The organism is Pseudoalteromonas sp. XMcav11-Q, assembly GCF_040104525.1.
Lineage (GTDB): Bacteria > Pseudomonadota > Gammaproteobacteria > Enterobacterales > Alteromonadaceae > Pseudoalteromonas.
In genome coordinates this window covers 57,672-115,342 of record NZ_JBECOX010000009.1, presented here as the reverse complement: position 1 = coordinate 115,342, position 57,671 = coordinate 57,672, and the positions used below count along the sequence as shown (strand labels likewise).

Here is a 57,671-nt window from a genome sequence, read left to right as displayed (position 1 = left end):
TGCACATGCCTTTGTAAACTTTAAAATTAAACATTTAGGATACAGCTGGTTGCATGGCCGATTTAATAGCTTTGAAGGCGACTTCAGCTATGATGCAAAAAACCCAAGTGCGTCAAAAATCAATGTAGTGATCGATACTGCTTCTGTTGATTCGAACCATGCAGAGCGTGATAAGCATTTGCGCGGTAATGATTTTTTAAACGTAAAAGCAAACCCAAAGGCGACTTTTAAGAGTAACTCGATTACTTTTAGCGATGATACAAATGCGAAGGTGAAAGGAAGCTTCACACTCAATGGGGTAACAAAGCATATCGAGTTTGATGTTAAAAAAGTGGGTGAAGGTAAAGATCCATGGGGTGGATACCGAGTTGGCTTTGAAGGTGAAACTCAGTTAAAACTTGCTGATTATGACATCGACTATGATCTAGGCCCGGCATCAACATACGTTACCATTGGTTTGCACTTAGAAGGTATTCGTAAGTAATCTCTACTAGCACCACGTGTTACTACATACGTGGTGCTGCGCTTTACACTCTAGGAGAAGTCCACTTTTCAAATGCAATATTAGTTTTAGAAAGTTAGTTTTTAAAGATACTAGCTAGCTGTGGCTGAAACTGCTCTGGTAACCAACGAGACATAGCCAGTCTAAACTGTTCGTTTTTATGGGCTTGTTTTAACGCTTCGCTAATTGCAGCTATCTGTTCCTTACCAATCGCATTGTTATTACAGCCCGCATATCCAGCTGTTATCTGCGAGGCAATACTCAATCTAACTTGTGTCAATTCATCTTGCTTATCAACATGCAATTTGTGGTAGTGGTGTTCGCTTGGGTATCCAAGTATCACATCGACTCTTTTTTTAAGTAGCATGATAGTCAAACTCTCTAACGTATCTCTTCCTGGTCTTATGAGCACTTGCTTGGAAGGCAAACTCGCCAATAACGCATCAATTTCATGGCCAAACGATCGATTTGCCGCGACACCTACAGTTAGTCCGTGCTCAGTTACGAGTTTTTCCAAATCAATTGCGCTGTTGGTAATGCCAAGTGACTGTGCAACATCTTTCCTTAGTGCGGCAGAGGTTGATAATCCGATAGTGGAATACTCTTCACTAAAAGCGATATGTCTTTGCCGCTTGACTGTTTTATAGAGGGAGATCATACAATATTGGTTGTTGAAATTAGAGAGCTCATGTATGGCCCTAGATGCGGGGAATACTTTATAATTAAAAGTGTAATCGGGCATCTGTTGTTGAATGAGTTTTATCAATAACTCGTCTCGTCCTTGCCCTTCCAAATCGTCAGCAAGGATATAATAAGGCGCGAAATCTATCGCAATCCAAGTTATTTGTTTTGCAAATACAAAACTGGATTGAAAGGCAATGAAGAGGAGTAAGATGATTTTGATCAAATTGGGTCACTCTTGCTGAACTTACAATAAGCTTAGCATTGTTTGCGATGTTGATGATTAAATTAATGTTTATTTAATTTGTATTTAATGTTTACAGAGGTTGGCGGTATGCTAGCTTTAAAAGAAGTTTTAGTTTTGGGTAAAAGCATGCTAGCAAAGCTCAGTTAAGCGATTGAATATAGAGTTTGATTGCAGTGCATTAATCCAAATATAAGTAGATAAGGCCACATGGCAAGGAAAGTCATAAAAGCCAATAACGATAAATTATTAATAAGGAAAACCTATGGCTATATTAATCGTTACCGATATTTTCGGTCATACGGATCATATTGATCGTTTTGCTAAATCGCTTGGAAGTGACGTGCAGGTGCTTTCACCATTTATAGAAGAACCAAATAGTGTCTCAGAGTCGGATTGTTATGAGCTGTTTTTGGCTCAGTGTGGTCATCGTTTATATGCTGATAAAATATCAGCAGCGATTTCTGAATACAAACCAAAACTTATTATTGGCTTTAGTGCAGGCGGGGCTGCTGCGTGGGTTGCATTGTCTGAACAAGGTGCATCTCACTCTGTCGAGCAACTTATTGCATTTTATCCCAGCCAAATACGTAACCATCTAAATATTAAGCCCAGCTGCGATGTGTCTATCTTCTTTGCTCAAGTTGAATCTCATTTTGACGTTGAGCCCGTCATTGAGCAGTTAAAAGATAAAAAAGGGTTGAATTGTATCCGAACGCGGTATTTACACGGTTTTATGAACAAGCTTTCGGGTAACTATGACGAGTACGCATACTCGCATTATCAGTATTTTTGCCAGCGAGAAGCGCGTAACTATTTTGAGGTTGTGCAACAAGAAGCGGAGTTTTCATAACAACATACGCAAAAGCGGCTTGAGCGAACTACACTAAACACTAACTTATCATACTTTAAGGAGTGAAAGATGTATCCCGAGTTGCCTGATTATCAACATTTTTATAGTAATCCGATCGCCAAACCTCCATGCAGAATGCTAAATGCACAAATGTATGGCTTTTTTGTCAAAGGAAAAAAATCAACAATCCAAACCTATGTTGATAAAACGCTTAATTCGGTTTCTAGTAGTGAATTTGTATTCAGGGCCCTAACCGATTGGTGCTTATTGACATTTACAGATATTGAAAATATCGCGTCAAAAGTGCCGCCATTTAGTAACTATGGATATATGCAAGAAACCGATGTCATCATCTGGTTGCCAATTCTGCAAGTCAATCTCGAAACGTTAAAGGCAGAACATCTATATTGGTATCCAGCATTTATCTCGGTCAATAACATTAACGCGCTGATAAATGGTCGAGAAATATGGGGCTACAACAAATATTTATGTCGCTACGAAATGCCTGATAACTTTGGCGACCCACTGAACTTTTCCCTCTCTCTGGAGACCTTTAAGGAATTTGATCCCAACGTCAAAATGGCATGGCATGAATTGTTATCCATTGAACCTGAGGATGACGGGGAGTCGTGGTTAAAAGAAGTGTTGGAAGTGGGTGAAGAAATTGCTGAGCTTTTCAAAGATTCAGTGTCTGATTTAAACGTCGATAGCCAATTTCTTAAGCAGTTCTTATCGGGTTTTACCCACCCGCAAATGGATCAAATATTATTTAAGCAGTTCCCAGATGGCCATGCCGAGAAGTCTGTATATTCGGCAGTGGTGCATTCCCCTTCAGAGGTGAAGAAAATCCACAAAATTGGTTTTATCAAAGATGATTTAAGCTTGAATCTACAACGAATGGATGCGTTTCCACTCGATAAAATGTTTGGCATTCCATTAGGCAAAAGCGAGGTCAAACTACCTTACTTTGTGAAAATGGACTTCGATCAGGCAGGAGTGGAAGAAATTGTTTCCAGTGCTCAGAGTATGGCTAATCTCCATCGTTAGTGTATTTGTGGCATAAAAAACACGATTTTTTACTAAAGCGATATTTGCATGTTTAGTTGTCTTCCTATGTGGCTTTAGATGTTGCTCGTCAACAGGTTAGAAAAAGGAAGGTTTATGAGTAAACAAAAAGTAGCAATACTTGGCGGCGGTGTTTCGGCAATGACTGCTGCGGTATACATGACTGAACAAGACGATTGGCAAGAGCGCTATGATATTACCGTTTATCAGCAAGGTTGGCGCTTGGGGGGCAAAGGGGCGAGTGGTCGTAATGCTGAATACGGCGAACGTATAGAGGAGCACGGTCTTCACGTTTGGTTTGGTGCCTATGTCAATTCTTTTAGGGCAATTGAGACCGTTTATAATAAGCTTGAGCGCTCAAGTGATATCCCCATTCACACTTGGCAACAAGCGCTAAAACCACATAGTTTGGTGGTGTTGCAAGAATATATTGATCAGCAATGGCAAACTTGGTCAGTAGATTTCCCTGAGATCCCAGGTAATCCAGCAGATGGCACACTCGATTTACATTTTTGGCAGATTTTAAAATTACTTGCGGCTTGGCTACACAAGTGGGTTGATGATTTGGAATGCGAAGTTGAGAAAACCCACAAATCCACACAACTCAAAACTAAAAAAGAAAGAGACAAAACGCTGCTTGCTCACTTGGGACAGGAAGTTAAAAGCTTTTTTGATAGTGTAGAAGAAAAGGCTAGAGCTCTATTTGATGACGCAGAAAATCAAGCCCAAGAGGTCGTATCCACACCAAAGCTGTTAATAACGCAACTTAGTAATTTTCTAACGGTACGTGAAGCTGATCATCGTTTAGAAAATAAGAAAGATCACTTAGTTGTTTGGTATATGGTTCGAAAAATTAGGCGCTGGTTGCAGTCTGAAGTAAATGACTTAATTGATGACAACCCTGTCATTAGACGTCTATATATATGCATAGATTTAGGTGTTGCGATGACCATTGGCATGCTCCGAGACAAAGTCTATTCACGAGGGTTTGGTTATCTTGATCAATACGATTTTAAACAGTGGCTCAAGCGCAATGGCGCAAATGAATTGCTGTCTGTAGAGTCTGCACCAGTCCGTGGCTTTTATGATCTCGTTTTTGGCTATGAGAACGGTGATTTTAAAAAGCCGAATGTTGAAGCTGGAGTTGCGGCTTTGGCCATGCTTAGGATTATGCTGTGTTATCGCGGTGGTGTGATGTGGAAAATGCAAGCGGGAATGGGAGATATTATTTTCTCTCCTATTTATGAGCTGCTCAAACATCGAGGCGTTCAGTTTGCGTTTTTTCATCAGGTTGAATCGTTACACTGTACACAGGATGATGATGGTCATTATGTTGATAGCATTCAATTAATTCAACAGGTTAAACTAAAAGAGACGCAAAGTTACGAGCCTCTGGAATTAGTCAAAGACTTGCCATGTTGGCCAAGCTCGCCACTGTGGCAACAAATTGACCCGCAGCAAGTGGCACTACTTAAAGAACATGAGATTAACCTAGAGTCTTACTGGTCTAATTGGGAGGCGGTTTACCAACAAGCATTTGGACAGAGGTTACCGAGAAAAACACTAAATAAAGGTACTGATTTCGATTTAGTGATTTTTGGGATCTCAGTGGCAAGTCTTGAGCCACTTTGTCAGCAATTATTGGCTAAAGATAACGGCTTAAAGTTGCAAGCTGAAAAGGTCAAAACTGTTGCGACTCAAGCATTACAGTTGTGGCTTACTAAAACTGACAGTGAACTGGGTTTTCACGATCCTTCTGGTAGTAATGAGCCACCAATATTAAGCGCATTTTCTCAACCTTTTGACACTTGGGCCGCGATGTCTAATTTAATTGAGGTTGAAGATTGGCCAAATACACAGCCAAATAACATTGCCTACTTTTGTAGTGCTTTTACCTGCGCAGATTATCCACCTCCGAGCGATCATGAGTTTCCTGAGCGCATGAAAGCTCAGGTAAAAGAAAACGCATTGCAAAAACTTAGATTACAGATGCAGCCACTGTGGCCAGAGGCTTATCATGGTAACGACTTCGACTGGAACGTATTGTTTGATGTTGATAATAACGAAGGTGAAGTTAGGTTCAACACTCAGTATTGGAGGGTGAATGTCGACCCCAGTGAGCGTTATGTCTTAAGTGTTGTTGATAGCAGTCAATTTCGACTGCCTACGGACGGCTGCATATTCAATAACCTCTACATTACTGGAGATTGGATTAAAACCGGTGTCAATGCAGGTTGTGTTGAAGCTGCTGTGATGGCTGGCATGCAAACGAGTAGAGCCATCACCGGATATCCTCAAAACATTAGTGGAGAATCAGGGTTTGAGCCGTTTAAATAACCGAGTTATTACACTTTAGGCGCTAAACGAACGCTTGATTTTTGAACCATTAGTTGTACAACTGTATTAGCTTAACCTATATTCTACGCCCTGCAATTTGCAGGGCTCAGATCCCACCTTGGTATAATTTGTATGTATTATGAACGATAACTTGAACCTTAAAAGGGTAATCGGGTTCATTTGTTTGGGGGTCTTTTTAATTCAGCTATACTGATAGTGCAATTGCATGATATAGCTCGGGATTCAAACTATGCCACATCCAAATGTGCTGTTAAATACGATAACACTAACATTACTCTTAGCAGTCTCGATGGAAGCATCAGCACAAGTCGAAGAAGAAATCGAAGTCATTGAGGTATACGCCCAAAAAAGAAAGCAATCTATCAATGATGTTGCTATCGCTGTTAAACCCATATCCGGACAAGTCATCACTGACGCCGCGCTGAAAGATACGACCGAACTAGGTAGTTTAGTTGCGAATGTAAAAATCAGTCAAAATGCAGCTGAGGGTACGCCCCCAGCGGTCAGCATTCGAGGTGTCGGACTTGTCGATTATAACACGGCTAACACTTCTCCGGTTGGGATGTATTTAGATGGTATATCTGTTGGGTCTGCGAATAATCAAATCATTAACTTGTTTGATGTTGAACAAGTTGAAGTGTTGAAAGGTCCACAAGGTACACTTTTTGGTAGAAATACCACTGGGGGGGCAATTTTAGTGCGCACGGCGCGCCCAACAGATGGTGATTTTGCTTCTGTCAGTGTAGGGGTCGGTTCTGACTCTTTATCAAGAGCTCGTGCGACGCTCAATTATAGCCTAGATCAAAATAGCGCGGTGCGACTTGCAGCTAGCCACAATAACTATGAGTACACAACGTATAACTTACAGCCTGACGCTCCTGAGGCGTATATGGAACAAAATGATGTTCGACTAAGTTATTTTGGCGAGTTTGATAAGTTCAGTGTTTTTGTGAAATTAGATTATGGTCATTGGAATGGACTGGTTCAGCCGGTCGGGAATATCGGATTATTCTCAAACCCTTTGGATGGTTCATTATGTTCTCCAGCCCAAGCGGGCACTAGCAACTGCGTTGATGCGCTTGGCTGTAATATTGGCAGTGACGATTTTTGGGCTGTACGGGTAAATAATTATCAAAAACATCACAGTATAAGCAAAGGCGTTACAACAGAGGTCGCGTATGCACTGGATGACCGGTCTCAACTTATTTATCTTGGGGCTTTCAATCGCTTAGATAGGATACATGGATTTAATTGTGATGGAAGTCCATTTTCATTGTGTGAAGGCGAGTTAGGACTTAAAAATGAAAAGCTGGTGAATGAGCTTAGGTTTGAGCAAAGTATGGAGACCGGCTTTCTAACGGTAGGTTTATTTCAACTAGAAGAGCGTATTTATCAAGATAATTTTAATGACTTATTACGTGATTTTAGGGGAACCCCTAATGGTTCAAGTGCGGCGACCTTTTTCTATGATAATGATATTAAAGTAAAATCAATGGCCTTATTTGGTCAATATGAATATGAAGTTAGTGAGCATACAGATGTACTCGTAGGAGTAAGATATAGCGATGAAGATGTGAAGTATGACTCTTTTTCCTATTTAAACGTGCCTTTTGGAGGTAATCTCGCTGGCATTTTAGTTCCTGCCTACGACATTGAGGGAAAAGAGTCCGATAGTAATTTGTCTGGAAAATTGTCGGTTATCCATAAAGTTAAATCGGATAACAGTGTTTATTATAGTTTATCTAATGGTGTAAAAAGCGGCGGCTATAACGGTGGCTTCCTTATTTCGAAGGATGCCGCGATACATGCAAGTTATGGCCCTGAAGAACTAATCGCTCATGAAGTAGGCGCTAAGCTGTTATTTAATGACCTTAAACTTCGTACAAACTTGGCTGCTTTTTACTATGATTATAAAGATCAACAGGTATTTATGAATCAGGCTTCAGAAGTACCTGGAGCGCCGCCTTATCAGTTACTTGAAAACGTAGGTAAGTCCAAAATCTATGGTGCTGAGATAGAAAATACTTGGTATCTATCGGAGCAAACTCAGATAGGCTTAGATGTAGGGTATATACCTGAAGCTAACTTTGAGGAGTTTATCGATCCAGTTGGCGTTGTATTGACCGACAATCGTTTACCGTTTACATCCGAATGGAATATCTCTGGGCAAATAAATTATGCATTTAATTGGGATGAAGTTAGTATAAAAAGTAGAATAGCATTTGATTATCAAAGCGAATATTACTTTGACCAAAATGAATCTCCGTATGCTAAGCAACCCAGTTATATGCTTTGGAATGCTAATCTACAGCTGGAGTATAGAGACTGGCAGTTAGGTATTTGGGGTAAAAATCTTCTAGATAAAGAGTATAGCCACCTTAAATTTGACCTGAGTAGTTTTTTGGGAATGTTAGAAGACTTTAAAGGTGAGGGAAGAAGAGTAGGCATGGATGTAACATATCGATTTTGATTTTGCTTAATCACTATACGTATAAGTCACCTGACTTGGGGGTTGAAAACTTGCAGATACAATACCGAATCACAGGTAACTTTACTGAGGTAACAGGCTAGAATGCGTTTACTCCTGATCATTTTCAGCATAATTCTGGTTTCTAGTTTTGCCTATGCAGATCAGGCTGTGTTGAAATTGACGCAGCCTTGGCAATATCAAAATTTACACCATGTTGGAAAGGCTTATGAGGCAAATTCTAGTACAAGATTTCCTCAAAACTGGGCTGAATTGAGTGCGTGGGAATCTATTCATGAACCACTAAAAAACAGAGCGCTGTTTTCTGGTCGTTATTTCTTGGTTACTAAAGTCAGAAATGAAACACCCTTAAATGAATTTGTGCTTTATCCATACAATACGGTATTAAGCAAAGTTGAGTCGAGGATATATACACCGGAAACAGTCTTGCGAGTTTTCTCTGGGGGTAAGGTCGAAAATGAATTTGCATTTCATTATGGCAATCAAGTCACGTTAGAGCCTAGTCAAGATTATTATATCGTTACTCTCTTCGAGAGTGATTTCTTTTACACCCCGGTAAAGTTGACCATTGAGCCTCTTAGAGACTTTCAGCAGGAAGTGGTCTATGAAAATCTTATTATGACGCTTTGTTTTGGTGTCGGCATTGTTTTGGGGCTGTATAACTTATTAATCTACATCGGCTCTAAAGATATCACTCATTTTTATTACGCATTATTCACTTGTGTGTGGGTATTTGCGTGGAGCCATTTTTTTCATATTCCCGACGAGTTATTTGGGTTTTACTCTGCAAACTTACATTGGTTAGGTTTTGCGCTTGCGCCATTAACTAACGCGTTATTTTATATCCATCTTCTAAAACTCAAGGACGTTCATCCAAACTATGTGTCGATTTCTATTTGGCTTGGTGTGATAGCTGCGCTTGGACTACCGTTTTGTATTCTTTTCCCTGGCTTTGGTTTTATTTGGGCGACTTTAGTAACGGGGTTAGCGCTTTGCTTCGGACTATTTGTTGGTATTACGCGTTGGACTGAAGGATTTAAGCCCGCTCGCTATTTTGTAATGGCATATATTGCAATGGCGATCCCCAATATGGTGGGTAATTTAACGAACTTAAGTTTGCTGCCTGAATCGTCGAGTAACTTATATCTTTACGGTCTAATAGGTACTGCGCTTGATGCATTACTGCTGGCCTTCGCAGTTGCGGACAAGTTTAGAATTACCAGTGAAGAAAATATAGAACTCAATAAAAACCTTGAAGCAAAGGTGTTAAAGCGGACCTATGAGTTAGAGCAGGTGGCCTCAGAACTTAGAGATGCTAGTGAGGCAAAAAGTCGATTTTTGGCAAACATGAGTCATGAAATAAGAACACCAATGACGTCAATTATTGGCTATGCCGATGGCATTATGCTCGGAGATATTAAGCCACATGAGCGTAATCACGCTATCTCCGTTATTTTGCAAAACTCGCGTCATGTACTTGGGCTAATTAATGATATTCTGGATATGTCTAAAATTGAGGCCAATAAACTAGAAGTTGAGTTGGTGGAGTCAAACCTTTTTCAAGCGATTGCGCATGTCGATTCATTATTGGGTAAGCAAATTAGAGATAAAGGACTGGAGTTTGCGCTGAATTATCATTTTCCGCTGCCTGATTTTGTGGTTATTGATCCCACTCGTTTGCGACAGATATTACTAAATCTCACATCTAACGCAATGAAGTTCACGACGGTTGGTAAAATCTCGATTGATGTGGCGTGTCAAAACGAGCGTCTCATGATTACAGTGCGAGATACCGGGATAGGAATGACAGCGGACGAGCAAAAAGAATTATTTAGCGCGTTTTATCAAGCTGACTCTTCCACATCAAGGAAATATGGTGGGACAGGGCTTGGACTAAATATCTCCAAAAGCTTAGCGAGAAAGTTAGATGGTGATATTTCGGTAGAAAGTGAGGTAGGCTCAGGTACTGCCTTTACTCTTACTGTTGGCCTATATACCACCGAGAAAACAAAGTGGGTGCAAAGTCTCGCTCAAATTGGTGATGTTCGTGAACAAGGCACAATACCTGATGAAATAAATCAAGAGCTTAAAGGTGAGGTGTTATTAGCTGAAGATAACACAGACAATAGTAAGCTTATTAAGCGTATTTTAGAGCGTATGGGTTTATCTGTGACGGCGGTTGAAAATGGTCAGCTAGCGGTACAGGCGGTACTAGATGGTGATTTCGATTTGATATTAATGGATATCCAAATGCCTGTAATGGATGGTGAGCAGGCGTTTAGCTTTATTCAGGCAACAGGGTGTAGCACGCCTGTGATTGCATTAACTGCCAACACCATGCAGCATGAAATTGAGCGTTACTTAAAACTTGGATTTAGTGATCATCTTGCAAAACCTATTGATAGAGTCGTGTTCAGTCAAAAGGTAGCCTATTATTTGGATATCCAAGTCGACGAGGAAGTTGATCTTCCTGAAGCCGAATTTTATCAGTTAAAACAACAGTATATTTCTGGGCTGCATGAGCAAATCATTCAGATAAAGAATCAAGCTAAGTATCAGGACTACGATGCGTTAGCAAGAACAGTTCATGCGATTAAAGGTACTGCTGCGATGTTTGATTGTATTGATATTCATAAAATTGCAAACGAGTTGGATGTTAAGCTGAAGAATAAACAACTAGAGTGTGTTGAAGTGCAGCTAACTGAGTTACTTGGTGCGATGACAACCGCTATTGAGTCAGAAAAGCAGCAAACCAAACAAGCTTAGGATTCTACGCCTTGTTAATATTTATAGCGGATAGGCATGATAATGAAAGGATTTTATACAACACCTTATCTTAATGGCTGCAGACTGTAGATTTGAGCCTTACTTAGGTCAGGGAAGTCCTTCCGCTGTTTATAGTTGGCATATAGATTGGAAAATATGGTGGTTTTGGATAGTTTATCTAGACTCGCAATAAATAAACGTCCACTGTTACGGTCTCCCGATATTACACTGCCTTTACAACACTGCTGAAATGAGGAGATAAGCGCTCTGATTGTGTTCTTATTGCCCGTATCCTGCAGTGCAATTTCTGCTTCTATAAAGAATGCAACCCCACTCCAATAGACTCTTTGTTGTGCGTTTAATGACCACATTTGTTCGCTCACTGTTTTAAGTGCTCCTTTATTCATTCGCGTATTTTTTGCGCCTCGGCTGAGCCCTGAGATTAATCTTGTACGAAACTCTGCAACATTAAAAATATCGTTCTCTAGCATAATGACATTTTGTAAATAGGTAGCAAGCCCCTCTGCAAGCCAGAAATCTGAGTGGTCAAGCAACGGGTGATAAAGGTGAGCAATTTCATGGTACAAGGTCCAATCTTTAATCAACACTCGGCTTGAGGTAAATCGTTTGATTTGGAGTAGAACAGCGTCGGGTTTGCCACGTTGAACCGTGGCCCATGGCACAGGCTCAGATGCGAATAAGCTCGGTTCAATGATAAATGGAAGTGTATATTGTTGTAATATTCCCAAGGAACGCTCTGTTGCTTTAACACCGTGTTTTAGCCAAGTTTCCACATGTTGTCTATCACTGCCACTGATCCAGCTCTTATATTCGATTTCAATTTCGGTTGCCTGAGTGGATGCAATTAAGCCAAACAACAGTATAAACATTAATAATTTCATTATTTTCTCTACAATGGTTACTTTGTAAATAGACCTGAGAACGCATTATTTCATTCTTGATGTTGAGATTATCTCAACTGACCTGGTTGGGTGATTGTGTAAAACTGAATAAAACAACGTTAAAGGGAAATAAGATGAAAGTCACCGCACTTAGTTTATTGTTATTGAGTCCAATTGCTTTGGCAAACCCACTTTTAGGTACTTGGGAATTTGTTGAGGGAAAATATGCCACCACAGATGGCATTGTATCAGCGCAAGCGCCTAGCTTGACGTCGATAAAGTTAATTACTGAGGCTCACCACAGCTACATTACGCAAAGTGAAGGAAAGTTTAAATACGCTGGTGGAGGGAGTTACAAAATAGAGGGAGATAGATTTATCGAAACCTATGAATATGGAAATGTTACTTCCTTACTTGGTCGAACGATGTCATTCAGCTACAAGATTGATGGTAATTTATGGCATCATGAACTGTATGAAGATGGTAAGTTCGTCGAGAAGGAAGTATGGAAAAAAATTCAGTGATCCCAAAGAAGATGCGTTATATCAGTCACGCATCTTCTCAGCTTCAAATCCAGTACACTGAAACACCAACATTGAGTGCAAAGCAAGTGCTAATCAAAGTGCATGCGTTTGGGGTTAATAGAGCAGACATTTTGCAAAAGCAAGGGAAATACCCTGCGCCTGAAGGCGATAGTGAGATATTGGGTCTGGAAGTGTCTGGAACGATAGTTCAAGTGGCGTCTCCTGAGTTTGAATATTTACTTGGTGATCAAGTGTTCTGTTTAACCTCTGGAGGCGGCTATGCTGAGTACGTGGTTGCACAAAGTGAATTACTCATGCCGTTAACCAAAGGCTTGTCATTGAGCTATGCGGCAGGCTTAGCAGAAGTATATCTTACGGCCTATGATGCGATTGTGCGAACTGGGCAGCTAAATTCTAATGGGATTTTACTGTGCCATGGCGGAGCTTCGGGTGTTGGCAGTGCTGCCATAAGGATTGCAAAAAGGCTAGGTGCAACGGTCATTACGACCCAAAGTAGCAAGGAAAAGGCCAAGTACGCAAAGGCTCTGGGGGCGGATTACACTATTAATTATTTAGACTGTGATTTTGCTGAAGAAATGAAAAAGCTTGGTTTGAAAGCAAATGTCATTCTTGATCCAGTCGGTGGTGAATATCTCAGAGCGAACCTAAGAGTTGCAGCAATGGATTGTCACTGTGTGATGCTCGCTATGCTAGGCGGAAGATATACAGAACTAGACTTTGCCAAGTTACTCGCGAAAAGGTTTAACTTGCACGGAAGTACGTTGAGAAACCGCTCATTGGACTATAAAACGGAATTAGTGAAAGATTTTCTGAATGAGTTTGGCTCGGACCTGCCGGATCAGACAATGAAGATACCAATATATAAGGAGTTATATTGGGATGAAATTGAGCAAGCCCACGATATTCTCGAACACAACCAGAACCTTGGGAAGGTGATAGTTAGAGTTAGTTGACTGTTTATTTATACAGTTGTTATGCTATCACTCTTAGTGATTAGAGGAGTGATTATTTTGACGTTCAAAATTGAAGAGAAAGTACCTTGCCCAGAGGAATATCGTGATTTGCGAATAGCCGCTGGATTATCTGCAAAATCTCTAGAAGCAGCCACAAGCGGACTACCTAACTCATTATATGGGGTTGCAATTCGACATAACGAACAACTTGTGGCAATGGGCCGGGTGGTTGGAGACGGAGGTTGCAATTTTGAAATTGTCGATGTTGCCGTCAATCCGCTTTATCAAGGGCAGGGATTAGGGCGTACAGTAATGGAATATATTGATGGTTACTTAGCATCAAATGTTTTGCCGGGCTCGTATGTTTCAATGATTGCAGACGAGCCAGCCTTTTACGAGAAACTGGGTTATCGCTTAGTAGCTCCAGCGAGTCAAGGAATGACAAAGAAGTTCACAGTAGGCTCCATTAACAGCTCTAAAGTTTGAATTCTCAACTTTTTTCTTGGTAGATTAAGAAATAGCGATAGATATAGATAACTTTTGAAGGGTTGCAACTGAGTGGATCCGAATTATCGACCCTTGGCACGGGTTATAGAGAGTAGGTAGTGCTTTTCTTTATTTGAATTAGATCTAAGGTTGGTACAATCGAATGGATTCTTATTAGATAAGACTGAATATTTAGGATTGGTACAACCGAGTGGATTCGAACCACCGACCCTTGGCACGGGTTATAGAGAGTAGGTAGTACTTTTCTTTATTTGAATTAGATCTAAGGTTGGTACAATCGAATGGATTCTATTAGATAAGACTGAATATTTAGGAGTGGTACAACCGAGTGGATCCGAATTATCGACCCTTGGCACGGGTTATAGAGAGTAGGTAGTGCTTTTCTTTATTTGGATTAGATCTAAGGTTGGTACAATCGAATGGATTCTTATTAGATAAGACTGAATATTTAGGAGTGGTACAACTGAGTGGATCCGAATTATCGACCCTTGGCACGGGTTATAGAGAGTAGGTAGTGCTTTTCTTTATTTGAATTAAATCTAAGGTTGGTACAATCGAATGGATTCTTATTAGATAAGACTGAATATTTAGGATTGGTACAACCGAGTGGATTCGAACCACCGACCCCTACCATGTCAAGGTAGTGCTCTAACCAACTGAGCTACGGTTGTATTATAAGATTTGGTACGACCGAGTGGATTCGAACCACCGACCCCTACCATGTCAAGGTAGTGCTCTAACCAACTGAGCTACGGTCGTACAATAACATTCGTTTATTAATTGTTTTCAGGTCTGTGCCTGTCAACGCGTTGTAATATATAGTGACTCAGCTAACGGATCAAGCGGCTTTCAGTAATTTTTTGATTGTTTGCCTTTTTTTTGTTCATACTGGAGGGATTTCACACAGCTCGTAAAATTTTTTCCACCATTTTACATGTGCTTTCGCAGAATCTTTAAGGTTATCCAAGTGTTGTTGAAGCGTGAGCGGATCGGCAAGGTTATTATTTTGATACAATAGGTGAATAGGCTGCCAGGCAGCGATCAACTCTTCCGTAGAAAGAGATAGCATTGCCTGATACGGCTGAAGAATGGATAAATAATACTTGTTAAAGATATTGTTTATGATCTGTGCCTGCTTTTTATTTCCGCCGCTTTTGCAAATGCCATCTTTTAGCCTAAGTTGTTGTAATTGGCGTGTAGTCGCATTATTCAGCTGAGTCTGTTTACGGACGCTTGTAACCAAAGATGAGACAAATCGCTGAGAAAGCACTTTTAAAGCGGGTGTGAGCGTGTCTGGGCTGAGATTTTCTGGCGTATCCATGTTTATTACCAGCTCTGCGAGCTCGTTAACGGCCTCTAGCATGTTGCCGTGGGCTGCTGGCAACTCTAGTGGTACTTCTTCAGCGATTAACAAACTCAAACTTGCCAACTCTCTTTCAAATGTCATCATATGAAGAAAGTGGCGTGGAAGCTGTTGTTTCTTATCCTGTACTGCTTGAGTTAATGTTTGTTGCAGCTCGTCGCTCGTGTTTGGATGCTGAATGCAGTGAGGAGCTTGTTGAATAAATAAGATGGTGTATTTCAAGCGTTCACTTGGGTAACTTACTTTCCCTAATTGATTATTGTGCGCAGCGATGAGATTTGTGACTTTGCAGTGTCCAGCGGTCGCGATGTCTAACATAGAGATAGTTAGCTCACTTGTCGGCAATGGCACTTTTTCGACCTCCGGATTGTAAAGTGGCGCTGGGAGTACCACCTCTATGTCAGTTGCGCTCGCCAAACGTTGTTGATATTCAACGGCAATATCGGTCGGCTGCTTGCTGCAACCGGCCAAAGTAAAAAGTAATAGCGTACTAGCTATTCGCTTGACTAATCTCAAATTTCACCCGTTTGTTTACGCATGTCACCAATAATACTGCCGCCGTACTCAAGCCAATAATAATACCAATCCAGAAGCCTTGAGGACCCATTGCAGGCGTTATTAAATCGGTCTTTGCTAATACATAGCCTAATGAAAAGCCAATTAGCCAATATGATACAAAGGTAACCCAAGATATTGGCTTAGTATATTTTAGCCCCCTTAACACACCATTTGCCGAGACTTGTAATGCATCGGGCAATTGATACAAACAAGCCAGCACCATAATGCTGGTTGCAAGAGCGGCTACTTCAGTATTGTTGGTATAGAGCCAAACAATCTGATCTCTTCCTATATACGTAATGAGTGCGACAAATAGAGCAATTAAGGTGGCCAAAAGAAACGCGGTATTCACCGAAAGCTTAAGTTGGTCTAAGGCTCCTTGTCCAGTTAGGTTACCGATCCGGATGGCAATAGCCATCGACAAACTTAATGGCATCATAAACAGCATTGTAGTGACGCTGGCTGCAATTTGGTGACCGGATACGGAAATAGGACCTAGATCTGCAATAAATAATGGAATGCACGCAAATAGCGTGACCTCAAAGAAGGTAGCCAGTGCAATTGGGAAACCAAGTGCTGCAACATATTTCATCATAGTTAAACTCGGTTTGGTAAAACCGCTAATGAGGGCCTTTCCATCTATGTGTTTACTGTTCAAGCTATACACCCACTGTGCAATTGCCATTGACCAAAGCACGATGGATGTAGCGAGGCCACAGCCCGCACTACCAAGCGCTGGCGCGCCAAATTTACCATAGATGAAAATATAGTTAGCAACGACATTGATACAAAGACCAACAATACTGATGTAAAAAGCAGGCTTTGTTTGGCCAACCCCTTCGGTGACATTGCGGTATACCGTAAAGATCAAAAAGCCCAAGAGACCCCATTTCACAAAATCAATATAGCCTTGAGCGAGGGCCTGAACATTCTCACTTGCCCCAATATTTGAAAAAACAATAGAAGTAAAGTTCGCTAAAACCAAACCGACGGTAAAAAGCGCTAAAGCGAGATACAAGCTTTGCTGGAAAAATCGTTTGATCCCTGCGGGGTCATTAGCACCATGGCAATGCGCAACAATACTCGTAAGTGCAAGTAAGATCCCTTGTAAACTAAAAATCAAAGGGTTCCAAACACCCGTAGCAATAGAAAGAGCAGCTAAGTCTTCAGCACTGACTTGACCTGCCATCATCGTATCAACGACGGTCATTAAGACTAAAGTAACTTGAGCGAGAAAAACGGGGATCGCAAGTTGAAGCAAGCGCCTGGCTTCCCAAGTTGAAAAATTCATGGTGAGATACTACTTAAGGCGTAAAAACGTTAGTTTATTTTAGTGCTTTGTTTTTAGCAAAATTTTGCGGCTAGCAGCCGCAACTATTTTTATCTAGTCGGATATTCAATACAAATTAAGTACATCTCTTAGTGCGATTTCGCTACAATCTCAAGGATAAATTAAGAGGGTAGATATGTTTACAGGAATTGTTCAAACAAAAGCGACGGTGGTGTCGGCGAAGCAGGTCGATAATATTTTAAAATTAGTTATTTCTGTTGGTGCTGAATACCTCGATAAGCTGACCTTGGGTGCGAGCATAGCAATTAACGGATGCTGCCTAACGGTGGTGCACTTCGAACAGCCAGAAAATGACGTGGTAGGGCAAGTTTGCTTTGATGTGATTGATGAAACATTGAGACTCACTAATCTAGGTGAAGTACAAAGAGGGTCACAGGTAAACTTTGAGCGCTCGATGACATTTGGTACAGAACTCGGCGGTCATATAATTTCAGGGCACATTCAAACAAGCGCGAATATCAGTGAAATACATCGCAACGAAGGCAACTGTAGGATGCATGTAGCATTGTCAGAAACGTGGCATAAGTATGTTATGTACAAAGGCTTTATTGCGGTAAATGGTGCGAGTTTGACTGTGGGGGAGCTTGATCACACCGGCTTTTGGTTACACCTAATACCTGAAACGCTGGCGCTTACCAATTTGGGTACGATGCGTGTGGGAGATACTGTGAATATAGAGGTTGACCAACAAACCTATACGATTATTAATACCGTTGAAAACTACATGAAGAAGCAAACTCTATTGAAGCACAACTAGTACCTTGCCCGAGTAACGCCCTTTACCTCTATTTGCAGGTACCAAAAGCATTAGCTAAGGTTGTGTCAACTTGATAAGCAGCTCGCAAATGAGCTGCCCGTAATCTATAGCGCTTCTGCTTTGATTAAAACACTTGTTCGTCGTCGCTATCAACCCTAAGTTCAAGCTTATTGTGCAGTTGGTCTAAGTGCATATTTAGGTGTATTGGATTGCAACAAGCAGCACAGTCTTCGAAGTAGTCCTGATCGCCTTCACTTGTATCAAGATTGACAAAAATATGATGTCCACAATGCGGACATTCAATACGTTGTTGATATAGGTTTTTCATTGGCCCTCCACCTGAATTGGCCAAACTAAATACCTTTTAACTATAGCGCATTGTGACGAAAATATGGCAGTTATTTGAGCAGGGCTTGCACTTGTTCTGCCGCATCCCGTATGTACTTGCCAGCAAACAAGTTTGCTTGCACCAGAAGAGGATATAAGCGATAAATGTCTAAACGTTCAGGTGAATTTTCTGCGAGTGGATAGATAGACTCGTAACCACGATAGAAGTCATCTGGTAGTGGAGCGAATAACGAAGCCATCGCAATATCAACTTCTCTATCACCATAATAGCAAGCAGGGGAAAATAGCACGGGTTTTTGATGGCTAAAGCCAATGTTACCATGCCAAAAATTACCGTGAACTAGAGACGGTTGAACTTGGTGTGGAAGAAGTGGCTTAAGCTGCTCCACAAATGTGTCGATATCAGTGAGGATAATCCCTTTTTCAGCGAGCAGTTGTAGTTGCCAACCAATTCTTTCCTCAGCAAAAAAAACTTCCCATTTTTTGTGCCATTGATTTGGTTGCGGCAGCTCATGAATGTAATTGTCTTCTTCTAGGCCGTACATTTCCTGTTCATGACGTTGGTGCATTTTAGCAAGGCTTTGACCGCACTCAAGCCAGTTTTCATTGCGATGATCTAGTTCTAACCATTCCAGTACAATAAAACAAAATTCAACACTCGTACCCAGTGTTATTGTATCGGCCACGAGGAAATCAGAGTCGCGAATAAGCTTTTCACGATTAGATGCTTCACACTCAAATCGCTCTAAAGCTTGAATAGGAGCTACTTTGACCAAAAATTGATGGGTATCGTCTGCAATCTTATAAAGTTTTTTAGACCCATAACTTTTTAAGGTTTGCTTCGAAGAAAACTCAAATGCGTCATGGAGAGATTCAGAGATTTGTTGGTTGACTTTGTTCCACATAAGTTAGATCCAACATATTCACTTACTCTAAAATATGGTTGAAATTCTCAAGATCACAAATACTTGAGGCCTTTTTCTAAAAAAAATAAAATATCATGTCTGTCATTTTATCCAAGGGAAGTACATTGAATAAAAATATCATCACCAATCTACTGGCGATACTGCTAACCGGTACTGGCTTCGCACTGGAAAACGATGTGTTGTTTTCGGTTGGATTGTTTGCACTATCTGGTGCAATGACGAATTGGTTAGCGGTACATATGTTATTTGAGAAAGTGCCTTTCCTCTACGGTTCAGGGGTTATCACGCTTAAATTCGAGTCGTTTAAAACGTCGATTCGAGATCTCATCTTGAGCGAGTTCTTTAGTAAAGAAAAACTAGAAAAGTTTCTCGGCAAGGAGCACCCAAAGTTTGACTTGGCACCTATCGCTAATAAAGTCGATTTAAATCCTGCGTTCGACCGTTTGTTAAGTGTGATTGAGGCGTCTCAATTTGGCGCGATGTTACAGATGTTTGGTGGGACTGAAGCTGTACAACCGTTGCGAGAACCATTTATAGAGAAAATGCGATTAGCAATAGTTGAGCTTGGTGAACAGCCAGAGTTTGATGCTGCAATTGGTGAGTCACTCAGTAATGGCCTACTTGGCGATGATTTACATCAAACCATTGAAAAAGCGGTAGATGAGCGACTTAATGAGCTAACGCCGCAAATGGTAAAGGAAATTGTACAAACCATGATTAAGACTCACTTAGGTTGGTTAGTTGTGTGGGGTGGGGTTTTCGGTGGTCTATTTGGGTTGTTGGCTGCAATCGTATAGTAGAAAAAGGCGTAGTCAGGGATTGCTACGCCTTGCTTTTTTGTTTACAAACATGTCGACATGACTACTTTGAACCTGAGACAAAAATAGTCTTTTGGTCTACTTGAGCGATGTCTTTGATGCTGGTCCGTGTACTGCTGTCTACACCGAGGAAATCAGCGGCTTTGTTGAATCCATAGGTGGCTGCAAATTTACCGATTGGCATATCATTACAGTGTAGTTTTTCCTCGACAACTCGTTTTTTGAGGTGGTTATCTTTAATGGTGTGGAACAGGTGGATTCTATTGTCTTTGACAACCGACATACAAACTTTGGTGGCTCTGCTATCATCCGCAGCAACAAAATCTGCTGCAGAAGTTGTTCCTACTACTAAAAGCGAGGTTGCACATACTAAATTTAACAGTTTCATGATTAGCTCCTTGGCTATCTCTAGGACACGTTATTAGTATTGCGAAAGTTTTCATGTAATGCTGTAAACCAAGTAATTCTGAATGTAATAGAGTATGTCAAATGTGTACAAGAATTCTAACTGCATGTAAAATATTAGATTATTTTATTTCTGAAGATACAGATAGTTGAAACTTTTTTTGCTATAAAATACTATTATCGATAATTTAACACCTCATTCTTACATTTACCTCTTATCTGCTACTTGTGTGTCAAAACGTGTCAATATAGATGCTAATTTACATTTTGTAATGGCAGCTAAGCCTTTTCAAATTACTCACTGATGACAACATGCGTTATAATATCCGGACGTTCGTCGTAATTACTTGTGACTGAAGCTCATAATTGCGTAAAGTGCGATGGCATGAGTTAAAGTCACAAAAAAACAATAGAGATGACAAAAAATGTATAAATTTGCTCCCTCCATAGTCGTAGCTGGCATTGCCGCAGCTTTGATGGGCTGTCAGGATAACGGCCCACAAAAAGAAAAAGTTACCATAGAGAAAAACCCATACCCAAGTACTTACAAGCCTGTACCTTCTCAATCAACCCTAATCACTAACGCAACCGTTCTGACCGGAACCGGTGAAAAGATAGAACAAGGTGATGTATTTATTGTTGACGGTAAAATCAAGCAAGTTGGTAAAGACCTATCTGTTACGGCAGATATTACCATTGATGCTGAAGGTAAATGGGTAACACCTGGCATCATCGATGTACACTCTCATTTAGGGGCTTACCCCAGCCCAAGCGTAGAATCGCACAGTGATGGTAATGAAATGATTAATCCTAATACTTCACAAGTATGGGTTGAGCATTCTGTATGGCCGCAAGATCCTGGCTTTAACCGAGCTAGAGAAGGGGGGATCACCACGCTACAAATCTTACCTGGCTCTGCAAACCTATTTGGTGGTCGTGGTGTTACCTTAAAGAATGTGCCAGCACCAACAATGCAAGCAATGAAATTCCCAGATGCGCCATATGGATTAAAGATGGCATGTGGTGAGAATCCAAAGCGTGTATATGGCTCCAAAGGTGTTGCCCCTTATACTCGCATGGGTAACATGGCAGGATACCGTGAAGCTTGGATTGAAGCTGGTGAATATAAGCGCGCTTGGGAACAGTACGAAGCCGAATATGCTGCTGGCTTGAATCCGGATGCACCAAAACGTGATATCAAGTTCGATACGCTTCGTGGTGTGCTAGATGGTGAAATCTTGATCCATAACCATTGTTACAAAGCGGAAGAAATGGCAATGATGATTGACTTGTCTAAAGAGTTTGGTTATCACGCAGGAACCTTCCACCACGGTATTGAAGCATACAAGATTGCTGATTTGTTAGGTGAAAACGGTAACTGTGCAGCGCTGTGGCCAGATTGGTGGGGCTTTAAGATGGAAGCCTATGATATGGTTCAGGAAAACGTTGCAATTGTTGATGCAGTGAAAAACTCATGTGCAATTGTTCATTCGGATTCAGATACCACAATTCAACGCTTGAATCATGAAGCCGCAAAAGTGATGAACACGGCTAACCAGTCTGGCTTTAACATCAACGAACAGCATGCAATTAAATGGATCACCTCGAACGCTGCTAAATCGTTAGGCATTCAGGATAAAACAGGATCGCTTGAGCAAGGCAAACAAGCCGATGTAGTAATTTGGAACACCAACCCGTTTAGCGTGTACTCTCGTGCAGAGCAGGTCTTTGTGGATGGTGGTAAAGTCTATGATCGTCACGATGAAAAATATCAAGCGGTTAGTGATTTTATGTTAGGTCAAAAGTAAGGAGTTGATGAGATGAAAACCATGAAACTAACCATGATCACTAGCGCATTGCTAGCTCACTCTGTTGCTTTTGCCAATGTTACCGCAATTACTAATGCAACGATCCATACCGCGACAGATGCTGGCGTACTTGAAGGTGCGACCTTAGTTATCGAAAACGGTAAAATAAAAGCGATTAACCCAGATAACGTGACTGCTGATGTAACGATTGATGCCAGCGGTAAGGTTGTGACTCCAGGTTTTATCGGCTCAATGAACCAACTTGGTTTAGTTGAAGTTGGTGCTGTTGCTGCTTCTCGTGATGCAGGCGATGACGATGCCGGAGTAGATTTTGATGCAAGCACCGCATTTAATCCACGTAGTAGCTTAATTGCCTATGCAAGAAAAGGCGGTGTAACGCAAAATTTTGTTGCACCTTGGGGTGGTAAAAGTGAGTTTGCAGGGCTTGGTTTTGTTGTTGACTTATCTGGTGAATTTAACAGTGTGACCGACAAGCAAACAGCGTTAATTATTCATCTGGGTGCCAAAAGCAAAGGGTCTCGTGCAAAAGCGTTAGATAACGTTGTTAAAAAGTTTGAAGCACAGCAAGAAAAGCTTGCTAAGAAAGACAAAAAAGACGAGGGAAAACCGAGTTCAGAAGAACAAGTGTTAACTCAAGTGCTTGCGGGTGATATGCCTGTGATTGCGACGCTTTCAAGAGCGTCGGATATTCTTGAAGCGATTAAGCTAAAAGAAAAGTTTGGTTTAGATCTGATTATTCAGGGGGCAGATGATGCGGTAGTGGTCGCTGAGCAATTAGCTGAGGCGAAAGTACCAGTTATTTTGAGTGCGGTATCAAACCTACCAGCTAGCTTTGACTCAATGCATGCAAGTCTAGATAACGCAGGTAAGCTTGAGAAAGCAGGTGTCAATGTCATCCTGTCAATTGGTGGTGACGGTAGTCATAACGTCTACCAGCTACGTTTTGATGCAGGTATTGCTGTAGCAAATGGCATGAGTCATGAAGGCGCACTTAAGGCGGTTACCGCTAACCCTGCGAAAGCACTGGGCATTGATGGCGGTGTGATTGAAGCAGGTAAACGTGCAGACATCGTAATGTGGAGTGCGGATCCTTTCGAATTCAGCACCACAATCGATAAAATCTGGATCAATGGTGAGGAAGTGTCTACTGAGTCACGCCACGATAAACTAAGAGACAGATATACGACAGATTCTGATATGCCAAGAGCGTATACGAAGTAATGTTTTTATACAGGGCCTCATTTGAGGCCTTTTTTAGTTCGGTTGTCCCGTCCTAAATAACCTGAGATTTGGGTAAGGAATGAGCTAACTAATTGTTCTTAAAAATAATTAAATTATTTCCTTATCTAGCCAGTGAGTTTTAGGGATAACTCCGCTCTCGCGTCCTGCTACCGCCTAGGTACCTACATCCTTGTAGGCAAGGCGAATTTACGCACCAATAGCAGGCTATTGGAAGTGAATTCAACGCAGTTAGCGCTAAAACTGGCTGCTAGAAAGGCATTAATTATCCGAAGTTCAGGTTAAATACATTTGGCGGGTTTTGGCAACCCCGCTATTTTTGTTGCTTGTTTGGCTGGGCCTTTTGGAAATAACTTATACAAATAGATGCTATTGCCTTTATCCTCACCTAGTGCTTTAGCCATTGCCTTTACCAGCATGCGGATCGCGGGGCTGGTATTGTATTCGAGATAAAAATTTCTCACAAACTCAATGACTTCCCAATGTGCATCTGAAAGCTCAATATTTTCTTCTGCGGCTAGAAGAGGTGCTAAATCTTTAGTCCATTGAGTATGGTCTAGCAAATAGCCTTGTTTATCTGTCTCGATAGTTTGGTTGTTAAATTCTAGCATGATGATTACCAAGTAATTGAATTGTTCATCGTAATGGTCAGCTCAACCCAATCTTTGTCAGAAATAAGCTTTACTCCGGCTTCTGGGACAATACCTCTGGCACTGGCGCAAGTTTGCAGCATCACCACATTTGCATCTCCAGCTGAGATACGCGTTTGACCAAAGCAGCCATCATTACATAATAAAATAGTGTCGTGATGGGATACAAACTGCAGCTGATCGCATGCTTCGATACTAGAAATAATATGTAGCGTACTCATAGTGTCACCACAAAGTCATGTTGTTTGATTAACGCAAGGATTTCATGTTGATTTTTGATTTCAGTATCAACAGCAAGGGAGTGTGCCGATACGTTAAACTCCTCCATAGCTGACTGGCAGGCATAAACTCGCTCGACATCATAAATTTCCAGAGTTTTTAATTGCTTAAACATGTCTTTTAAACCCAGTGTGGGCGCATTGAGGGTTTTCTGGAGCGATAGCACTGCAGGACCGGTAAAAAGCCAACTTACTTGTTGATCAATCGCTGCATAGATTAGTGCGACATCCAGCGCTTCTTTCAGACTATTTTGGTCAAATGGACTGGTTTGAGAAATGATTAACACGTTTTTACTCATTTAAACTGCATCCACTTATCAGACTTACTCGAGATCATGGCAAACTCCGCAAGGCCAGCAACGGTGAAAGGGCTAACGTCTTCGATGCTAACGCCGCGTTTTTCCGCAGCTGTGACACACAGCAACAGGGGGATCCCTTTATCTTTGATGCGTTGCCAAAGTGCGTTGACTTGCAATTCGTCGGAAGCGTGTACGATATTTTGACTGGCGTGATAAACACCATCTTGGTATAGAAAGATACACGCGATTTGATGGTCACTTTTAATAGCGGCATCGACATACCGTTCTAGTAAAGTTAACTTTGACTGTGCAGCTACGCCAAAGTGAACTGATATGGCTATTTGACTCAAATTTTACTCATAAAAAAAGCCCCGTAATGGGGCTTATTTTATCAGAAATTCTGAGTTAGTCATCCGACGCGCCTAAAAGGGCAAGGATACTGGTAAATAAGTTATAAATACTTAAATACAAGCTCACAGTTGCAAGCACGTAGTTTGTCTCGCCGCCATTGATAATTCGGCTTGTATCATAAAGGATAAAGCCAGACATTAATAACACGACTGCCGCGTTAATTGCCATAAACGCGATGCTAGATCCAATGAACAAGTTTACTAGGCTTGAGATAATAACCACGATTAAACCAACCGTTAAAAAGCCACCCATAAATGAGAAGTCTTTTTTCGTAGTTAGTGCATAAGCTGATAAACCGAAGAAAATTAACGCTGTTGTGCCAAGTGCTTGTGCTATCAACATGCCACCATTTGGTAGTGCAGCATAGTGATTAAGCATAGGCCCAAGGCCGAAACCTAAAATACCAGTAAATAAGAATACAAGACCGATAGCAGAAGATGAGTTTGCTTTTTTACCGATAACAAAAAGCAAACCAAATGCAACTAATGAACAAACAATACCGGTAAATGCTGGTAATGCCATTGTCATTGAAATTGCGGCTGTTACTGCACTAAACGCTAATGTCATTGCCAACAGGAAGTAAGTGTTTTTCAACACTTTGTTTGTTTCCATTGTCGACATGACAGGTTTTGCAGTGTTGTATGAATGATTGAATGCCATGATTCAAGCTCCTTAATAAAACATGCTGATCCCAAAAATAACTAAGATAAGAGTATCAATTGTTATATGTTGGGGCAATGATTTCTGGATCAATATCTGTCGTTAATTGGGTCTCTACAGTAATATTTACTCAATACGTAAGACTTTGAATATTTTCAAAAGTTCGCTGAAATATCTAAAATACGCATAATTTTGACTGGTTCTTAGACGATTGAGCCAAATTTTACGCAAATGATCAAATAATTGAAAAAAAAGCTTCACAAGCGCATAGGGATTCTCTATTATTCGCCCCGCTGCGGAGAGATGGCTGAGTGGTTGAAAGCACCGGTCTTGAAAACCGGCATACGTTAATAGCGTATCTAGGGTTCAAATCCCTATCTCTCCGCCACTTATTTTAGATTCGTGCTATTAAGCGTGGATCATAGGTTTTGGAGAGATGGCTGAGTGGTTGAAAGCACCGGTCTTGAAAACCGGCATACGTTAATAGCGTATCTAGGGTTCAAATCCCTATCTCTCCGCCACATTTAAAGCCCTCATATTTGAGGGCTTTTTTGTTTCTGATAACAGAAATCTCCCGTCACCAGTATACTCTCGATACAAATACTTATTAGACCAAAGTCGGCTAGTGCAGAGGCACTGCTTGCACAATACTCAGTAGTGTTGAATGAATAATTAGTGTAGAGAGTGTTGAATATGAAACAAGTTGGCAAAGGAGTAGGGTTCTCTTTATTATCACCGTTAATCGTGGGTGGTGTGCTTGGGATTTACTACAGCTTTACACTCGGTCGCAGTGAGATGTTCTTTAACTTAGTACTCAGCGCAATTTCTAACGCATACATCGTTGGTCTTGCTATGTGCCTATTCGTTGTTCCCGGATATATCCTTATGTTTAGGTACAACAAGGTGCAATATGGTGGTCTGTTAACACTGGGCTTACTTGGTGGAGCGGTATTTAGCTATCTTTTCGCTGCACAATCGGGTGTCGGTTTTATTGTTAACGCCTTAATGTCAATGCTCGCAGCGGGGCTATTCTTGTTTGGTTTGCGGGCAGGTCATCGTAAAACTGAGTGATAATTAACCGAGCAGTCTCAGTTTTACAGATAATTAATACTTTTTCAGTCGAAAAGGTTTTAATTATTTCTCCGAAAGAGTACCTTTAGCTTTTGTCGTTCAATTCGTGAATTTGATGGTAATGCAAAAGCAAGACTTTTATCAGACTTTAGTTAAACAGGCTCAAGGGCTAATCAGTGGTGAACACAATGTGATTGCCAATATGGCAAACTTGAGTGCGCTTTTATTTACAACTCTTGAAGATATCAACTGGGCAGGCTTTTATCTTATGGATAGCGCTGAAGAGTTGGTTCTTGGGCCATTCCAAGGCAACCCAGCCTGCATCCGAATTCCTGTTGGTAAAGGGGTATGTGGCACAGCAGCTGCAACTTGTGAAACGCAATTGGTTGAGGATGTTCATGCGTTTGCAGGCCATATTGCTTGCGACGCAGCATCAAATTCAGAAATCGTGATCCCTGTTTTTAAAGATAATAAAGTGATTGCCGTGCTAGACATTGACAGTCCTAGTCTGGCAAGATTTGACGAGCAGGATAAGATCGGATTAGAAGCGTTAGTTAAAGTGTTTGAGGAAACGCTTTAATGAAAGATATGCTTCAGGTACAAGATTATTTGTTTTCTTACGCCGATGTTGGTGATTGGGAAGGCGAAGAAGAAGTTGTTGCAGAACGCTTAAATGAACTTATTCATCACGCATGGGATTTACTTCCCGAAGATTTAGACTGTGACACAATAGATAGGCTCATAGAAGGTATTTGGGAACATCTTCGCGGTGATTTAGCGCTTCTTGAAGCAGAGATAGAAGAGCTAATTGACTGGGTTACACACTATATAAACTCGTCGCTCGATGAGCAGATGTAATTAATAGGTTTAAAAATGGAAACCACAAACAAGCTAAAAGACACAAATGAAGTATTAGACTTCTTATTTTCAGAATTTCCTAACTGCTTCAAGCAAAAGGAAGGGATTAAGCCATTAAAGGTTGGTATTTTCAAAGATATCGCTGAGCGTATTGAGGGTTCTGACAAAGTCAGTAAAACCCAAGTACGTCAAGCGCTTCGTAAATACACTTCAAACTGGCGTTATCTCGAAGCAGTCACTAAGAACGAGTTTCGTGTAGACCTAGACGGCAATCAGGCTGAAAAGGTTGAACAAGAGCACGTTGAACACGCAGAAAAAGCATTGGCCGAGAGCCGTGCCAAAATGGCTAAGCGTAAAAAGCCGCAGCGTCCAAACAATCGCGATGGCGAAACAAAATCTTACAAAAAGAAACCTCACTCAAGGGATCGTCAAGACCAAAAACGCCCTAAAATGAGTAATAAACCTGCTGAAGTTAAACCTAAGCGCAGTGGTAAAGTTGAACCTTTACCGGCTGAACAGGTCAAGGTTAATAACAAAGTTAAAGTTAAACTTGGTCAAGCGCTTGTTAACGCTACTATCACTGAAGTCAAAAATGATGAAGTGCACGTAGAGCTTGTAACAGGAATGCAAGTTAAAACTAAAGCAGATAGCCTATATATCCAGTAAGGAGTTGTATATGAGTAAAAAGTTACCACTCATTTCCCTAGTCGCCGCGTTCGTATCGAGTGTTACTTTAGCCTCAACAAGCACAGTCACTATTAAGGACTTGCCAGTTCTTAAACCTGAAGCGCAACACACCACGGCTAGTAAACGAGTGACTAACCTATTTACTCGGCAACACTACAAACGCTTCAGCTTTGATGACAGCTTATCGGATAGAATTTTCGATCGTTACGTAGAAGCCGTCGACTTTAACAAGTCTTTGCTTTTGCAGTCGGATATCGATAGTTTTCAACAGTATCGTAAGCAATTTGATGATGCATTGATCTCAGGAAAACTGGGTTTTGCTTATGATATGTTTAACCTAAGCATGAAGCGTCGCTTTGAGCGCTATGATTTTGCCATTGGCTTACTCGACAAAGAAATGAACTTTGACAAAAAAGATGAGTTCATTTTTGATAGAGAAGAGCAAGATTACGCAACCGCGACAAGCGAACTTGACGAATATTGGCGCCAGCGCGTTAAATCTGATGCGCTGCGCTTAAAATTGACTGGGAAAAATTGGGAAGAGATCAAAGAAGTCCTTACCAAGCGCTACAAGAATGCGCAAAAACGCCTAGTCCAAACGAATAGTGAAGATGCATTCCAAGTAATCATGAATGCGTTTGCACGCAGCATTGAAGCGCACACATCTTATCTTTCGCCACGCCGTGCCGAACAGTTCAAAATGGATATGGACTTAGAGCTGGAAGGTATTGGTGCGGTATTAAGTTACGATGAAGATTATACTGTGATCCGTAGTTTAGTCCCCGGAGGCCCTGCGGACAAAACCGAAAAGCTTAAGCCAGACGACAAAATCATCGGTGTAGCACAAGATAATAAAGAATTTGTAGATGTTATCGGCTGGCGTTTAGATGATGTGGTCGATCTCATCAAAGGCCCTAAGGGGACCAAGGTTAGACTTCAATACCTTAAAGGTACTGATAGTCACGGGACGCCAAAAGTCGTTGAAATTGTTCGTGACAAAGTAAAATTAGAAGACCGCGCAGTTAAGTCTTCAGTCTTTGAAGCCAAGTATTCTGAGCTACAAAGCAAAATAGGCGTGATAGAAATCCCGAGTTTCTACAATAATCTTTCTCAAGATGTAAAAACTGAAATCGCTAAACTTAAAGAAGCCAAAGTAGATGGGGTGATCATTGACCTTCGTCAAAATGGTGGTGGCTCGCTTTACGAAGCGACCCAGCTATCCGGTTTATTCTTTGACCAAGGCCCAGTTGTTCAGATCCATACCGCTTACAATCGTGTCGAAAGTCAACAAGATAGGGATGGCATTACCTTCTACGATGGACCTTTGACTGTTTTAGTTGATCGCTACAGTGCATCGGCATCCGAGATTTTTGCTGCTGCGATGCAAGACTATGGCCGAGCAGTAGTGATTGGTGAGCAAACCTTTGGTAAAGGCACCGTGCAACAACATCGTGGCCTCGGTAAAAATTACGATTTATTCGAAAATCCTTTGGGAAGTGTAACCTACACGATTGCGAAGTTTTATCGTATCGACGGTGGCAGTACACAGCATAAAGGCGTGATCCCTGATATCTTGCTACCATCGGCAATTAACCCAGAAGAGTGGGGAGAGAGCCAAGAGGATAATGCGTTGCCTTGGGATAGTATCGTTCGTGCAAAATATGCGAGCCTCGATAATTTGTCGCCAACTATCCAATACTTGAGTAAGCGCCATGATGAGCGAGTAAAAGCAGAGCCAGAATTCGAATATATTTATAAAGATATTGAAGAATACAAAGCGCGCAAGGACGATAAGGCGATTTCATTAGTTGAAGCTGAGCGTATCAAAGAGCGTGAAGACCGCGATGATCTGGTATTAAAACGCACGAATGAAAGGCTGAAACGTCTCGGTTTAGAGCCAGTTAAAGATTTGGACGATGCACCAGAGGTTATTTCAGAATTAGACCCTTACCTTGAAGAGGCTGCGCTTATCACGCAGGACCTAATTTCATACGGGCGGGTAGCCAAAAACGAAGTTAAAAAATAAATAAAAGGCGCTTCAAGCGCCTTTTATTATGCCTTTTACACTTACTTTTACTTACCTAATTTTGTTATCATCTGCCAGATTTTCTAAGCTGATACTCTTTTGAGGCTTTTTGAGAATGGTGCGTGGCTCGACCACTGGCAACCTAGCTACTCAAAACGGCTCAAAACGGTATACTGCAAATAAAATAATTATAAGCATGGGTCGTCGTGCGTAGGAGTATTCCTTTTGAAACAACAAAAACAGCCGTCATTTATTGACGCCCTTATTCCGATCACATTGTTGGTCGCTTTGCTCGGTGCTGCGGTGTACCTCTATGGTGACAGCTCATCATCAGGTCCAAATCAAATAGCCCTACTTTTTGCAACATTCACTGCGGCGCTTGTCGGTCTAAAAAACGGTTTTACGTGGAAGACGCTTGAAGAAGCGATGATAAAGGGGATAACTATCTCTCTTGGTGCTATTATCATTTTATTGATGGTAGGTGCCTTAATCGGTACTTGGTTGCTGTCTGGAACAGTCCCAACACTGATATATTACGGACTACAAATTATCAATCCAAGTTGGTTTTATGCCGCGAGTTGTTTGATTTGTGGAATTGTGGCGATGAGTATAGGCAGCTCATGGACGACGGCCGCAACCATAGGTGTAGCGCTACTAGGTGTCGCGACGGGGCTTGGCTTAGATCAGGTCGTAACCGCGGGTGCAGTCATTTCAGGTGCTTATTTTGGCGATAAGTTAAGCCCATTATCTGAAACCACAAACTTAGCGCCTGCAGTTGCCGGTAGTGATTTATTTGATCATATTCAGCATATGCTTTGGACCACAGTACCTAGCTTTGTAATCGCACTTATTATATTTATTGTCATGGGCTTTAATGCTGAAGCGTCAAGTGAAGCGGGGCGAATAGATGAAATTGTGTCGATACTACAAACTAACTTCAACATTAACCTGCTAATGCTAGTTCCTTTGCTGGTGCTGCTTGGGCTTGCTATCAAGAAGATGCCCGCTTTTCCGGCGATTTCAATCGGCGCGGTGATGGGGGCGATATGGGCAGTGCTGTTCCAAGGAGACCTTATTGCAAGTCAAATTGATGCTAGCCAAGGTGAGTTAGTGGGCTATGTGAAATTGGTGTGGGCAACTTTCTTTGACGGTTTTGCGTTGCAAACAGGCGATGCAAAAATGGACGATTTGCTAAGTGGCGGTGGCATGTCATCAATGCTAACGACAACTTGGCTGGTGATGACGGCATTGATGTTTGGTGCCATTATGGAAAAAACTGGCTTACTTGATGTCTTCGTACGCAGCATTCTTAAAATTGCAAAAAGCACAGGCTCACTAATTGCCTCGACTATTGCAACTTGTATTGGTACAAATCTAGTTGCCGCGGATCAGTACATCGCGATTGTTGTTCCTGGTCGTATGTTCAAAGAAGAATACAAAAAGCGCGGTTTGAAGAGTGTAAACCTCTCACGTACGCTGGAAGATGGTGGCACAATCACCAGTCCACTGATCCCTTGGAACACCTGCGGCGCATATATGCAGAGTGTACTACTGATCAATCCGTTTGATTATGCCATGTACGCATTTTTTAACTTGATCAATCCTGTGCTGGCGGTCATCTACGCGTATCTTGGTATCAAGATCCTTAAGATTACGCCACCAACAGTAAACGCGGAAGAACCAAATGAGAAAGCAGGGCAAGCGTAAAATAGCGCATTTGCAATCTTGATCAGGCCTTTTCCAACAGGTCAAGTAGAAATTAAACGCCTATCCTTAGAATTGGCGATATCAAATTTGTTTTATCACTCGCCCCTTTTTGGGGCGTTTTTGTAAGGACTATATATGACTCAAAAACCACAAGCCAAATTTCTTAAAGATTACCTTGCACCAAGCCATACCGTTGATACGCTTTGCTTGACCTTTGAGTTAAGCCCAAGAAATACCTTAGTGACTGCTGTAAGTCAGTTTGTCGCTGTGAGCGATGCGACACAATTAATTTTGGATGGTGTCGACTTAGAGTTAGTATCTTGTCAGGTAAATGGTGAAGAGTGGCAAAGCCTTGAAGAATCTGACTCAGAATTGATTCTTTCTAACTTGCCAAAGGCCTTTGAGCTTAAAATTGTCACTAAAATTTCGCCGCAAACAAACACCTCACTTGAAGGCTTATACCTCTCTGATGGCGCTTATTGTACGCAATGTGAAGCGGAAGGTTTTAGAAAAATCACCTACTTTATGGATAGACCTGATGTACTGACGACTTATACGGTGACGATCATCGGTGAGTCAAAGTATCGTTACTTATTATCAAATGGCAATAAAGTTGAAGAAGGAAGCTTAAGTGACGGCAGACATTTTGCAAAATGGCACGATCCGCACAAAAAACCAAGCTACTTGTTTGCCTTGGTTGCTGGCGATTTTGATGTATTAGAAGACAACTACAGCACTAAGTCGGGTAGAGAGGTGAAGTTGGCGTTATTTGTCGATAAAGGCAATTTACATAAAGCTCCCCATGCTATGACGTCACTAAAAAAGGCCATGGAGTGGGATGAGTCAAGGTTTGATTTGGAATACGATCTCGATATATACATGATTGTCGCGGTTGATTTTTTCAATATGGGGGCAATGGAAAATAAAGGTCTGAATGTTTTTAACAGTGCCTGTGTGTTGGCAAGCCAAGAGACTGCGACAGACCGAGACTTTCACACCATTGAATCGATAGTTGGACATGAATACTTCCATAACTGGACTGGGAACCGGGTTACTTGCCGTGATTGGTTTCAGCTTAGTTTAAAAGAAGGCTTAACCGTATTTAGAGATCAGGAGTTTAGCAGCGATCTAGGTTCTCGAGGCCTAAACCGTATTGACGCGGTAATGGCGATGCGTACGCATCAGTTTGCAGAAGACGCGGGGCCAATGGCACATCCGATAAGGCCACAGCAAGTTATTGAAATGAATAACTTCTATACCGTAACTGTTTATAACAAAGGTGCTGAAGTGATCCGTATGATGCACACCTTATTGGGGGAAGCAAACTTCCAAAAAGGGATGAAGCTCTACTTTGAGCGTCATGACGGACAAGCTGTGACGTGCGATGATTTCGTTAATGCAATGATGGATGCTTCTGGTGTTGATTTAACGCAATTTAAACTATGGTACGAGCAATTCGGCACGCCAAGAGTAAAAGTGGCTACCGAGTATGACAAACAGGCACAAACATATGCGATTACGGTGAGCCAAAGCCATGCTGATTGCGACCCCGTAAAAGCGCCACTGCATATTCCTTTTAAGCTAGAGCTTTTGGATGAGCAAGGTGAAAGCATTCCGTTGCTAACAAAGCACGGAGAAATACAACGAGCGTTAGATATTACTGAATTTGAACAGCGGTTTGAGTTTGGGCAAGTTGTAAGTAAACCAGTTCCTGTATTACTAGAAGATTTCTCAGCACCTGTGCTTATGGAGTACAGCTATACTATTGATGAGTTACTACACATATTGCGTTTTGCACGTAGTGATTACGCTCGTTGGGAAGCAGTGCAGCAAATCTTTATGATTGAAGTTAAACGAGCGGTTACGTCAGACGACTTCGCACTGGATTCAAAAGTCCTCGGTGCATTGTCCTCATTGGTGGAAGCGTTAGATGGAGACCTTGCGCTACTGGCTGAGCTATTGACTTTACCAACGTTTGATACGTTAGCCAGTCAATTTGAAATTATCCCAGTAGACAAACTCGTTTCAATTTCTGATGCATTTGAAATGCAAATTGCGCAATCACTGCAATCGGTGTTTGAACACGCTTATTTATCTTTGCAAGACTCAGGCTCATTAGAAGCAAAGGATGTCGCGATCAGAGCCTTTAAAAATAAAGCGCTTTATTACTTAGCGAAAACAGATTCCGATAGTGTTGACAGCGCGCTAGATAATCAATTTTCATCAAGCAATATGACCACTAAGTTGGCATCATTAAAAGCAGCCGTCGCCGCGCAGCACACAAAGATGGAAAGCTTGTTCAGTCAATTTGATAGTCAATGGCGTCACGATAGTCTAGTCATGGACAAATGGTTTGCATTAAGTGCAAGCTTATCCAACGACGAGGTGATATCGAATATAAATACGCTTTATGCGCATCCTTGTTTTGACAAAGGCAATCCTAACCGTGTTCGCGCATTGATAGGAAGCTTCGCAAGAACTAACCCTGCGCAATTCCATCGTACAGATGGTAAGGGCTATGCGTTATTGGGAGACCTATTAGTGGAGCTAAACAGTATCAATCCACAAAATGCGTCTCGTATGATCACGCCGTTCATGTCATGGAAGCGTTATGATGAAACGCGCCAACAACTGATGCGGGCACAGTTGAGTCGTTTGGCTAACTTAGAAGGCTTAAGCGACGACTTATATGAGAAGGTAGAGAAGGCGCTAGCGCAGTAGATGAAAGAGTACTTCTTTTACATGGATTTGAGTTATGACAAGTGCCTCGGTTACTACTACGGGCACTATACTTCAGTGCAAGTGATTGAAGATGGGGGCAAGAGTATTCGCTTCCCCGCAGAGCGTATTCGCCCCTTTATTTCATCAATTGGGATCAGGGGGAGATTCCGTCTCATCTTGGATGATAGCAATAAGTTTCTATCGTTAGAAAAAGTCACTTAATCGAAGTAGAACTGCAAAACATATTTTATTTTTGTTAAATGAGTTTGTTATAAGCTTGAAATACGTGTTATAAATTATCTGGTAGGACGTCTTACCAAGAGTAAAATACGCCCCTAGAGGCGAAAAAGCGTTGATTTAGTGGAGCAGTATTTGTATTTTCGCGGTTTCGCTTCTATCGTTTAGACAACAAAAAACAATAACTCTAAGAGCTTAAGCTCTAGACATGACCCGCCAAAAGGGGGAGAAATAATGATAAAAAGATCGCTCTTTGTGAAAAACAAAATCATGCTCGGTCTTAGTGCGGCAGTAATGGGAGCTGCCGCCACGTCAGTACACGCGGCCAGTTTTGAGGTTGGTGATTTCGAAATTACCTTCGACTCGACTTTTTCTTATGGTCAAAGCATTCGCGTTGAAGATCGTAACTTTGATTTCATCGGTAAAAGTAATCATCCACAGTTTAACTGGGATGGTTATAAAGCAACCACTGGCAATACCATCTATTCTTCGTCACAGATCTGGTCACAACAGGGTGCCTATTCAAATAATGGTGATGCTGGTAACCTAAATTTTGACTCTGGAGATACTTTCTCTCAGTTGTTAAAAGGTACCCATGATTTAGCAATTACCAAAGATAACTATGGTTTGTTCACTCGTTTCATGTATTTCTACGACTTTGCGATGGAAGATGGGGATTTTGCGTATAGCAACCCTGTTTCAGGCAAAAAAGTTGACCCGTGTGAAGACGACGATACCAGAAAACAAGTCTGTTCGGATTTACGCTTGCTAGATGCATTTGTTTGGGCGGATTTTGACCTCAATGATGGCAAAAACCCGCTCTCCGTGCGTTTAGGTCAGCAAGTCGTTAACTGGGGTGAAAGTACGCTTATTTCCCACGGCATTAACGTCAACCCAGTGGATATTGACCGTTTGAAAGCGCCTGGCTCTGAAGTAAAAGAAGCCTTTATCCCTGTCGGTATGCTTTGGGCGTCGATTGGTTTGTCTGAAAACGTTAACCTTGAAGGCTTTTATCAGTATCAATGGCATGAAACCAGATTGCCAGCAACAGGTAGTTACTTCTCAACCAATGATTTTGCATCTGAAAACGGTTATATGCAAAACGTTCAGCTTGGTTTTACCTCAAACCCTGATATTGATCTGTATCACCTAACGGATGCATTAAACAGCTTATATGCTGATGCAACGGCCGCATTGGTTGCTCAAGGTGTAGTACCAACAGCACAAGCAGTTGGCAGCGCTGCAGCGTCCATGTATATGGCTTATCCGACTAAAGTGGCGCTTAAAGGAAAAGGAAATAACGGGAAGAGCGAACCCGATGATGGTGGTCAGTACGGTTTACGCTTAGGCATTTTCTCTCCAGAGCTAAATGACACTGAATTTGGTCTGTATTACATTAATTACCACAGCCGTAGACCTTTGATTTCTGGTAAAGCATCTAACTTTACAGAGCAAGCGATCATGGCTGATTTAGCTTACATCGCACAAAATCAAATTACCGCAGACAATGTCACTAACTTAAACGCCTTTACTCAAGCGCAAATTACCTACCCAGAAGACATCAAACTGTATGGTTTAAGTTTTAATACCGCGATCGGTGAAACCGCATTTGCTGGTGAAGTGGCATATAGACAAGATGAGCCACTACAGATAGATGACGTTGAACTACTTTACGCAGGTATGGTTGAGCAGTTAGCCGCTGCGGGTCTGCGTGATGATTTGGCTGGTTTATCTCAGCTTAGTCAAGGGGACGATATCGCTTTTGTGGGTCCCGGTGAAGTCGCGCAAGGTTATATTTTGCGAGACACTATTCAAGCACAGTTTACTGCAACACATTTGTTCGGCCCATCGCTCGGTGCAGATAGTTGGGCTGTGGTTGGTGAAGTAGGCGCAGTTACTATCAAAGACATGCCAGAGTACGATGAGCTTCGTTTGAATGTTTCAGGTACTGGCCGAAGTGGCACGATTGAGGGGCTTTCTGGCCGAGATTACAATCTTATCCACCAAGCGGTTTCAAATGGTCCAGAGACCAATCCATTCCCATCGGCTTCTGCATGGGGCTATCGCCTTATTGCAAAGGGTGAGTATAACAACCTATTCAGTGGTGTGAATTTTTCTCCACGCGTAGTGTTCTCACATGATGTTAACGGTATCACCCCTGATCCTATGTTCTTGTTCATTGAGGATCGTAAATCGCTGGGCATTAATCTTAACTTTAACTACCTAAATTCGTGGTCATTTGATTTTGGCTATAACACGTTTTGGGGTGGTGGTAAGACGAATACCTTTGCGGACCGTGATTTCATCTCATTCAACATTAAGTATTCAATTTAAGGGCTTTCGATATGTTTAGAAAACCTACATTTATCGCAGCAACAATAATTACAATGATGTCTGCCAGCAGCGCTATGGCTAAGATGAGCGCTGACGAAGTAGCACGTTTAGGTAAAGACTTGACGCCTATCGGTGCAGAGAAAGCGGGTAATGCTGATGGCAGTATTCCGGCTTGGAATGGTGGGATCACCGCGCCTCCAGCTGGTTATGAAGTGGGCATGCACCATCCAGATCCATTTGCTGATGACAAAGTATTGTTTACAATTGATAAATCAAATTTAGATAAATACAAGTCATTGTTAAGTCCAGGTCAAATTGCGCTATTTGAAACGTATCCAGAAACGTTCAAAATGAACATTTACCCAACTAGACGCAGCGCGTCTTATCCGCAGTTTGTGTATGATGCAACAAAGAAATACGCTTCAACAGCAGAGCTGATCGAAGGTGGTAACGGCATTAAAAATACCGCTATCGGTATTCCGTTTCCGGTGCCGAAAGATGGCTTAGAAGCTATCTGGAACCACCTATTGCGTTTCCGTGGCTTGTCGATTGCACGTTACGGCGGTCAAGCGATGCCCACGGAGTCAGGTGCTTACAACATTATCGGTTTCGATGAGCAATTACTGGTTAAGTACTCTGCAACAGATGCAACGCCTGAAGCGTTGCAAGAGTCAAATATCTTGTTTAAGTTTAAGCAGCAGGTGACAGAACCTGCACGTCTCGCTGGAACTGCATTGCTTGTACATGAAACCATGGACCAAATTTTGACACCTCGTCAGGCTTGGACCTATAACGCAGGCCAGCGTCGTGTAAGACGTGCGCCAAACGTTGCATATGATGCACCAGGAACTGCGTCAGATAGCTTACGTACAACAGATGACTTTGATATGTTTAACGGCTCTCCAAACCGTTATGATTGGAAACTTGTTGGCAAAAAAGAGATGTATATCCCTTACAACAGTTACAAGCTACATAGCGACAAGTTGAAGTATGATGATATCTTGATGGCTGGCCACATCAACCCTGAACACGTACGTTACGAAAAACACCGTGTATGGGTAGTCGAAGCTAACCTGAAAGAAGGCACTCGCCATATTTACAAAAAGCGTGTGTTCTATATTGATGAAGATAGCTGGCAAATCCACGTAACGGATATCTATGATAACCGTGATCAGATGTATCGCGTCGCGATGGCACATGGTCTTAATTACTACGAAGTGCCGACGCATTGGAGTACGTTGGATGTCTATCATGATCTAAACTCTCGTCGCTACCTTGCGATTGGGTTAGATAACGAAGAAGACATGTATGACTTCAGTCAGTCTTTCAACGATAACGAGTTTACTCAGGGTGCGCTGCGCCGTGAGGGTCGCCGTTAATCAAATATTATCAGGCTGAAGCAACCTCGCTTCAGCCTTCTTCCTCCTTTCCTCTCACAACTCGAGTGTTTTCTCATGATGAAGAAGTTAGTAGCAGCCTCGATTTTAACTATGGCGCATGTAGCAGTAGCCGAAAGTAGTGATCAGATTTCAGCAAAATCAGCCCTGATGGTCGCTCACCCAGAACAAACGCTTTTCACGGATATTACAGATAACGGTGATGCGTTAATTGCGGTAGGTAAACACGGCACAATAATTATTAAACAAGAAGGGCAAAACTGGACGCAGGCAGAGGTGCCAATTCAATCACTGTTGACCTCTGTGACATTCAAAGGCAAAGATATTGGTTGGGCTTGTGGCCACGACGCTAGCATAATCAAAACCACAGACGGTGGTAAAACATGGGCGCTAAAACAATATCTACCAACATTGGAAAAGCCTTGTCTTGATATTGAGTTTATTGACCAACAACACGGCTTTGCTGTGGGCGCTTATGGCATGTTTTTTGAAACCACTGATGGTGGTGAGTCTTGGACAAAACGTTTTATCAGTGAATTTGTTCACCCCGATGATGTCGACTACTTAGCCGATTTAAAAGAGCAAGACCCCGCGGCATACGAACAAGAAACGGCGTTTATTCTTCCCCATTTTAATCGCCTGTTGATCGCCGAAGGCATGATGTACCTTGCCGGTGAAATGGGACTTGTGGCACAAAGTGATGACTTAGGAAAAACATGGCAAAAATTTGAGCCTTTTTATCGCGGTTCATTTTTTGCTGTTGATCAAACCTCAGATAAGCAACTTATTGTTGCGGGCCTTAGGGGTAACGCATTTATTGGCAATGCACAGCAAGTAGTTCAACTTGATACTCAAAAAACGGCGACAATAAATAGTATTGCCCACAAAGATAATGTGACCTATATGTTTGCTAACAGCGGCGTAATATTCACGTTGAAAGCAGGTAAGCTAACCTCAAAACAACTAAAAACCGGCCACTCTATTTTAGCAGGTGTGGTTAAAAAGAATCAGCTAATTCTAGCTACGGAGCAGGGGATTGCTGAGGTAGAGGTGAACAACTAATGCAAGCGTTTTTAAATCAATTGGTATACGCCATCTTTAGGCATCGTATTACCGTCGTGTCTTTTTTCGTACTGACGACGATATTTTTGGGCTTCAAAGCCACGCAAATTCAGCTCGATGCTTCATTTAACAAAAATATTCCACTAAATCATGAATACATGAAAGTTTACTTGAAGCACGAAAAACAGTTTGGTGGTGCAAATAGTATTCTTATTTCTGTTTGTGATAAAGATGGTGACATCTTTAATGAGCCATTTTTCACTCAGCTAAAAGCGGTGCATGATCAGCTCTATTTTATCCCAGGTGTTAATCGTCCACTGGTGAATTCAATCTTTGCACCCAGTGCGAGATTCGTTGAGGTGGTAGAGGACGGCTTTGCCGGTGGACCTATTATTCCCGCTAATTTTCAACCTACTGAACAAGGCCTAGCGGTTGTAAAGCAGAACATTGAAAAAGCAAAAGTTGTGGGTCGTATGGTTGCGAGCGATTATTCTTGTGCCATGGTAACCGCTCAGCTAATGGAAACCGATCCGCAAACTCAAGAAAAGCTTGATACCTTAGCCTTTGCGCAAAAATTAGAGTCTGAGATCCGAGCGCCTCTTAGCACTGACAAAGTGAGCATACATATTATTGGCTTTGCGAAAATGGCCGGTGACATTGCTGATGGTGCGAAAGGTGTAGTGCTTTTCTTTGCGTTAGCAATTGCTTTTACCTTTATTATGGTCTGGATGTTCTGTAAGAGCTTTAAGCTTACGCTACTTCCGATTGTTTGTTCATTTATTGCTGTGATTTGGCAGATGGGCTTACTCAGTACTTTGGGTTTTGGTGTTGACCCTATGTCTATTTTGGTGCCTTTCTTAGTCTTCGCTATTGGCGTGAGTCACGGTGTGCAAATGATCAACGCGATAGGTAAAAAAGTAGCGGAAGGGGTAAGCTGCAAAGTGGCTGCTGAAGCGAGTTTTAAAGCATTACTTATCCCAGGTGGCATTGCTCTACTTTCGGACACCGTTGGCTTCTTAACCTTACTGGCAATCGACATCGGCATTATTCGTGAACTTGCTATTACTGCCAGTTTAGGGGTTGCAGTTATTATCTTTACCAACTTGGTACTGCTTCCTGTAATGGCATCGTTCTTTGAGTCTGCAAATATTAAGCGACTTGGTGATGGTAAAAACGCCAGCCATGGTATGTTTGAGGCAATGCGAGAGGCCTTGGTGAAAACCACAGACAAAAAAGTGGCCAGAGTGATTTTACTTATCAGTGCAGTACTATTCGCATTTGGCTACTGGCAATCTGAAAAAATGCGTATTGGTGATTTACATGCTGGTGCACCGGCGCTACATGAAGATGCCAGATACAACCAAGACACTTTTCTTATCTCAGACCGTTATGCAATTTCTTCTGATATCTTAAAGGTCATTGTCGAAGCGACACCTGCGGCTTGTACTGAGCACGATACAATGGAGCGTATTAGTCGTTTCCAATGGCGCGTAGAAAATTTGGCCAGTGTACAATCGGCAGTTTCTTTGAGCTCTGTTGCACAAGCGGTTAATGCTGGGTACAACGAAGGTAACTTAAAATGGCAGACGTTACCAAGAAATACTGCTTCTCTAGTTCAAGCTACCTCTCGAGTGGAAACAAGCTCAGGGCTACTTAACGGTGATTGTTCGGTGATGCCTATTATCATCTTTATGGCAGATCATAAGGCCGAATCTATCGACCATGTGATTGCGAAGATAAAAGCGTTCTCAGAAGAAGAGGGAACTGATGACGTTGCCTTTAAATTAGCATCAGGTCCAATCGGTGTGATGGCGGCAACAAATGAATCCGTTTCCGAGGCGCAGGTTCCTATGATGATCTATGTGTACGGCGCGGTGATCCTGTTGTGCCTAGCGAGCTTTAGGAGCGTGCGAGCGACTATCGCAGTGGTACTACCTTTATATGTGGTATCAACGCTGGCTCAGGCGCTTATGGTGCAGCTTGAAATCGGGTTAACAGTATCGACGTTACCAGTAATTGCTTTGGGTGTGGGAATAGGTGTCGATTATGGCATTTATATTCTATCCTCTATGATGGGACAGCTTAAGCAAGGTATGCCGTTGTCGGTCGCCTATCGAAATGCACTTGCTGAACGAGGCAGTGCGGTACTGTTTACGGGTATCACATTGGCGATTGGCGTAAGCACATGGATTTTCTCTGCGCTTAAGTTCCAGGTTGATATGGGTATCCTTTTAACCTTCATGTTCTTGGTAAATATGCTGGGTGCTGTGCTGCTTTTACCGGCAATTGGAACGCTCATCTGGTCTGACCAGAAAAAATAATGTGAATAATTGTGCTCCTTTTTATTTGGTATTGGCGATTTATATCTATTTTTTGTGAATAGATGAGCAAACAGCTGAAAAGCTTGAAATGTTTTCGTCAAAAAGGCTGTTTATTAGCGTCAGAAAGGTTAGAATTTACCTGACTCCACGCTAATAAATGGCTGTACAAATAATCTACCGTTCAAAGGTGGTATAGATTAAGGAACACATAATGACACAAAATGAAGGCACAGCTTCTGTTATCCTAGATAACGTCTGCAAGCTTATCCATAAAAAAGTCCATGCTGACAAAGTGTCACTTGTCGAAACGTTTGCCAAAACCTTGTACAGCAACATGTCTAAAGAGGATTTGGCACATCGTAACGACAGTGACTTATACGGCGCAGCATTGAGCCTTTGGAATGCCCTTGATAAAAACAAGTCTGACGATGCCGTCATTCGCGTTTTTAATCCTGAGGTTGCAAAGGATGGATGGCAATCATCGCATACGATTGTCGAGATAATCGCTAAAGATATGCCGTTTTTGGTTGATTCAGTGCGCATGGCGATGAATCGCAAAAACATAGTCTCTCACCTATTACTTCATTCTCCACTTAAGTTACAAAGAAATGATGCAGGTGCAATCACCGCAGTTTCTAACTTAAAAGCAGAACAAGAATCTACGTCTACTAAGACCGTATTCTTTATCGAAATCGACAGGCAAACAGATGATTCGGTGATCGCTGATTTTACAGCTGAGCTTGAATCTGTCTTAAATGATGTTTCTGTTGCGGTTGCTGATTGGCTACCAATTCGCGATAAATTGGTGAGCGTAAGTAAAGAGCTGCCGACCCGTCATTATAGTTGTTCAAAAGAAGAAGTTGCTGAAGCCGTCGAGTTTTTAGACTGGCTGGTTAGCGACAACTTTACCTTTATGGGCTATCGCCAATATGATTTGACTCCAGTTCAAGGTGACTATGAGCTGAAGCCAGTTGAAGGCACAAGTCTCGGCCTGATGAAGAACTCTGGTGACGATCACAGCCGTTTATTGTCTGAACTGCCTGAAGTTGCGCGCAAAGAGGCACGCAGTAACAACTTGTTGATCTTAACCAAGACAAATTCACTTTCACGCGTTCATAGACCAGCGTATATCGACTATGTTGGTATCAAGCGTTTTGATGATGAAGGTAACGTGATTGGTGAAGACCGTTTCATTGGCTTGTTCTCTTCTAGCTTCTACAACAACAGTGCGGTAGATGTTCCGGTACTTAAGAGTAAAATTAACCGTATCATGGAGCAATGTGACTTTGCTAAAGGCACACATGCATACAAGGCGGTACTCAATATTCTTGAAACCTATCCTCGTGATGAGTTAGTACAGGCACGCGAAAGCGAGCTGCTTGAAGTGGCAATGGGCGTTTTACAAACTCAAGAGCGTGACATGTGTCGCTTATTTGTGCGTAAGGATGTGTATGGTCGTTTCTTCTCTTGTATGGTTTATGTGCCAAGAGAGAGATACAACACAGCGTTACGCCGTGAAACTCAACAACTGCTAGGCCGTGCATTTAAGTCTAGCGACAAAGTAGAGTTCACCACCTTTTTCTCTGAATCAACACTAGCGCGTACGCATTACATCGTGCGTGTTGATGACAACAACATAGATTACAACGTGAAAGAAATCGAAAATAACTTGGTAGAAGCCGCTCGTACTTGGGAAGACAAGTTACAATCTGCACTTCTTGAAAGAACGGGTGAGTCTCGTGGTAACGAGTTAAACCGTAAATATACGAATGCCTTCCAGTCTGCTTATAAAGATCAAGTGTTGCCGAGTGCAGCAGTAGTAGACATCGAAAAGCTAGAGCAACTAAACGAAGATAACAAACTTGAGATGCTGTTCTACAGACCTCAAGAAGAAGCAACGTCGCAACTTGTTCGTTTGAGTCTGTTCCATAAAGCAGAGCCAATTCACCTATCAGACGTGATGCCAATGCTTGAGAACTTTGGCCTACGTGTTATTGGTGAAACACCATACGCTGTGAAGACGACTGATGGTCAAGTAAACTGGATCATGGATTTCTCTATGCTTATCGACAGCAAAGGGATCACAGATTTTGACAAAGTATCAGCACGTTTCCGTGCGGCATTGACCAATGTGTGGAATAACCGCCTAGAAAACGATGGTTTCAACCGTTTAGTGTTATTAGGTGGTTTAACTGGTCGTGAAGCATCTATCTTACGCGCATATGCTAAATACATGCGCCAAATTGGTGTGACGTTCTCGCAATCTTACATCGAAAATACATTTGACCGTTACCCGCACATTGCAGCGATGATCGTTGATCTATTCGTGAAGAAGTTTGCACCGAAGAAAGTTGCCACTGAAAAGGCACTTCAGAAGGTTGTTGATGCAATCTACCTTGAGCTTGAAAACGTAGCGAATCTAGATGATGACCGTATCATTCGTTTGTACGTTGATATGATCAATGCAACGCTGCGTACTAACTTCTATCAAAAAGAAGCTGATGGCACGAATAAGTCGTATACATCATTCAAGATCCAGCCAAGCGCAGTGCCAGATATGCCATTGCCATTACCTGCGTTTGAAATCTTCGTATACTCTCCACGCGTAGAAGGTGTTCATCTACGTGGCGGTAAAGTGGCTCGTGGTGGTCTACGTTGGTCAGACCGTCGTGAAGATTTCCGCACAGAAGTACTTGGCCTAGTTAAAGCACAGCAGGTTAAGAATACAGTTATCGTACCTGTGGGCTCTAAAGGCGGCTTTGTTTGTAAACAACTTCCAACTGAACGTGAAGCGTTCTTCAAAGAAGGCCAAGAGTGTTACAAGATCTTCATCCGTGGTCTACTAGACATCACAGATAACATCGTACATGGTGACATTGTGCCGCCAGTGGATGTTGTACGTCACGACGAAGACGACCCATACCTAGTTGTTGCAGCGGACAAAGGGACTGCGACTTTCTCTGATATCGCAAATGGTATCGCTGAATCATATAACTTCTGGCTTGGTGACGCTTTCGCGTCAGGTGGTTCAATTGGTTACGACCACAAGAAGATGGGTATTACTGCTAAGGGCGCTTGGGAATCGGTTAAGCGTCACTTCCGTGAAATGGACATTGACTGTCAGACGACTGATTTTACTGCAGTTGGTATCGGTGACATGGGTGGTGACGTATTTGGTAACGGGATGCTGCTATCTAAGCACATTCGCTTACAAGCGGCATTCAACCACATGCACATCTTTATCGATCCAAACCCAGATGCAGCAAGCTCGTATGTAGAGCGTGAGCGTCTATTTAATCTGCCACGTTCAAGCTGGGAAGATTATAATAAGGATCTGATCTCTGAGGGCGGTGGTATTTTCTCTCGTGCAGCGAAAGCAATTACGCTAAGCGCTGAAATGAAGAAGATGATAGGCACTAAGAAATCGAGCATGACACCAAATGAGTTGATCAAAGCATTGTTGAAGATGCCAGTTGATTTATTGTGGAATGGTGGTATCGGTACTTACATCAAGTCTAAATCTGAAACTGACGCTGAAGTAGGCGACCGTGCAAACGACGCGCTACGTATCAACGGTGGTGAGCTTGGTGCGAAGATCTTTGGTGAAGGTGGTAACTTAGGTGCTACTCAGCTGGGTCGTATCGAATTTGCTTCAAACGGCGGTCGCATCAATACTGACTTTATCGACAACGTAGGTGGTGTTGCCTGTTCGGATAATGAAGTTAATATCAAGATCCTACTTAACGGCCTAGTTGCTGAAGGTGAATTGACGAATAAGCAGCGTAACGAATTACTGTATTCAATGACAGATGAAGTATCAGAATTGGTACTGAAAGATTGTTACCGTCAAACGCACACGCTTTCGGTTACTAAGTCTAAAGGTCCAGCGACGCTGAAAGAGAAAGTACGCTTTATCCATGCACTTGAAAAAGACGGCAAGTTAAATCGTGCAATCGAATTCTTACCAACTGATGAAGAGCTAGCAGAGCGAGCGGCGGCAGGTAAAGACCTAACACGTCCTGAGCTATCTGTACTGGTTTCTTACTCTAAGATGGTATTAAAAGAGACATTAGTTGTTGATGAGATCTCAGAAAATCCATACTACCGTCAGTTGCTAGTGAACTCGTTCCCAGCACCGCTGCGCGAGCGCTTCAATGCTGCGATGGATAATCACCCGCTACGTAAAGAGATCATTGCAACGAAACTTGCAAACAATATCGTTAACGATATGGGTCTAAACTTCATGGTTCGTATGCACGAAGAGACAGGTGCAACGGATGCAGAAATTGCGGTTTGCTACTCAATTGCAAGTGCAATCTTTGAAATGAAGGAAACGTGGTCAGCGATTTCTGCGCTTGATAATAAGATCCCAGCGGCAGTTCAAACGGAAATGCTATATCAATTACGTCGTACGGTTCGCCGTGCAACGCGTTGGTTCTTACGTCACCGTGACAAGTCTCAAACTATCGAGCAAACCATTGCGTTCTTTGCACCTACATTTAAAGATTTAAGTGCAAATCTACACAACTACATGGTTGCAAATGAAAGCGAGCAGATCGTTGATAAAGCACGTGACCTTGAGTCTCAAGGTGTACCTGCTGAGATTGCACTGCGTATCGTGTCACTTTCAAGCTTGTTCTCGGTCATGGACTTAGCGGAAGTTGCACATAGCTCAGGTCGTAAGATCGGTGTTGTGTCTAATACTTACTTCACGCTTGGTGCAAACATGGGTCTACATTGGTTCCTTGACCAAATCACGGCTCAACCTGTGGCAAACCATTGGCAGGCGCTTGCTCGTGCTTCATATCGTGAAGAGCTTGATTGGCAACAGCGTTCATTGTCAGAGGTTGTGTTAAACAGCTTTGCTGGTGATGACAGTGATATCAATGAACAGATTGAACAGTGGATGGATAAGCAAGCTGGCTTACTACACCGTTGGCAGCAAATGTTAACTGAGTTTAAGACCTCGCAAAGTCATGACTTTGCTAAGTTCTCAGTTGCACTTCGTGAGCTAATGTTACTAAGCCACAACTGCGATACTTCCAAATAATCTAGAAATCGCTACAATACCCCAGCTTTGACTGGGGTATTTTTTTGTCCAATGCCATTGGCATAATCCATTTAGCTAAAGTTACGCTTGGGTAATTTTAGCTAAGTTGATTACGTTACCAATACTGAGGAGCTACCATGTTTTACGATCTTGCGCGTCGTTTTATGTTTAATAAAGATGCGGAGTGGGCACACGATTTTGCCCTAAACAACCTGCGCCGCTTTGCGAATACGCCAATGAGCCTTGCATGGTCTCAATCAGTTCAAGACAAACCTGTTAATTTTCTAGGGTTAGAGTTTAAAAATCCAGTCGGGTTGGCCGCCGGTCTTGATAAAAATGCTGAGTGTATCGAAGCATTTGCGCAAATGGGTTTTGGTTTCATTGAAGTGGGAACTGTCACGCCGAGACCACAAGCGGGCAACGACAAGCCTCGGATCTTTCGTTTACCAGAGGCAAATGCAATTATTAATCGCATGGGGTTCAATAACAAGGGCGTCGATTACCTAGTCAACAATGTAAAAGCAGCAAAATACGATGGGATCCTTGGGATCAACATTGGTAAGAATAAAGATACACCAAATGAACAAGGTAAAGATGACTACATTCACTGTATGAGAAAAGTATTTGAGCATGCCTCATATATCACCGTGAATATCTCTTCACCAAATACACCGGGCCTTAGAGATCTACAATATGGCGAAGCGCTAGATGATCTATTGCAAAGCCTGAAAAATGAACAGATGGATCTGATCGCCAAGCATAATAAGTCAGTGCCTATGTTGGTAAAGATCGCACCAGATGTTGATGGCGTTCAGTTAACCCAGATCGCAGAATCGTTAGTTAATAATCGTATTGATGGTGTTATTGCAACTAACACAACATTAGCCCGAGATGCGGTAGAAAACCTAGAGTACGGTAATGAAGCAGGTGGTTTGTCTGGTAGACCTGTTCGTGAAAAATCGACGCATGTTGTCAGCGAATTGAAGCGTATTACCGACGGTAAGCTACCAATCATCGGTGTAGGTGGTATTGACAGTGCGGAATCTGCAAAAGAGAAATTTTCAGCTGGTGCAGATTTAGTACAAGTCTACACAGGCTTTATTTATGAAGGGCCTGCACTTGTTAAAAAGATCGTTTCGTCCTTATAAGGATCGGTCATATAACCAAATGATCCAAAACAAAACGTTATTATAAAAAATTTCATCATTGCGTTTTTCGCGTTATACTCCCACTTACTAGTTGAGCTAATTGGTTGGTGGGAGAGAAGTTTTGCAAGCTTCAAAAGAGTGGCAATGGATCCGCTGCACAGAAAGGAACAGGTTGTTAATTGATTTGGGTGAAGAGCTTCAGCTTTGCACGCCTTTTCGGTTGCGCCACCTTACTGAAGACTCAACCGCTAATCCCAATTTTAGTCTCAGCGAAGCTGAATTTTATCAGAGTGTATTTTCTTACCTTTGCGGTTTTGGTGTTTGGAATGAGCCCAGATGCTGTCAAATCGCTTTGAATGCAACTGCGGCAAAGTTTCATCTGCAACCGATGCAAGCAAAAAGCTGGTTTTTTAAGCCATATTTTGGTGGTGAACCTGTGAGTGAGGCGGTTGTGTGTTTAAATTCCAAGTTAAGCCGTGGCGAGTTTCTAATTATCGAGCATGATGGTCAGTCAAGTCTTTGTTTAAGCTTGAACGAGCAATTTATTCTTGATGAAGGAATAGAGCTTGAACAATTTCAAGCGATAAAAGTACTGAACGATCGGTTAGCGCCTCTTGTGTTAACACACCAAGTTCATCAAAGCGCATAGCCAATTTCATCCCATCGTTTTATTGACCAGCAATTATTTCCTGTATTAACCTGTACCTAATTTGAATTGTTTGCTGATCGAGGGATTAGAATGCGCTGCCTCTGCGATAAAACATTAAAACTAACTTATGCCGACGCTGAAGGACATTGCGGTTATCAATGTCAGTCATGCGGTGCCATTTGGTTGCCGCGCAAATTTATTGATTCCATTAAACATACTTATCACTTTAGTTATACCGATTTTATTGCAAAGCGGTCGTTGGTTGAGCGTGACGTTTTACAATTATGCCCTGATGATGGTCATACACTTAAAGACTATACGCTCTTTGAAGCTAGTTTTAGTGAGTGCGGGTGCTGTGGTGGCGTGTGGTTTGAAAAAGGGGAGCTCCATAACTTACTGCAAAATTACCAAAGTAGGAACTCGAACATAAGCGCGCTAGATAAGTTAAATTTTCTGAACTTGCTAAATTTTTAACGTAATTTATCCCCATACAACCAAGCTCAACTAATAACTAACGATAACTTGTGTGTTATACTGCGCCCAGTTGAAATTTAAGGGTATTCAAATTGCAATTTATCGCATTGACATCTATTGGTGTAGAGCAGTTACTGGTTGAAGAATTAACCGAGTTTGGTTTTGAAATAAACAAGCAAACCGTTGGTTCAGTTAAGTTCACAGGTGCTAATCTAGACGTACAAAAGTTCTGTATGATGACACGATTTGCAACGCGCGTGATGTTGCTTATTGATGACAAACCAGAAGTGAATGACAAAGATTCTCTCTACAAGTTTGTTCGTTTTCAGGCATGGCAAGATTGGTTTAGCCCAAAGCAGACCTTTGCAGTAGAGTTTAATGGTACGAATAATGCGCTTAAAAATACGCAATTCTCTGGCTTGGTGGTTAAGGATGGGATCGTTGACTACTTCAATGACCTGTTTGAGCAACGTCCAGATGTTGACAAACAGACACCGGATATTCGCATCATAGCGAAATTATCTAAGCAAGGCTGTGCGCTATATATCGATTTCTCGGGACCTCGCTTATCTGATAGAGGTTATCGTGACAAACAAGGTAAAGCGCCAATTCGTGAACATTTAGCGGCAGCGCTGGTTAAACGTAGCGGCTGGCTTGAAGATACTAATAAGCCGCTTTTTGACCCCTGCTGTGGTTCTGGCACGTTATTAATCGAAGCGGCATCTATGGCGCTTGGCTTACCTACTAACCTTAATAAAGATTTTGCCTTTAAACGCCTGCCGAGTTTTCGTGAAAGTAAGTTCACCGAGCTTAAAGCACAATTAAAGGTACAGCCAGAGCAAAAGAGCTTATGGCTGATCGGTAGTGATATCGATGAACGTGTGCTGTCAATTGCTGAGCGTAATGCCAAGCGCGCAGGCGTTGAGTCACATATTAAGTTTAAGTTTGAAGATGCCAATCACCTTAGCCTTGCTGCTAAACGTCCTGGCATTGTGCTGAGTAACTTGCCTTATGGCGAACGTCTAGGTGGTATGGCTGAAATTATTACGCTATATCGCAATATGGGTATCGCCTTTAAAAAGCACTATAAAGACTGGAATTTGGCGTTACTTGCGAGTGAAGAAAGCCTATTAAAAGTGCTAAAACTAGCGCGTAAAAAGTCTTATAAATTCAAAAATGGCCCGCTCGACGTGCTGCTTAACTTGTATGAAATGAATGAGATGCAGGTACAGCAAAATAAACAGAGCAGTGGGCTTAATTTTGAAGGCTCGACTGCGTTTGGTAACCGCTTGAAGAAAAATCTACAAGGCTTAAAATCTTGGCTGAAAAAAGAAGACGTTAATGCGTATCGTGTTTATGACGCGGATATCCCTGAGTACAATGTTGCGGTTGATGTATATAACGACAACGCAGTCATCTTTGAATACAAAGCGCCAAAAGAAATTGACGATAGCGTTGCGCAAAAACGTTTGCAAGACGTGATCACACTGACCGCCGAGCAGCTTAATATTGACCCGCTAAACATCGCGGTAAAAGTAAGAAAGCGCCAAAAAGGTCAAGAACAATACAAAGCCCTAGACAAGCAAAACCGTACTGAGGTAGTAGAAGAGTACGGTGCTAAGTTTAAGGTTAACCTATTTGATTATCTTGATACTGGTCTATTCCTTGACCACCGTTTAGCCCGCAAGTTTATTCAGCAACATTCGAAAGATAAACGCGTGTTGAATCTTTTTGCATACACAGGTAGTGCTTCCGTGCATGCCGCAGTTGGCGGTGCTAAGTCTGTTACCACAGTAGATATGTCAAAGACCTATCTAAAATGGGCTGAGGAAAACTTTGAGCTAAATGGTTTGAAGAACCCACGTTTCAGATTTGAGCAAGCGGACTGCTTAAAATGGCTTGAAAGAGCAGTTGGTCAATATGATTTGATATTCTTAGACCCACCAACATTCTCTAACTCTAAACGTATGTCAGATGCATTTGATGTACAAAGAGATCATTTAAAACTATTTGGTTGGGTAAAGAAGATATTAGCACCGAACGGTGTACTGCTGTTTTCTAACAACAAACGCGGATTTAAAATCGATGAAATGGGACTTGCGGCACTTGGCCTAACCGCTGAGGAATACTCATCGCAAACCTTGTCTTTGGATTTTAAGCGTAACAAACAAATTCACAACAGCTGGTTGATCCGTCATGATTAAATGTACTTTATTTCACACCGATGGTTGTCATCTTTGTGAAGAAGCATTGGCGATGTTAATTCAATTTTTGCCTGAAGCCGAAATTGAACTCGTTGATATCGTCGATTGTGTAGAGACGATGACGGAATATCAATATAGAATTCCAGTGATTAAAAAAGGCGAGACAGGTCAGGAACTTGGCTGGCCTTTTACTCAACAACAACTACAAGAATTTATAGAATAATATGGATCTCATTCGAATTGCTAAAGCGCAACTGGCTTTTGGCTCACACCCTATACTTGACCAAGCTGATGCCGTTATTGAATCTGGCGAGCGCGTTTGTATCGTGGGCCGAAACGGTGCCGGTAAATCAACGTTACTGAAAGTACTTGATGACCAAGTTCAACTTGATGATGGTGAAATCAATCGTGTTGGTGGATTAAAAGTTTCAAGGCTAGAACAAGACCCACCAAAGGACGCAAATGGGTCGGTCTTTGATTATGTTGCAAACGGTTTACCTGATGTTGCTGAGCTACTCATTGAATTTCATGAAGTCAGTGAAAAACTACAAACCAGCCAGTCAGATAAACTGATGACCTCGCTTGAGCGCCTGACTCAGCGATTGGAAAGCGAAGATGCGTGGCGTTTTGAGTCACGGATCAAGCAAGTGCTTAGCCAGTTGCAATTAGATGCGAATATGCGCCTAGAAGAACTCTCAGGTGGCTGGCTACGCAAAGTTGCACTGGCCAAAGCCTTGGTGAGTGACCCAGATTTACTGTTACTCGACGAGCCGACTAACCACCTTGATATGCAAAGTGTCATCTGGCTTGAGCAATTCCTGAAAGAGTTTAAAGGGGGGATCGTGTTTATCTCTCACGACCGTGCCTTTATTCGCGCAATGGCGACCCGAATTTTAGATTTAGACCGTGGCAAGTTGGTTTCATACCCTGGAGATTATGCGCAATATCTAGAACAAAAAGCTCATGATTTAAAAGTGGAAGAGCAACAGAATGCCTTGTTTGATAAAAAGCTTGCCGAAGAAGAAACCTGGATAAGGCAAGGGATCAAGGCCCGCCGAACCCGTAACGAAGGGCGTGTGCGAGCACTAAAAGCGCTTCGTGTTGAGCGCAAGCAACGCATCGAGCAACAAGGTAAGACAGACTTCAACATCGAGACGGCGGATCGTTCCGGTAAGCTGGTCTTTGAAGCGAAACATTTAGACAAAGCATTCCAAGAAAAATGCATTGTAAAGGACTTTTCAACGCTGGTGATGCGTGGCGATCGTATTGGCTTGGTCGGTCCTAATGGAGCAGGTAAAACTACGCTGTTAAAAATGCTTTTTGGTGACATTAAACCTGACGCAGGCAGCGTAAAACAAGGCGTGAACCTGGAAGTTGCGTACTTCGACCAATACCGTGAAAAATTGGATGAAGAAGCAACTGTGCAGGATAATGTCGCAGAAGGTAAGCAAGAAGTAATGATGGGCGGCCGCTCACGTCATGTGCTTGGCTATCTGCAGGACTTTTTATTTCCGCCTGCGAGAGCTCGAACCCCTGTAAAGGCATTATCAGGCGGTGAAAAAAACCGCTTATTACTTGCTAAGCTCTTCCTTAAGCCTTCAAATATTATTGTGCTGGACGAACCGACCAATGATTTGGATATTGAGACGCTTGAGTTACTTGAAGAAATCTTAAACCAATACCAAGGCACGGTGCTGGTCGTCAGCCACGACCGAGAGTTTATCGATAATACCTGCGGCAGTGTCTGGGCGTTCGAAGGCGAGGGCTTGGTGACAGAAATTGTTGGCGGTTATAGTGATTTTGAACTGTACCAGCAAAGACGAGAGCAGCAAAAGAAAGAAGCACAAAAGGTTCATCAAGAAAAGCAGCAACAAGTCGAGACTAAAAAAGCAGCTGCACCTGCTCGTTCAAATAAGCTGAGTTACAAATTAAAACTTGAATTAGAGTCGTTGCCCAGTAAAGTAGAGGAACTTGAAGAGGCTGTGAACAAACAACAAGCACTGGTCAGCGATCCAGACTTCTTTAAACAAGATCAAGAAACGACCCACAAGGCATTGAACCATTTGACTGAGCTAGAGTCGAAGCTGGAAGCCGCGTTTGAACGCTGGGAAGAACTAGAAGCATTACAGAATCAGCAGTAAGGATTAAAATGAAATTTAAACTTTTAGCCGCGAGTGTCGCCGTAGCCCTTTCACAACAAGCGGCCGCTGCCACCTATCAGTTAACTGAATTACCAAGACATGATAATAGTAAATATAGCTACGTGTCGGACGCAAATGAAGCTGGAGACGTGATTGGTCATGCTTCCAATTTATTTGGTGTTAAGATTGATGTGTCATATATCGACTTCGATGATTCAACACTGAAAAGCGATTATGACAATGTAAAGAAGCAATATGAGCAGATAGAAGAAGAAATTACCTTCACCTTAGATGATATTCAAAATAATGATGCTGCAAATACCAACGCACAAGCTCATGCATTTATGCTTTATCACTTAAGTCGAAGAGGGGCTAATCAATTTCAAACTGTTGTTCAAGCAATCTCTCTTACGTACAACAACAATACTGCTGAAGAATTTGTAGTATATGATGAACAATCTCCTGATTACGAAGGGCCAACTCGCTCGGTCACTAACTATCTTACAAGCATCGCAGAAGACGGTACAATAGTGGGCTGGGGCTCTGCACCTTTTAAAAAGATAACTTTTACTCCTGAGGGTGAAACAGAAGAAGAAACTTATTTTGTACGCGATTGGCGAAATAAAGGAATTTTGGTAACTCCTGCTGGTGAGAAAGTTAGGCTGGAGCCCGCATTTACTGAGCATGGCGGTATTTCTATCGCGACAGACATCAAGCAAACTAACGAAGGTGGTTATATTGTCGTCGGGCAAAGCTCTACGTCATTATCTCAAAGAGCAATCGAAAATATAGCGGATGATTGTGATGGTGTAGATGAGCCAGTGGATGTTTGCATCCAGAGTATCAGCACTCCATATCACACTAGGGCATATAAATGGACTTTTGATAACAACTTTAATTTAGTTGATGCAACAGATTTAGGGCTCGGTTTTACGCCTGATGAAGATAGTGAAATTGCATACTCTAGTATTGCTGTTGCGACTAACTCGGATGGGTTAACCGTTGGTTACTCTCGAGTACGTAGACAAAGAGATGATAGACTACTGCCATATGAACAAGCTGTTTATTTCGAAGACGGTGAAATCAAACGAGTTAGAGAAGTTGAGAGCTTTATTGAATATAGCCAAGCAGTCGATGTGAATGACAACGGTACCATAGTTGGTGTATTTGGACGTTTCAGTGGAGGCTCTAGAGACTATGACGCAACTGGCTTCTACTTTAATACTACAAGTGCTGAGTTTAAGGAGATGCCCACATACTTTGAAGGTTCAGCAACAGCAATAAATGACATTAACAATAATGGCTTTGTTGTTGGTCAAGGTGTGATTGAAAAGAGTGGTTCAAACCGTCGTCGTGAAGCCTTCTTATATGAAATCGGGGCGGAAAAGCTAGTAAACATTAATTCTCTTCTTCCCTGTAAGAGCGATACCTTCCCTTACACGATTGCGGAAGCAGTAAAAATTACTGACGATAACAAGATCTATGCGATTGCCACCAAAACGGTTGAAAGACGCAATACACTTGGTGAAATTGAGAAGGACAGCAAAGGTGAGACTGAGTATGAGTCGGTAAGCTTACCGGTTCTACTTACGCCAATTTCTGGTGAACCTGAAAGCTGTACACCACCTGAAGCAGAGACATATGAGCGTCAATCTGCAAGTTGGTCTTGGCTTAGTTTACTCGCGCTACCACTAGTGGCGCTGAGAAGACGTCGTAAAGCCTAAAGTACAATTTATACGATAAAAAAGCCCGGAAGGGCTTTTTTTGTGTTTGAAAAGAAATATTCGCAAATTCAATTCGATATTTAATTCAAGCGATAAAAATCTTAACTATACTGGTATTAGCCTTGGCCGCGACTTTGCCACGCTTTATTCACTGAGCGTCGCCACAGGTAGTCGATACCGAAAAAGCCGATAATGGCGGCAAGTGTTGCGCAGATCAAAGAGCCGACGATAAATGCAGGCCCAATCGTTGTTAGGCTTTGTGCAAGCCATTCCCAACTTGCCTCAAAATGGAATGGTTGCTGCTCTTGACCAAGAGCAAATACACCGACTAGGTATGAGCAGTAAAATATAGGTGGCATCGTAAGTGGATTGGTGATCCACACGAGTGCAATAGACAAAGGCAAGTTAACGCGAAATGGAATCGCTAGTGCTGCCGCCAGTACCATTTGAAAAGGAACAGGGATGAATGCGAAAAATAGCCCCACCGAGAATGCGCCGCGTGCTGAGCGCCGGTTTAAATGCCACAGGTTGGCATCATGCAGTAACTTACCAAAGATTTTTAATGATTTCTGTTGTTTGATTTTATTATGATCAGGTAAAAAGCGTTGAATCGTTTTTTTCGCCATTTGCAGCTGCCATCTACTTGGATTCTGATATGTTTTGGAATAATTCTGGGTTGCTTCAGTGCGGTATTTCTTCTCGACAATTGGCGATCAGCCGCACTAAGCATATTCCTCTACTTCATGGCCCGCTATTCTAAGCTTTTTTGTCCTATATTGGCAGGATTTATTTTAGGGATTTCCATTGCTATTGGTCATTACTTTGTTTTTTATCAGCTAAAAATACCAGAAATGTGGCAATCGCAGCTTGTTACTGCTTCGGGTAAAGTTATTGAGGTTGATAATTCTGTGATTGGTGAAGCGTTAAAGGTAAAGCTTGAGCAAGTTGATGGCTACCAATTTGCCCGTTGGCGTACAGTAAACGCAAAACTCTATCGTAACTCATCCACGCCTATGTTGCGTGTCGGTGACCACATTGAATTTACGGTAAAACTTAAGCGTTATCGTAGCCGAATTAATATCGGACTTTTTAATGCTGAATTGCATGCGTTTAGGAAGCATATATATTTTAAGGGTAGCATCAAAACAATCAAGTCGGTAGTGAAGGACACTACGTGGCGAGATAACTACCGCTTATTCATAGATAAAACGCTTGATGGGCGAAGCTATGCTTGGCTGTACTATATTTTGTTAACTGGCGATACAAGCAAAGTCGACTTCGAAAACAAAACACAATTTAGAAGTCTTGGCTTGAGCCATCTGTTAGCGATTTCAGGGCTGCATATCGGAATGGTATTTGCCATTGCGTTTTTGCTGATAAAAGTCGTGCTGTATTGTATCCCGGTAATAATTTCCCAAGCAGCTAACTTACATCAATGGTGTTTGGTTTTTGCGTTACTGTTGTGTTTTGGTTACGTCATTCTCTGCGGTTACAGCGTATCGGCGACTCGAGCTTTAATCATGGCAATGGTGTGGGTTGCTTGTTACCTCTTTGCTGTGCGCCTTAAAGCGCTTCAGGTGCTAACAGTAGCGTTGACCATCGTCTTGATAGTAGACCCGTTTTCACTACTTAATCCTGGTTTATATTATTCCTTTTTTGCGGTTGCTATCATCGTAACGTTAGTGACAAAAGTTGGTAGAGGTTTAGGTGCAAAGCTACTTGCCTTAATCAAGTTGCAGCTTGCGTTATTTACCTGTCTGTTGCCACTCAACCTGTATTTCTTTTCCGGTGCGAGTATTATCTCATTGGTTGCGAACATCATTGTGATCCCGTTGGTTTCCATCGTGGTATTTCCGCTACTACTGCTTCATGTTACTGCGCTGCACGCTATTGGTTGGCAACTTCCACTTCATTTAGTTGATAATGTGTTAGTGTTTCTTTTTGAGCTGTTGCAAAGCGCTCCACTAACTTGGGTAGATATACCTGGCGTTTCGTCCATGTTTCTAATAACCAGCTACTTAAGTGCTTTGCTGCTGTATTTATTCAGAAATTATCTTGGTTTATTACCCATATTGTTTTTCCTCGTTCAGTATCAATTTCGAGC

47 protein-coding genes and 4 tRNA genes (2 of these 51 cut by a window edge) are annotated in these 57,671 nt (G+C 42.1%); 36 read left to right on the top strand and 15 right to left on the bottom strand.

Features of this window, described 5'->3' with window-relative positions:
• Positions 1 to 484 carry the 3' portion of a YceI family protein gene (locus ABMY45_RS15370; protein ID WP_349289104.1) on the top strand. 89 nt of this gene lie to the left of the window's left edge, so only the last 484 of its 573 coding nucleotides appear in the window; the start codon falls outside the window, past its left edge; its stop codon occupies positions 482 to 484.
• Between the two features lie 94 nt (positions 485 to 578).
• On the opposite strand, the gene ABMY45_RS15365 is transcribed toward ABMY45_RS15370, so the two are convergent.
• Positions 579 to 1,409, bottom strand: coding sequence for a transporter substrate-binding domain-containing protein (locus ABMY45_RS15365; RefSeq protein ID WP_349289103.1), 831 nt, complete (start codon positions 1,407 to 1,409; stop codon positions 579 to 581).
• 283 nt (positions 1,410 to 1,692) lie between these two features.
• Here ABMY45_RS15365 and ABMY45_RS15360 point away from each other — a divergent pair, with 283 nt between their 5' ends.
• From ABMY45_RS15360 to ABMY45_RS15340, 5 genes are all read left to right on the top strand, one after another.
• On the top strand, positions 1,693 to 2,280 hold the full coding sequence (locus ABMY45_RS15360) for a dienelactone hydrolase family protein (RefSeq protein ID WP_102056692.1): 588 nt from the start codon (positions 1,693 to 1,695) through the stop codon (positions 2,278 to 2,280).
• Positions 2,281 to 2,349: 69 nt separating this feature from the next.
• Positions 2,350 to 3,327, top strand: coding sequence for an acetoacetate decarboxylase (locus tag ABMY45_RS15355; protein ID WP_349289102.1), 978 nt, complete (start codon positions 2,350 to 2,352; stop codon positions 3,325 to 3,327).
• 114 nt (positions 3,328 to 3,441) lie between these two features.
• Positions 3,442 to 5,682 carry an NAD(P)-binding protein gene (locus ABMY45_RS15350; RefSeq protein ID WP_029215758.1) on the top strand — a complete coding sequence of 747 codons (2,241 nt, stop codon included), beginning with the start codon at positions 3,442 to 3,444 and terminating at the stop codon, positions 5,680 to 5,682.
• Between the two features lie 250 nt (positions 5,683 to 5,932).
• Positions 5,933 to 8,173, top strand: coding sequence for a TonB-dependent receptor (locus tag ABMY45_RS15345; RefSeq protein WP_349289101.1), 2,241 nt, complete (start codon positions 5,933 to 5,935; stop codon positions 8,171 to 8,173).
• A gap of 102 nt (positions 8,174 to 8,275) precedes the next feature.
• A complete protein-coding gene (locus ABMY45_RS15340) occupies positions 8,276 to 10,957 on the top strand; it encodes an ATP-binding protein (protein ID WP_102056696.1) in 2,682 nt (893 codons plus the stop codon).
• Positions 10,958 to 11,022: 65 nt separating this feature from the next.
• On the opposite strand, the gene ABMY45_RS15335 is transcribed toward ABMY45_RS15340, so the two are convergent.
• A complete protein-coding gene (locus ABMY45_RS15335; protein ID WP_029215759.1) occupies positions 11,023 to 11,859 on the bottom strand; it encodes a hypothetical protein in 837 nt (278 codons plus the stop codon).
• Positions 11,860 to 11,993: 134 nt separating this feature from the next.
• On the opposite strand from ABMY45_RS15335, the gene ABMY45_RS15330 reads away from it, so the two are divergent.
• The 3 genes from ABMY45_RS15330 to ABMY45_RS15320 are packed head-to-tail and all read left to right on the top strand — an operon-like array spanning position 11,994 to position 13,843.
• Positions 11,994 to 12,383: a hypothetical protein gene (locus ABMY45_RS15330; RefSeq protein ID WP_102056698.1), complete on the top strand. Its 390-nt coding sequence runs from the start codon at positions 11,994 to 11,996 to the stop codon at positions 12,381 to 12,383.
• Entirely contained in the window at positions 12,365 to 13,357 is a 993-nt protein-coding gene (locus ABMY45_RS15325; RefSeq protein ID WP_349289100.1) for an NAD(P)H-quinone oxidoreductase, read from the top strand. Before ABMY45_RS15330 ends, ABMY45_RS15325 begins: the two co-directional genes overlap by 19 nt.
• 57 nt (positions 13,358 to 13,414) lie before the next feature.
• Positions 13,415 to 13,843, top strand: coding sequence for a GNAT family N-acetyltransferase (locus tag ABMY45_RS15320; RefSeq protein WP_349289099.1), 429 nt, complete (start codon positions 13,415 to 13,417; stop codon positions 13,841 to 13,843).
• A 615-nt stretch (positions 13,844 to 14,458) separates the two neighbouring features.
• Here the strand turns inward: ABMY45_RS15320 and ABMY45_RS15315 are convergent.
• The 4 genes from ABMY45_RS15315 to ABMY45_RS15300 form a co-directional block, all read right to left on the bottom strand.
• Positions 14,459 to 14,535, bottom strand: a tRNA-Val gene (locus tag ABMY45_RS15315).
• A gap of 11 nt (positions 14,536 to 14,546) precedes the next feature.
• Positions 14,547 to 14,623, bottom strand: a tRNA-Val gene (locus tag ABMY45_RS15310).
• A gap of 124 nt (positions 14,624 to 14,747) precedes the next feature.
• The gene (locus ABMY45_RS15305; protein ID WP_349289098.1) at positions 14,748 to 15,743 is read right to left on the bottom strand and encodes a DUF3080 family protein; all 996 of its coding nucleotides are present in this window, start codon (positions 15,741 to 15,743) and stop codon (positions 14,748 to 14,750) included.
• Complete coding sequence (locus tag ABMY45_RS15300; RefSeq protein ID WP_102056702.1) at positions 15,718 to 17,076, bottom strand: MATE family efflux transporter; 1,359 nt, start codon at positions 17,074 to 17,076, stop codon at positions 15,718 to 15,720. Before ABMY45_RS15300 ends, ABMY45_RS15305 begins: the two co-directional genes overlap by 26 nt.
• Positions 17,077 to 17,251: 175 nt before the next feature.
• Between ABMY45_RS15300 and ABMY45_RS15295 the strand changes: the two genes are divergently transcribed.
• On the top strand, positions 17,252 to 17,893 hold the full coding sequence (locus ABMY45_RS15295) for a riboflavin synthase (RefSeq protein ID WP_010604611.1): 642 nt from the start codon (positions 17,252 to 17,254) through the stop codon (positions 17,891 to 17,893).
• 124 nt (positions 17,894 to 18,017) lie between these two features.
• Here ABMY45_RS15295 and ABMY45_RS15290 read toward each other — a convergent pair whose 3' ends face one another.
• Positions 18,018 to 18,221 carry a CPXCG motif-containing cysteine-rich protein gene (locus ABMY45_RS15290; RefSeq protein WP_102056703.1) on the bottom strand — a complete coding sequence of 68 codons (204 nt, stop codon included), beginning with the start codon at positions 18,219 to 18,221 and terminating at the stop codon, positions 18,018 to 18,020.
• 70 nt (positions 18,222 to 18,291) lie between these two features.
• Complete coding sequence (locus ABMY45_RS15285; RefSeq protein WP_102056704.1) at positions 18,292 to 19,146, bottom strand: fructosamine kinase family protein; 855 nt, start codon at positions 19,144 to 19,146, stop codon at positions 18,292 to 18,294.
• A 125-nt stretch (positions 19,147 to 19,271) separates the two neighbouring features.
• Between ABMY45_RS15285 and ABMY45_RS15280 the strand changes: the two genes are divergently transcribed.
• Positions 19,272 to 19,964: a DUF445 domain-containing protein gene (locus ABMY45_RS15280; RefSeq protein WP_235367494.1), complete on the top strand. Its 693-nt coding sequence runs from the start codon at positions 19,272 to 19,274 to the stop codon at positions 19,962 to 19,964.
• A 64-nt stretch (positions 19,965 to 20,028) separates the two neighbouring features.
• On the opposite strand, the gene ABMY45_RS15275 is transcribed toward ABMY45_RS15280, so the two are convergent.
• Complete coding sequence (locus tag ABMY45_RS15275) at positions 20,029 to 20,373, bottom strand: DUF3718 domain-containing protein (protein WP_235367493.1); 345 nt, start codon at positions 20,371 to 20,373, stop codon at positions 20,029 to 20,031.
• Positions 20,374 to 20,815: 442 nt separating this feature from the next.
• Here ABMY45_RS15275 and ABMY45_RS15270 point away from each other — a divergent pair, with 442 nt between their 5' ends.
• Together ABMY45_RS15270 and ABMY45_RS15265 are read left to right on the top strand one after the other, a co-directional pair.
• Positions 20,816 to 22,198: an amidohydrolase gene (locus tag ABMY45_RS15270; protein WP_010604616.1), complete on the top strand. Its 1,383-nt coding sequence runs from the start codon at positions 20,816 to 20,818 to the stop codon at positions 22,196 to 22,198.
• Positions 22,199 to 22,210: 12 nt separating this feature from the next.
• Entirely contained in the window at positions 22,211 to 23,440 is a 1,230-nt protein-coding gene (locus tag ABMY45_RS15265) for an amidohydrolase family protein (protein WP_174168963.1), read from the top strand.
• A 299-nt stretch (positions 23,441 to 23,739) separates the two neighbouring features.
• Here ABMY45_RS15265 and ABMY45_RS15260 read toward each other — a convergent pair whose 3' ends face one another.
• The 5 genes from ABMY45_RS15260 to ABMY45_RS15240 are packed head-to-tail and all read right to left on the bottom strand — an operon-like array spanning position 23,740 to position 25,756.
• The gene (locus ABMY45_RS15260) at positions 23,740 to 24,069 is read right to left on the bottom strand and encodes a TusE/DsrC/DsvC family sulfur relay protein (RefSeq protein ID WP_045989037.1); all 330 of its coding nucleotides are present in this window, start codon (positions 24,067 to 24,069) and stop codon (positions 23,740 to 23,742) included.
• A 5-nt stretch (positions 24,070 to 24,074) separates the two neighbouring features.
• Entirely contained in the window at positions 24,075 to 24,329 is a 255-nt protein-coding gene (locus tag ABMY45_RS15255) for a DsrH/TusB family sulfur metabolism protein (protein ID WP_174168962.1), read from the bottom strand.
• Positions 24,326 to 24,685, bottom strand: coding sequence for a DsrE family protein (locus tag ABMY45_RS15250; RefSeq protein ID WP_174168961.1), 360 nt, complete (start codon positions 24,683 to 24,685; stop codon positions 24,326 to 24,328). Before ABMY45_RS15250 ends, ABMY45_RS15255 begins: the two co-directional genes overlap by 4 nt.
• The gene (tusD, locus tag ABMY45_RS15245) at positions 24,682 to 25,035 is read right to left on the bottom strand and encodes a sulfurtransferase complex subunit TusD (RefSeq protein WP_010604621.1); all 354 of its coding nucleotides are present in this window, start codon (positions 25,033 to 25,035) and stop codon (positions 24,682 to 24,684) included. Before tusD ends, ABMY45_RS15250 begins: the two co-directional genes overlap by 4 nt.
• 55 nt (positions 25,036 to 25,090) lie before the next feature.
• Positions 25,091 to 25,756 (bottom strand): Bax inhibitor-1/YccA family protein, encoded by a 666-nt coding sequence (locus ABMY45_RS15240; protein WP_010604622.1) that lies wholly within the window; start codon positions 25,754 to 25,756, stop codon positions 25,091 to 25,093.
• Between the two features lie 297 nt (positions 25,757 to 26,053).
• Here ABMY45_RS15240 and ABMY45_RS15235 point away from each other — a divergent pair.
• The 22 genes from ABMY45_RS15235 to ABMY45_RS15130 all read left to right on the top strand — a co-directional run bounded on the left by ABMY45_RS15235 (position 26,054) and on the right by ABMY45_RS15130 (position 55,567).
• Positions 26,054 to 26,144, top strand: a tRNA-Ser gene (locus tag ABMY45_RS15235).
• A 42-nt stretch (positions 26,145 to 26,186) separates the two neighbouring features.
• Positions 26,187 to 26,277: transfer RNA gene (locus ABMY45_RS15230), tRNA-Ser, on the top strand.
• A gap of 172 nt (positions 26,278 to 26,449) precedes the next feature.
• Positions 26,450 to 26,827 carry a hypothetical protein gene (locus ABMY45_RS15225; RefSeq protein WP_211868821.1) on the top strand — a complete coding sequence of 126 codons (378 nt, stop codon included), beginning with the start codon at positions 26,450 to 26,452 and terminating at the stop codon, positions 26,825 to 26,827.
• A 121-nt stretch (positions 26,828 to 26,948) separates the two neighbouring features.
• Positions 26,949 to 27,407, top strand: coding sequence for a GAF domain-containing protein (locus tag ABMY45_RS15220; protein WP_010604624.1), 459 nt, complete (start codon positions 26,949 to 26,951; stop codon positions 27,405 to 27,407).
• On the top strand, positions 27,407 to 27,685 hold the full coding sequence (locus tag ABMY45_RS15215; RefSeq protein ID WP_102056709.1) for a hypothetical protein: 279 nt from the start codon (positions 27,407 to 27,409) through the stop codon (positions 27,683 to 27,685). Before ABMY45_RS15220 ends, ABMY45_RS15215 begins: the two co-directional genes overlap by 1 nt.
• A gap of 15 nt (positions 27,686 to 27,700) precedes the next feature.
• Positions 27,701 to 28,351: an RNA chaperone ProQ gene (proQ, locus tag ABMY45_RS15210; RefSeq protein WP_010604625.1), complete on the top strand. Its 651-nt coding sequence runs from the start codon at positions 27,701 to 27,703 to the stop codon at positions 28,349 to 28,351.
• 10 nt (positions 28,352 to 28,361) lie between these two features.
• Complete coding sequence (gene prc, locus ABMY45_RS15205; protein ID WP_349289097.1) at positions 28,362 to 30,398, top strand: carboxy terminal-processing peptidase; 2,037 nt, start codon at positions 28,362 to 28,364, stop codon at positions 30,396 to 30,398.
• A gap of 225 nt (positions 30,399 to 30,623) precedes the next feature.
• Positions 30,624 to 32,105: a Na+/H+ antiporter NhaC gene (gene nhaC, locus ABMY45_RS15200; RefSeq protein WP_010371552.1), complete on the top strand. Its 1,482-nt coding sequence runs from the start codon at positions 30,624 to 30,626 to the stop codon at positions 32,103 to 32,105.
• A 135-nt stretch (positions 32,106 to 32,240) separates the two neighbouring features.
• A complete protein-coding gene (pepN, locus tag ABMY45_RS15195; protein WP_349289096.1) occupies positions 32,241 to 34,826 on the top strand; it encodes an aminopeptidase N in 2,586 nt (861 codons plus the stop codon).
• Positions 34,827 to 35,048: a DUF2835 domain-containing protein gene (locus ABMY45_RS15190; protein WP_010604628.1), complete on the top strand. Its 222-nt coding sequence runs from the start codon at positions 34,827 to 34,829 to the stop codon at positions 35,046 to 35,048.
• 249 nt (positions 35,049 to 35,297) lie between these two features.
• Positions 35,298 to 37,397, top strand: a complete 2,100-nt coding sequence (locus ABMY45_RS15185) for a DUF1302 domain-containing protein (protein WP_010604629.1) — start codon at positions 35,298 to 35,300, stop codon at positions 37,395 to 37,397.
• 11 nt (positions 37,398 to 37,408) lie between these two features.
• Entirely contained in the window at positions 37,409 to 38,776 is a 1,368-nt protein-coding gene (locus tag ABMY45_RS15180; protein WP_349289095.1) for a DUF1329 domain-containing protein, read from the top strand.
• A 78-nt stretch (positions 38,777 to 38,854) separates the two neighbouring features.
• Positions 38,855 to 39,856 (top strand): YCF48-related protein, encoded by a 1,002-nt coding sequence (locus ABMY45_RS15175; RefSeq protein ID WP_248298729.1) that lies wholly within the window; start codon positions 38,855 to 38,857, stop codon positions 39,854 to 39,856.
• Entirely contained in the window at positions 39,856 to 42,177 is a 2,322-nt protein-coding gene (locus tag ABMY45_RS15170; RefSeq protein ID WP_349289094.1) for an MMPL family transporter, read from the top strand. Before ABMY45_RS15175 ends, ABMY45_RS15170 begins: the two co-directional genes overlap by 1 nt.
• Before the next feature lie 211 nt (positions 42,178 to 42,388).
• Positions 42,389 to 47,227 (top strand): NAD-glutamate dehydrogenase, encoded by a 4,839-nt coding sequence (locus ABMY45_RS15165; protein ID WP_010604634.1) that lies wholly within the window; start codon positions 42,389 to 42,391, stop codon positions 47,225 to 47,227.
• A gap of 137 nt (positions 47,228 to 47,364) precedes the next feature.
• Positions 47,365 to 48,375 (top strand): quinone-dependent dihydroorotate dehydrogenase, encoded by a 1,011-nt coding sequence (gene pyrD / locus ABMY45_RS15160; RefSeq protein ID WP_039495731.1) that lies wholly within the window; start codon positions 47,365 to 47,367, stop codon positions 48,373 to 48,375.
• 121 nt (positions 48,376 to 48,496) lie between these two features.
• Positions 48,497 to 49,024 carry a cell division protein ZapC domain-containing protein gene (locus ABMY45_RS15155; RefSeq protein WP_174168957.1) on the top strand — a complete coding sequence of 176 codons (528 nt, stop codon included), beginning with the start codon at positions 48,497 to 48,499 and terminating at the stop codon, positions 49,022 to 49,024.
• A gap of 90 nt (positions 49,025 to 49,114) precedes the next feature.
• Entirely contained in the window at positions 49,115 to 49,498 is a 384-nt protein-coding gene (locus tag ABMY45_RS15150) for a zf-TFIIB domain-containing protein (protein WP_174168956.1), read from the top strand.
• Positions 49,499 to 49,590: 92 nt separating this feature from the next.
• Positions 49,591 to 51,702 (top strand): bifunctional 23S rRNA (guanine(2069)-N(7))-methyltransferase RlmK/23S rRNA (guanine(2445)-N(2))-methyltransferase RlmL, encoded by a 2,112-nt coding sequence (rlmKL, locus tag ABMY45_RS15145; protein WP_174168955.1) that lies wholly within the window; start codon positions 49,591 to 49,593, stop codon positions 51,700 to 51,702.
• Positions 51,695 to 51,925: a glutaredoxin family protein gene (locus ABMY45_RS15140; RefSeq protein ID WP_206472837.1), complete on the top strand. Its 231-nt coding sequence runs from the start codon at positions 51,695 to 51,697 to the stop codon at positions 51,923 to 51,925. Before rlmKL ends, ABMY45_RS15140 begins: the two co-directional genes overlap by 8 nt.
• Before the next feature lies 1 nt (position 51,926).
• Positions 51,927 to 53,843 carry an ABC transporter ATP-binding protein gene (locus ABMY45_RS15135; protein WP_349289093.1) on the top strand — a complete coding sequence of 639 codons (1,917 nt, stop codon included), beginning with the start codon at positions 51,927 to 51,929 and terminating at the stop codon, positions 53,841 to 53,843.
• An 8-nt stretch (positions 53,844 to 53,851) separates the two neighbouring features.
• Positions 53,852 to 55,567, top strand: a complete 1,716-nt coding sequence (locus ABMY45_RS15130) for a DUF3466 family protein (protein ID WP_349289092.1) — start codon at positions 53,852 to 53,854, stop codon at positions 55,565 to 55,567.
• A 116-nt stretch (positions 55,568 to 55,683) separates the two neighbouring features.
• Here ABMY45_RS15130 and ABMY45_RS15125 read toward each other — a convergent pair whose 3' ends face one another.
• On the bottom strand, positions 55,684 to 56,193 hold the full coding sequence (locus ABMY45_RS15125) for a DUF2062 domain-containing protein (RefSeq protein WP_010371507.1): 510 nt from the start codon (positions 56,191 to 56,193) through the stop codon (positions 55,684 to 55,686).
• Here ABMY45_RS15125 and ABMY45_RS15120 point away from each other — a divergent pair.
• A protein-coding gene (locus ABMY45_RS15120) for a DNA internalization-related competence protein ComEC/Rec2 (protein WP_349289091.1) crosses the window boundary here: on the top strand, positions 56,173 to 57,671 show its 5' portion. The gene runs 748 nt beyond the window's last position; 1,499 of the gene's 2,247 nt are visible here — the first part of the coding sequence; its start codon is at positions 56,173 to 56,175; its stop codon lies off the right edge, out of view. The genes ABMY45_RS15125 and ABMY45_RS15120 overlap by 21 nt on opposite strands.

Coding starts and splice junctions, on each gene's coding strand:
- ABMY45_RS15360 (WP_102056692.1), top strand. CDS start 1,693: ATGGCTATATTAATCGTTACCGATATTTTCGGTCATACGGATCATATT.
- ABMY45_RS15355 (WP_349289102.1), top strand. CDS start 2,350: ATGTATCCCGAGTTGCCTGATTATCAACATTTTTATAGTAATCCGATC.
- ABMY45_RS15350 (WP_029215758.1), top strand. CDS start 3,442: ATGAGTAAACAAAAAGTAGCAATACTTGGCGGCGGTGTTTCGGCAATG.
- ABMY45_RS15345 (WP_349289101.1), top strand. CDS start 5,933: ATGCCACATCCAAATGTGCTGTTAAATACGATAACACTAACATTACTC.
- ABMY45_RS15340 (WP_102056696.1), top strand. CDS start 8,276: ATGCGTTTACTCCTGATCATTTTCAGCATAATTCTGGTTTCTAGTTTT.
- ABMY45_RS15335 (WP_029215759.1), bottom strand. CDS start 11,859: ATGAAATTATTAATGTTTATACTGTTGTTTGGCTTAATTGCATCCACT.
- ABMY45_RS15330 (WP_102056698.1), top strand. CDS start 11,994: ATGAAAGTCACCGCACTTAGTTTATTGTTATTGAGTCCAATTGCTTTG.
- ABMY45_RS15325 (WP_349289100.1), top strand. CDS start 12,365: ATGGAAAAAAATTCAGTGATCCCAAAGAAGATGCGTTATATCAGTCAC.
- ABMY45_RS15300 (WP_102056702.1), bottom strand. CDS start 17,076: ATGAATTTTTCAACTTGGGAAGCCAGGCGCTTGCTTCAACTTGCGATC.
- ABMY45_RS15295 (WP_010604611.1), top strand. CDS start 17,252: ATGTTTACAGGAATTGTTCAAACAAAAGCGACGGTGGTGTCGGCGAAG.
- ABMY45_RS15290 (WP_102056703.1), bottom strand. CDS start 18,221: ATGAAAAACCTATATCAACAACGTATTGAATGTCCGCATTGTGGACAT.
- ABMY45_RS15285 (WP_102056704.1), bottom strand. CDS start 19,146: ATGTGGAACAAAGTCAACCAACAAATCTCTGAATCTCTCCATGACGCA.
- ABMY45_RS15275 (WP_235367493.1), bottom strand. CDS start 20,373: ATGAAACTGTTAAATTTAGTATGTGCAACCTCGCTTTTAGTAGTAGGA.
- ABMY45_RS15270 (WP_010604616.1), top strand. CDS start 20,816: ATGTATAAATTTGCTCCCTCCATAGTCGTAGCTGGCATTGCCGCAGCT.
- ABMY45_RS15265 (WP_174168963.1), top strand. CDS start 22,211: ATGAAAACCATGAAACTAACCATGATCACTAGCGCATTGCTAGCTCAC.
- ABMY45_RS15260 (WP_045989037.1), bottom strand. CDS start 24,069: ATGCTAGAATTTAACAACCAAACTATCGAGACAGATAAACAAGGCTAT.
- ABMY45_RS15255 (WP_174168962.1), bottom strand. CDS start 24,329: ATGAGTACGCTACATATTATTTCTAGTATCGAAGCATGCGATCAGCTG.
- ABMY45_RS15250 (WP_174168961.1), bottom strand. CDS start 24,685: ATGAGTAAAAACGTGTTAATCATTTCTCAAACCAGTCCATTTGACCAA.
- ABMY45_RS15240 (WP_010604622.1), bottom strand. CDS start 25,756: ATGGCATTCAATCATTCATACAACACTGCAAAACCTGTCATGTCGACA.
- ABMY45_RS15225 (WP_211868821.1), top strand. CDS start 26,450: ATGAAACAAGTTGGCAAAGGAGTAGGGTTCTCTTTATTATCACCGTTA.
- ABMY45_RS15220 (WP_010604624.1), top strand. CDS start 26,949: ATGCAAAAGCAAGACTTTTATCAGACTTTAGTTAAACAGGCTCAAGGG.
- ABMY45_RS15215 (WP_102056709.1), top strand. CDS start 27,407: ATGAAAGATATGCTTCAGGTACAAGATTATTTGTTTTCTTACGCCGAT.
- proQ (WP_010604625.1), top strand. CDS start 27,701: ATGGAAACCACAAACAAGCTAAAAGACACAAATGAAGTATTAGACTTC.
- prc (WP_349289097.1), top strand. CDS start 28,362: ATGAGTAAAAAGTTACCACTCATTTCCCTAGTCGCCGCGTTCGTATCG.
- pepN (WP_349289096.1), top strand. CDS start 32,241: ATGACTCAAAAACCACAAGCCAAATTTCTTAAAGATTACCTTGCACCA.
- ABMY45_RS15190 (WP_010604628.1), top strand. CDS start 34,827: ATGAAAGAGTACTTCTTTTACATGGATTTGAGTTATGACAAGTGCCTC.
- ABMY45_RS15185 (WP_010604629.1), top strand. CDS start 35,298: ATGATAAAAAGATCGCTCTTTGTGAAAAACAAAATCATGCTCGGTCTT.
- ABMY45_RS15180 (WP_349289095.1), top strand. CDS start 37,409: ATGTTTAGAAAACCTACATTTATCGCAGCAACAATAATTACAATGATG.
- ABMY45_RS15175 (WP_248298729.1), top strand. CDS start 38,855: ATGAAGAAGTTAGTAGCAGCCTCGATTTTAACTATGGCGCATGTAGCA.
- ABMY45_RS15170 (WP_349289094.1), top strand. CDS start 39,856: ATGCAAGCGTTTTTAAATCAATTGGTATACGCCATCTTTAGGCATCGT.
- ABMY45_RS15165 (WP_010604634.1), top strand. CDS start 42,389: ATGACACAAAATGAAGGCACAGCTTCTGTTATCCTAGATAACGTCTGC.
- pyrD (WP_039495731.1), top strand. CDS start 47,365: ATGTTTTACGATCTTGCGCGTCGTTTTATGTTTAATAAAGATGCGGAG.
- ABMY45_RS15150 (WP_174168956.1), top strand. CDS start 49,115: ATGCGCTGCCTCTGCGATAAAACATTAAAACTAACTTATGCCGACGCT.
- ABMY45_RS15140 (WP_206472837.1), top strand. CDS start 51,695: ATGATTAAATGTACTTTATTTCACACCGATGGTTGTCATCTTTGTGAA.
- ABMY45_RS15135 (WP_349289093.1), top strand. CDS start 51,927: ATGGATCTCATTCGAATTGCTAAAGCGCAACTGGCTTTTGGCTCACAC.
- ABMY45_RS15130 (WP_349289092.1), top strand. CDS start 53,852: ATGAAATTTAAACTTTTAGCCGCGAGTGTCGCCGTAGCCCTTTCACAA.
- ABMY45_RS15125 (WP_010371507.1), bottom strand. CDS start 56,193: ATGGCGAAAAAAACGATTCAACGCTTTTTACCTGATCATAATAAAATC.